The organism is Kineococcus gypseus (assembly GCF_050871305.1).
Lineage (GTDB): Bacteria > Actinomycetota > Actinomycetes > Actinomycetales > Kineococcaceae > Kineococcus > Kineococcus gypseus.
On record NZ_JBJLRD010000034.1, the window covers coordinates 1 to 46,255 of the forward strand.

41 protein-coding genes and 1 rRNA gene are annotated in these 46,255 nt (G+C 77.8%); 27 read left to right on the plus strand and 15 right to left on the minus strand.

Annotated elements, in window-relative coordinates; all coding sequences use genetic code 11:
* Positions 1–27: 27 nt before the first annotated feature.
* From ACRYMN_RS13525 to ACRYMN_RS13540, 4 genes are all read right to left on the minus strand, one after another.
* Complete coding sequence (locus ACRYMN_RS13525) at positions 28–795, minus strand: AIM24 family protein (RefSeq protein WP_432495959.1); 768 nt, start codon at positions 793–795, stop codon at positions 28–30.
* Positions 792–1,460: an AIM24 family protein gene (locus ACRYMN_RS13530; protein ID WP_432495961.1), complete on the minus strand. Its 669-nt coding sequence runs from the start codon at positions 1,458–1,460 to the stop codon at positions 792–794. Before ACRYMN_RS13530 ends, ACRYMN_RS13525 begins: the two co-directional genes overlap by 4 nt.
* Entirely contained in the window at positions 1,457–2,089 is a 633-nt protein-coding gene (locus tag ACRYMN_RS13535) for an AIM24 family protein (RefSeq protein ID WP_432495964.1), read from the minus strand. Before ACRYMN_RS13535 ends, ACRYMN_RS13530 begins: the two co-directional genes overlap by 4 nt.
* 210 nt (positions 2,090–2,299) lie before the next feature.
* Complete coding sequence (locus ACRYMN_RS13540; protein ID WP_432495966.1) at positions 2,300–3,190, minus strand: PAC2 family protein; 891 nt, start codon at positions 3,188–3,190, stop codon at positions 2,300–2,302.
* Between the two features lie 25 nt (positions 3,191–3,215).
* On the opposite strand from ACRYMN_RS13540, the gene ACRYMN_RS13545 reads away from it, so the two are divergent.
* Positions 3,216–3,998 (plus strand): HAD family hydrolase, encoded by a 783-nt coding sequence (locus ACRYMN_RS13545; protein WP_432495969.1) that lies wholly within the window; start codon positions 3,216–3,218, stop codon positions 3,996–3,998.
* A 92-nt stretch (positions 3,999–4,090) separates the two neighbouring features.
* Here ACRYMN_RS13545 and ACRYMN_RS13550 read toward each other — a convergent pair whose 3' ends face one another.
* Complete coding sequence (locus tag ACRYMN_RS13550; protein WP_432495972.1) at positions 4,091–5,011, minus strand: RecB family exonuclease; 921 nt, start codon at positions 5,009–5,011, stop codon at positions 4,091–4,093.
* Between the two features lie 216 nt (positions 5,012–5,227).
* Here ACRYMN_RS13550 and ACRYMN_RS13555 point away from each other — a divergent pair, with 216 nt between their 5' ends.
* The 3 genes from ACRYMN_RS13555 (at position 5,228) to ACRYMN_RS13565 (ending at position 8,395) form a co-directional block, all read left to right on the plus strand.
* Positions 5,228–6,370 (plus strand): site-2 protease family protein, encoded by a 1,143-nt coding sequence (locus ACRYMN_RS13555; RefSeq protein WP_432495975.1) that lies wholly within the window; start codon positions 5,228–5,230, stop codon positions 6,368–6,370.
* A gap of 62 nt (positions 6,371–6,432) precedes the next feature.
* A complete protein-coding gene (locus ACRYMN_RS13560; protein ID WP_432495977.1) occupies positions 6,433–7,656 on the plus strand; it encodes a tRNA (adenine-N1)-methyltransferase in 1,224 nt (407 codons plus the stop codon).
* A gap of 19 nt (positions 7,657–7,675) precedes the next feature.
* Positions 7,676–8,395 carry a metal-dependent hydrolase gene (locus ACRYMN_RS13565; protein ID WP_432495979.1) on the plus strand — a complete coding sequence of 240 codons (720 nt, stop codon included), beginning with the start codon at positions 7,676–7,678 and terminating at the stop codon, positions 8,393–8,395.
* On the opposite strand, the gene ACRYMN_RS13570 is transcribed toward ACRYMN_RS13565, so the two are convergent.
* Entirely contained in the window at positions 8,294–9,562 is a 1,269-nt protein-coding gene (locus tag ACRYMN_RS13570; protein ID WP_432495982.1) for a YihY/virulence factor BrkB family protein, read from the minus strand. The genes ACRYMN_RS13565 and ACRYMN_RS13570 overlap by 102 nt on opposite strands.
* A gap of 267 nt (positions 9,563–9,829) precedes the next feature.
* Between ACRYMN_RS13570 and arc the strand changes: the two genes are divergently transcribed.
* On the plus strand, positions 9,830–11,512 hold the full coding sequence (gene arc, locus ACRYMN_RS13575; RefSeq protein WP_432495984.1) for a proteasome ATPase: 1,683 nt from the start codon (positions 9,830–9,832) through the stop codon (positions 11,510–11,512).
* 72 nt (positions 11,513–11,584) lie between these two features.
* Here the strand turns inward: arc and ACRYMN_RS13580 are convergent, their stop codons facing one another.
* Positions 11,585–12,214: an NUDIX domain-containing protein gene (locus ACRYMN_RS13580; protein ID WP_432495987.1), complete on the minus strand. Its 630-nt coding sequence runs from the start codon at positions 12,212–12,214 to the stop codon at positions 11,585–11,587.
* Between the two features lie 106 nt (positions 12,215–12,320).
* Between ACRYMN_RS13580 and ACRYMN_RS13585 the strand changes: the two genes are divergently transcribed.
* The 10 genes from ACRYMN_RS13585 (at position 12,321) to ACRYMN_RS13630 (ending at position 22,851) form a co-directional block, all read left to right on the plus strand.
* Entirely contained in the window at positions 12,321–13,727 is a 1,407-nt protein-coding gene (locus ACRYMN_RS13585) for an efflux RND transporter periplasmic adaptor subunit (protein ID WP_432495989.1), read from the plus strand.
* Positions 13,728–13,903: 176 nt separating this feature from the next.
* Positions 13,904–14,602 (plus strand): ABC transporter ATP-binding protein, encoded by a 699-nt coding sequence (locus tag ACRYMN_RS13590; RefSeq protein WP_432496053.1) that lies wholly within the window; start codon positions 13,904–13,906, stop codon positions 14,600–14,602.
* A complete protein-coding gene (locus ACRYMN_RS13595; RefSeq protein ID WP_432495991.1) occupies positions 14,599–15,795 on the plus strand; it encodes an ABC transporter permease in 1,197 nt (398 codons plus the stop codon). The genes ACRYMN_RS13590 and ACRYMN_RS13595 overlap by 4 nt, the downstream gene beginning before the upstream one ends.
* Positions 15,796–15,899: 104 nt before the next feature.
* On the plus strand, positions 15,900–17,516 hold the full coding sequence (gene dop, locus ACRYMN_RS13600) for a depupylase/deamidase Dop (protein ID WP_432495993.1): 1,617 nt from the start codon (positions 15,900–15,902) through the stop codon (positions 17,514–17,516).
* 148 nt (positions 17,517–17,664) lie between these two features.
* On the plus strand, positions 17,665–17,862 hold the full coding sequence (locus tag ACRYMN_RS13605; protein WP_432495996.1) for a ubiquitin-like protein Pup: 198 nt from the start codon (positions 17,665–17,667) through the stop codon (positions 17,860–17,862).
* 138 nt (positions 17,863–18,000) lie between these two features.
* The gene (gene prcB / locus ACRYMN_RS13610) at positions 18,001–18,927 is read left to right on the plus strand and encodes a proteasome subunit beta (protein ID WP_432495999.1); all 927 of its coding nucleotides are present in this window, start codon (positions 18,001–18,003) and stop codon (positions 18,925–18,927) included.
* Positions 18,924–19,709, plus strand: coding sequence for a proteasome subunit alpha (gene prcA / locus ACRYMN_RS13615; RefSeq protein ID WP_432496002.1), 786 nt, complete (start codon positions 18,924–18,926; stop codon positions 19,707–19,709). The genes prcB and prcA overlap by 4 nt, the downstream gene beginning before the upstream one ends.
* A 119-nt stretch (positions 19,710–19,828) precedes the next feature.
* Entirely contained in the window at positions 19,829–21,190 is a 1,362-nt protein-coding gene (gene pafA, locus ACRYMN_RS13620) for a Pup--protein ligase (protein WP_432496005.1), read from the plus strand.
* A 180-nt stretch (positions 21,191–21,370) separates the two neighbouring features.
* On the plus strand, positions 21,371–22,387 hold the full coding sequence (locus ACRYMN_RS13625; protein ID WP_432496008.1) for an FKBP-type peptidyl-prolyl cis-trans isomerase: 1,017 nt from the start codon (positions 21,371–21,373) through the stop codon (positions 22,385–22,387).
* A 74-nt stretch (positions 22,388–22,461) separates the two neighbouring features.
* Positions 22,462–22,851, plus strand: coding sequence for an FKBP-type peptidyl-prolyl cis-trans isomerase (locus ACRYMN_RS13630; protein ID WP_432496011.1), 390 nt, complete (start codon positions 22,462–22,464; stop codon positions 22,849–22,851).
* Between the two features lie 147 nt (positions 22,852–22,998).
* Here ACRYMN_RS13630 and ACRYMN_RS13635 read toward each other — a convergent pair whose 3' ends face one another.
* Together ACRYMN_RS13635 and ACRYMN_RS13640 are read right to left on the minus strand one after the other, a co-directional pair.
* On the minus strand, positions 22,999–23,973 hold the full coding sequence (locus tag ACRYMN_RS13635) for a DUF3866 family protein (RefSeq protein ID WP_432496014.1): 975 nt from the start codon (positions 23,971–23,973) through the stop codon (positions 22,999–23,001).
* Positions 23,951–25,549 (minus strand): acyltransferase family protein, encoded by a 1,599-nt coding sequence (locus tag ACRYMN_RS13640; protein WP_432496016.1) that lies wholly within the window; start codon positions 25,547–25,549, stop codon positions 23,951–23,953. The genes ACRYMN_RS13635 and ACRYMN_RS13640 overlap by 23 nt, the downstream gene beginning before the upstream one ends.
* 48 nt (positions 25,550–25,597) lie before the next feature.
* Here ACRYMN_RS13640 and ACRYMN_RS13645 point away from each other — a divergent pair, with 48 nt between their 5' ends.
* The 7 genes from ACRYMN_RS13645 to ACRYMN_RS13675 all read left to right on the plus strand — a co-directional run bounded on the left by ACRYMN_RS13645 (position 25,598) and on the right by ACRYMN_RS13675 (position 33,495).
* A complete protein-coding gene (locus tag ACRYMN_RS13645; protein ID WP_432496019.1) occupies positions 25,598–26,764 on the plus strand; it encodes a helix-turn-helix transcriptional regulator in 1,167 nt (388 codons plus the stop codon).
* On the plus strand, positions 26,761–27,765 hold the full coding sequence (locus tag ACRYMN_RS13650) for a helix-turn-helix transcriptional regulator (protein ID WP_432496021.1): 1,005 nt from the start codon (positions 26,761–26,763) through the stop codon (positions 27,763–27,765). The genes ACRYMN_RS13645 and ACRYMN_RS13650 overlap by 4 nt, the downstream gene beginning before the upstream one ends.
* A 184-nt stretch (positions 27,766–27,949) precedes the next feature.
* Entirely contained in the window at positions 27,950–28,285 is a 336-nt protein-coding gene (locus ACRYMN_RS13655) for a hypothetical protein (RefSeq protein WP_432496055.1), read from the plus strand.
* Positions 28,286–28,483: 198 nt separating this feature from the next.
* Complete coding sequence (tatA, locus tag ACRYMN_RS13660; protein WP_432496024.1) at positions 28,484–28,762, plus strand: Sec-independent protein translocase subunit TatA; 279 nt, start codon at positions 28,484–28,486, stop codon at positions 28,760–28,762.
* A gap of 88 nt (positions 28,763–28,850) precedes the next feature.
* Positions 28,851–29,618, plus strand: coding sequence for a twin-arginine translocase subunit TatC (gene tatC, locus ACRYMN_RS13665; RefSeq protein WP_432496026.1), 768 nt, complete (start codon positions 28,851–28,853; stop codon positions 29,616–29,618).
* 34 nt (positions 29,619–29,652) lie between these two features.
* Positions 29,653–30,606, plus strand: a complete 954-nt coding sequence (locus ACRYMN_RS13670; RefSeq protein ID WP_432496028.1) for a diacylglycerol/lipid kinase family protein — start codon at positions 29,653–29,655, stop codon at positions 30,604–30,606.
* Positions 30,607–30,693: 87 nt separating this feature from the next.
* On the plus strand, positions 30,694–33,495 hold the full coding sequence (locus ACRYMN_RS13675; protein WP_432496030.1) for a DEAD/DEAH box helicase: 2,802 nt from the start codon (positions 30,694–30,696) through the stop codon (positions 33,493–33,495).
* A gap of 5 nt (positions 33,496–33,500) precedes the next feature.
* On the opposite strand, the gene ACRYMN_RS13680 is transcribed toward ACRYMN_RS13675, so the two are convergent.
* Complete coding sequence (locus ACRYMN_RS13680) at positions 33,501–34,454, minus strand: 5'-3' exonuclease (protein ID WP_432496033.1); 954 nt, start codon at positions 34,452–34,454, stop codon at positions 33,501–33,503.
* A 156-nt stretch (positions 34,455–34,610) separates the two neighbouring features.
* Here ACRYMN_RS13680 and ACRYMN_RS13685 point away from each other — a divergent pair, with 156 nt between their 5' ends.
* From ACRYMN_RS13685 to ACRYMN_RS13700, 4 genes are all read left to right on the plus strand, one after another.
* Positions 34,611–35,492 carry an SCO4651 family lipoprotein gene (locus ACRYMN_RS13685; RefSeq protein WP_432496035.1) on the plus strand — a complete coding sequence of 294 codons (882 nt, stop codon included), beginning with the start codon at positions 34,611–34,613 and terminating at the stop codon, positions 35,490–35,492.
* Between the two features lie 327 nt (positions 35,493–35,819).
* Positions 35,820–37,412 (plus strand): amidohydrolase, encoded by a 1,593-nt coding sequence (locus tag ACRYMN_RS13690; RefSeq protein ID WP_432496058.1) that lies wholly within the window; start codon positions 35,820–35,822, stop codon positions 37,410–37,412.
* A 404-nt stretch (positions 37,413–37,816) separates the two neighbouring features.
* Positions 37,817–39,484 (plus strand): apolipoprotein N-acyltransferase, encoded by a 1,668-nt coding sequence (gene lnt / locus ACRYMN_RS13695; RefSeq protein WP_432496037.1) that lies wholly within the window; start codon positions 37,817–37,819, stop codon positions 39,482–39,484.
* On the plus strand, positions 39,481–40,185 hold the full coding sequence (locus tag ACRYMN_RS13700) for an FxsA family protein (RefSeq protein WP_432496040.1): 705 nt from the start codon (positions 39,481–39,483) through the stop codon (positions 40,183–40,185). The genes lnt and ACRYMN_RS13700 overlap by 4 nt, the downstream gene beginning before the upstream one ends.
* A gap of 133 nt (positions 40,186–40,318) precedes the next feature.
* Here ACRYMN_RS13700 and ACRYMN_RS13705 read toward each other — a convergent pair whose 3' ends face one another.
* The 4 genes from ACRYMN_RS13705 to ACRYMN_RS13720 form a co-directional block, all read right to left on the minus strand.
* Positions 40,319–40,666: an RNA polymerase-binding protein RbpA gene (locus ACRYMN_RS13705; protein WP_432496043.1), complete on the minus strand. Its 348-nt coding sequence runs from the start codon at positions 40,664–40,666 to the stop codon at positions 40,319–40,321.
* 237 nt (positions 40,667–40,903) lie between these two features.
* Complete coding sequence (locus tag ACRYMN_RS13710; protein ID WP_432496060.1) at positions 40,904–42,259, minus strand: MFS transporter; 1,356 nt, start codon at positions 42,257–42,259, stop codon at positions 40,904–40,906.
* Between the two features lie 7 nt (positions 42,260–42,266).
* Complete coding sequence (locus tag ACRYMN_RS13715; RefSeq protein WP_432496046.1) at positions 42,267–43,082, minus strand: glycerophosphodiester phosphodiesterase family protein; 816 nt, start codon at positions 43,080–43,082, stop codon at positions 42,267–42,269.
* Positions 43,082–44,476 (minus strand): D-alanyl-D-alanine carboxypeptidase family protein, encoded by a 1,395-nt coding sequence (locus ACRYMN_RS13720; protein WP_432496049.1) that lies wholly within the window; start codon positions 44,474–44,476, stop codon positions 43,082–43,084. The genes ACRYMN_RS13715 and ACRYMN_RS13720 overlap by 1 nt, the downstream gene beginning before the upstream one ends.
* A 268-nt stretch (positions 44,477–44,744) precedes the next feature.
* Between ACRYMN_RS13720 and ACRYMN_RS13725 the strand changes: the two genes are divergently transcribed.
* Positions 44,745–45,932 carry a PucR family transcriptional regulator gene (locus tag ACRYMN_RS13725; RefSeq protein WP_432496051.1) on the plus strand — a complete coding sequence of 396 codons (1,188 nt, stop codon included), beginning with the start codon at positions 44,745–44,747 and terminating at the stop codon, positions 45,930–45,932.
* Between the two features lie 228 nt (positions 45,933–46,160).
* Here the strand turns inward: ACRYMN_RS13725 and rrf are convergent.
* Positions 46,161–46,255: ribosomal RNA gene (gene rrf, locus ACRYMN_RS13730) — 5S ribosomal RNA — on the minus strand; the annotation flags it as partial.

Sequence of the window (46,255 nt, forward strand, 5' to 3'; positions counted from 1 at the left end):
GGGCGCCGGCGCCCGCACGCGCGGCGCTCAGCCCTGCTGGCGCTGGGTGATCTCCTGCTGCACCACCGAGCCGAGGCGCTGCAGCTGCCCCACGCCCAGCCGGCGCACCTCGCCCTCCAGGCGCTCCAGCGCGTGCGGGTCCTCGATCGCGCGCTCGGAGCTCTGCAGCAGCACGGTGCCGGCGCCGGTGAAGTCGTACTGGCGCTCCTCGCCGGAGCGGGTGCCCAGCAGCGCCGAGCGCGCGGCGCCCAGGAAGTGCCCCATCCAGCCGGCGTCGAAGTGCTGCGCGGGGGCGGGGCAGTCCGCCCAGCCCACCAGCGCCTCGGGGTCCACCCGCACCGGCGGCTCCACGAAGATCACCGGGCCGGAGGAGCTGGCGAGGAACTTCCCCGTGCCCAGCAGCGTCAGGAAGCCGGGCACGATCGACTCCTTCAGCTCCAGCCCGGCGTCGAAGGCCAGCAGGTTCGCCGCGCGCACGGTGAGGTTGCCGTCGTCGAGGTCGTAGGAGTTGATGTCGTAGCCGCGGTCGCCGAGGATCACGTGCCCCTCGCCGCTGGCGACGACCCAGTCGCGGCTGTACAGCGGCGAGGAGAAGCGCTCGGCGACCAGCGCGCCCAGCGAGGTGGCCGTCAGCGGCTCGAAGCGCACGCGCCCGCCGCCGGCGGGGTAGTGCGCGATCATCCGCCCGGTCTGCAGGAACAGCGGGCCGCTCAGGCGCACGCAGTACGCGTACGCGTTGCCCGGCAGGTTGTCGTGCTCGGGCAGGGTGGACGGCTCCAGCGGCTCGGTGCTCACAGCTTCTCCTCGCTGGCCTGGACGTGCACGGTGCCCTGCCCGGACAGGCGCAGCTGCACCGCCTCCCCGGAGCCGCGCCCGACCGCGTCGCGCCAGGACACCGACGCGGCGACCTCCACGCGCAGGTCGCCCTCGTGCGCGACGTACGCCTGCGGGTCCACCACGACCTGCCGGCCGCCGCCGACGGGCAGCGCGAACGTGCCGCCGTGCGAGAGCAGCGCCACCGAGCCGCGCCCGGACAGCTGCGTGGTGAACAGCCCCTGCCCGGTCACCGCCCCGCGCACCGCCCCGCGCAGGCCGCCCTGCCGGCCCAGGAAGACCACCGAGCTGGACAGGGAGGCGTCGTGGGCCAGCAGGCGGTCGGCCTCCACCGACAGCGGCCGGGAGCCGTCCAGCTCGAGGACCGTGACGTGGTGGCCGTGGAAGCCGTAGTGCACCGTGCCCGAGCCCTCGGCGACCATCAGCGCCACCGCCTCGCCCTGCAGCCCGCGCGCCAGCGCCGCGGCCAGCCCGCCGCCGTAGGCGCCGCCGCCGGGCCCGCCGGCCACGGGGGAGAAGGTCACCCGCCCGGTGGTGGCCAGCATGGCCCCGCGCCGCGCCAGCACCTCCCGGCCCGGCGCGACCTGCGCCAGCACCACCTTGGAGGTCACCGCCGTGAACGTCACCGGCGCTCCTCGGGCTGGACGAAGACCGTGCCGTGCCCCTCGAAGCGCAGCGAGAACGCCTCCCCGGAGGACTCCCCGAGCAGGGCGCGCCACGACACGTCGGTGACGAAGGACTGCGTCAGCTGCCCCAGGGAGCCGACGTAGGCGTCCGGGTCCACCACCAGCGGCGTCGTCGGCGTCACCCGCAGCGCGATCGGCGGCCCGCCCAGCGACAGCAGCGCCGCGCGCCCGTGACCGCTCACGCTGGTGGTGAACAGCCCCTGCCCGCTCGAGGCGCCCTGCAGGCCGGTGAAGACCACGTCGGTGCGCAGCCCCTCCGACAGGCACAGCAGCCCCTCGGACTCGGCTTTGAGCACCTCCCCGGTCAGCTCCAGCAGCAGCACGTGCCCGGCGTCGACCGCCAGGTGCACCGTGCCGCGGCCGCTGACCTCCATCAGCGGCAGCGACTCACCGGTCACGCGCTGCTTCAGCGCCGCGCGCAGCCCGCCGCCGCCGCCCAGGCCGGCGTGCTTGAAGGAGACCTCGCCCTCGCAGGCGACCATCGAGCCGGTGCGCGCGCGCACCGCGCTGCCCGCGGACCCGTCCAGGTCCACCACCAGGACCCGCGGCGTCAGCAACCGCCAGCTCACCGCGCCCCCTTCCCGCGCACCCGCCGCGGCCCGTCGTGCGGCCCATCATGGCGCCGCGGTGATCGGCGCGCCGCGCTTCGCGCTCGGGCGTGTCGAGCCGGCCCGCCCGGCGCCCGCCCGACGCCCGCCCGGCGCCCGCCCGGCGCCCGCCCGACGCCCGCCCGACGCCCGCCCGACGCCCGCCCGACGCCCGTCCGGCCCGGCGCGCGCTCAGCCGCGGCGCGGGCCGTCGTCGCGGCGCGGGGGGTCGTCGCGCCGGCGCAGGTAGCGCTCGAACTCGCGGGCGATGGCCTCGCCGCTGGCCTCGGGCAGGTCGGCGGTGTCCTTGGCCTCCTCCAGCTGCTGCACGTACTCGGCGATCTCGCTGTCCTCGCCGGCCAGCTCGTCCACCCCGCGCTCCCAGGCGCGCGCGTCCTCGGGCAGGTCGCCCAGCGGGATCGACACGTCCAGCAGCTCCTCCACCCGGTGCAGCAGCGCCAGGGTGCCCTTGGGCGAGGGCGGCTGGCCCACGTAGTGCGGCACCGCCGCCCACAGCGACACCGACGGGATGCCCGCGCGCGCCACCGCGTCCTGCACGACGCCCACGATGCCGGTGGGCCCCTCGTAGCGCGACGGCTCGATGTCCAGCTTCTCCACCAGCTCGGGGTCCTCGCTGCTGCTGGTCACCGGCAGCGGGCGCGTGTGCGGCACGTCGGCCAGCAGCGCGCCCAGCGTCAGCACCAGGCCCGCGCCCACCGAGCGGGCGTGCTCGACGACCTCGGCGGCGTAGGTGCGCCAGCGCATCGACGGCTCGATGCCGCGCACCAGCAGCACGTCGCGGCGCGCCTCGGGCAGGCGCGCGTAGGAGATGCGGGTGGTCGGCCACGTCAGCTGCCGGCGGCCGTCGTCGTCGTAGTGCACGGTGGGGCGGTTGACCTGGAAGTCGTGGTACTCCTCCGGGTCCAGCTCGGCCAGCTCGGTGGCGCCCCACACCTCGTGCAGGTGCGCGACCGCCTGGCTGGCGGCCTCCCCGGCGTCGTTCCAGCCCTCGAAGGCCGCGATCACCACGGGGTCGCGCAGGACCGGCGCGGCCGGCCTCGCGTCGTCAGGCAGCTCAGGCACCCCCCAACCCTAGACTCACGCCCCGATGCCCACCGACACGCCGACCCCGCCCGCCGCCGCGCCCACCGTGCCCGCCGCGCCCGCCGCCGTCCTGTGGGACATGGACGGCACCCTGGTGGACACCGAGCCGCACTGGATCGCCGCCGAGCACGCCCTGATGGCCCGCCACGGCGCCGGCTGGTCGCACGAGCGGGCCCTGCAGCTCGTCGGGCGCGCGCTGCCCGACTCCGGCCGCCTGCTCGCCGAGCACCTGGCCGCCGAGACCGGCGTGCACCTCGAGCCCGCCGCCATCGTCGAGGAGCTGCTCGCCGAGGTCGTGCGGCAGGTCTCCGCGAGCGTGGTGTGGCGCCCGGGGGCGCTGGAGCTGCTGGGCGAGCTGGGCCGGCGCGGCGTGCCGTGCGCGCTGGTGACCATGTCGTACCGCTCCCTGGCCGGCACCGTCGCCGCCCTGGTGCCCGGCGCGTTCGCCGTCGTCGTCGCCGGCGACGAGGTCGCGCGCGGCAAGCCCGCCCCCGACCCTTACCTGCGCGCGGCCGAGCTGCTGGGCGTGGACCCGGCCCGCTGCGTGGTGCTGGAGGACTCCGCGCCGGGCGTGGCCTCCGGCGAGGCCGCCGGCGCGGCGGTGGTGGCCTGCCCGCACATGGTGCCCATCCCGCCCGCCCCCGGGCGCAGCCGCGTGCGCTCCCTGGCGGAGCTGGACGCCGACGCCCTGGCCCGGGTGGCCGCCGGGCAGGTGCTGGACACCCTCGCGCCGGACACGCTCGCGCCGGACACCCTCGCGCCGGACGGCCCCACCGACGGCGCCTGAGCGCCCCGCACGCGCGCCCCGCACGCGCGCGCCGCACGCGCGCCTCACGCGCGCCTCACGCGCGCCTCACGCGGGAACGCCGCACGCGCGCCTCACGCGGGTGCGCCGCCGCCCTCGGCGGGCAGCGGCGGCGGGGTGCCCCCGAACGCCGGGCACAGCGCCTTGTGCTCGCACCACGAGCACCCCCGCCCCGGCTTGGCCGGCCACTCCCCGGCCGCGCGGTTGCGCTCGATCGCCGCCCACAGCGCGCGCACCTTGCGCTCGGTGGCCAGCAGCTCGTCCTCGTCCGGCTCGTGGCCGAGCACCTCGCCGGAGCCGAGGTACACCAGCTGCAGCCGGCGCGGCACCACCCCGCGCAGGCGCCACAGCACCAGCGCGTAGAAGCGCAGCTGGAACAGCGCGGCCGCCTCGAACGCCGCCGACGGCGCCCGGCCGGTCTTGTAGTCCACCACCCGCAGCTCCCCGCTGGGCGCCACGTCCAGGCGGTCGACCACCCCGCGCAGCAGCGGTCCGTCCGGCAGGCGCACCTGCACCCACGCCTCCCGCTCGGCCGGCTCCAGGCGCGTGGGGTCCTCCAGCTCGAACCAGCGCCGCAGCAGCGCCCGCGCCCCGCGCAGCCACTTCTCCAGCGCCGCGCGCCCGGCCTCGTCCTCGCCGAAGAGGGTGCGCACCCGCGCGTCGCGCTCGCCCAGCGCCTCCCACTGCCCCTCGAGCATCGCGCACGCCGCCTCCGCCGTGCGCTCGGGCGCCGGCAGGTCGAAGACGCGCTCGAGCACCGCGTGCACCAGCGTGCCGCGCGCGGCCGCCTCGCTGGCCGCCTCCGGCAGCCGGTCGATGGTGCGGAAGCGGTACAGCAGCGGGCACTGCAGGAAGTCCGCCGCCCGCGAGGGCGAGAGCCCGCGCATCCCGCGCCCGCGCGCGGGGGCCGCGGGGGTCCCCGGCGCTCCGGGCGCCTCGGGCGCCTCGGGCGCCGGGGGCGCTGCCGGGTCGGCGGGGACGACGGGGGTGCTCACGGCGGTGAGGGTAGGCGCCGCCTGCGACACGCACGGCGCTCGCGGACCGGACCAGGACGCAGCGGACACCCGGCGGGGACCCGGCGGGGACCCGGCGGGGACCCGGCCGGGCCCGCCCGGCGCCCGGTGGTCCGCTGCGGGTGCGCGCGCGGCGGCGACCTAGGATCGGTGCGTGCGCCGACCCCCTGTCCCCACCCGCCCCGCCGGCGGGGCCCGGTGAGCGGGGCCGGCATCCGCCTGGGCCGCCCCTTCGGGGTGCCCCTGCTGCTGGCGCCCTCGTGGTTCCTCTTCGCCGCGGTCATCGTGTGGGTCTTCGCGCCCGTCGTCTCCGTGCGCGTGCCCGGGCCGGGCGCCTACCTGGTGGCCTTCTCCTACGCGCTGCTGCTGCTGGTCTCCGTGCTGCTGCACGAGGTCGCCCACGCGCTGGCCGCGCGCTGGTCCGGGCTGCGCGTCAGCGGAATCGTGCTCAACGTCTGGGGCGGTCACACCAGCTTCCAGGACGGCGAGGTCGGCCCCGGGCGCAGCCTGCTGATCGCCGTGGTCGGTCCCGTCACCAACGGCGCGCTCGCGCTGGCCGCCCACCAGGCCGGGGAGCTCGTGCGCGCCCAGCCCGGCCCGCCGGGCGTGGGGGAGCTGCTGCTGGAGGCGCTGACCCTGTCCAACGTGCTGCTGGCGGTGTTCAACCTGCTGCCCGGGCTGCCGCTGGACGGCGGGCACGCCCTGGAGGCGGTCGTCTGGAAGGTGCGCGGGGACCGCCTGGACGGCACCGTGGCCGCCGCCTGGACCGGCCGGGTCCTGGCGGTGCTGACCCTGGTGGCGGCCGTGGCGGTGCCGCGCCTGCTGGGCCTGCGGACCGACTTGACGCAGGTGGTGTGGGCCGGGCTGGTCAGCGCGCTGCTGTGGCAGGGCGCCTCGCAGGCGCTGTCCTACGCCACCCAGCGCCGCCGGGTGCCCACCCTGTCGGCGCGCGCGCTGCAGCGCCCGGCCATCGGCGTCAGCGCGCGCGCCACCGTCGAGGAGGTCGTGCGCGCCGCGCGCGCGGCCATCGACGCCGGCGCCACCGCCGGCTACCACCGCGACCTGGAGGTGGTGCTCGTCACCGACGACGGGGTCCCGGTGGCGGTGGTGGACACCGCCGCGCTGCGGCAGGTGCCCCAGGAGCGGCGCACCGCCCTGGGCGCCGGCGCCACCGCGCGCGCCCTGCCGCCGCGCTCGTGGCTGGACGCCGGGCTGACCGGCGAGCGCCTGCTCAGCGCCGTGACCGCCCGCCCCGGCGAGCACGTGGTCCTCGGGCCCGGCGGCCGCATCGAGGGGCTGCTGCACACCGGCGACGTCGCCGCCGCCGTCACCTCCCGCTGAGCCCGCCCCACGGGCACCACCCGCCCTCGCCACCCGCACTCGCACCCCCGGAGGACCCTGCCGTGAACGCCGCCCCCGAGCCGACCCCCGCGCCCGCCGGCGCCCCCACCGGGGCCGCCACCCGCCGCGGGCCGCTGCGCGAGGGCGAGCGGGTGCAGCTGACCGACCCGCGCGGTCGCCTGCACACCGTGACCCTGAGCGCGGGCAAGGAGTTCCACACCCACCGCGGCCGGGTGCTGCACGACGAGCTCATCGGGCGCCCCGACGGCACCACGGTGACCAACACCGCCGGCGTGGAGTACCTGGTGCTGCGCCCGCTGCTGGCCGACTTCGTGCTCTCCATGCCCCGCGGGGCCGCGGTGGTCTACCCCAAGGACGCCGGGCAGGTCGTGCAGATGGCCGACGTCTTCCCCGGCGCCGTCGTCATCGAGGCCGGCGTCGGCTCCGGGGCGCTGACGATGTCGCTGCTGCGCGCGGTCGGCGACGGCGGGCGGGTGCACTCCTTCGAGCGGCGCGAGGACTTCGCCGGCATCGCGCGCGGCAACGTGGAGACGTTCTTCGGCGGCCCGCACCCGGCCTGGCGCCTGACGGTGGGCGACCTGGTGGAGTCGCTGCCGGGCAGCGGGCTGTCCTCCGCGGCCGGCACCGGCGCCGACCGCGCGGTGCTGGACATGCTGGCCCCCTGGGAGTGCCTGGACGCCGTCGCCGACGCCCTGGCCCCCGGCGGGGTGCTCATCTGCTACGTCGCCACCGCCACCCAGCTCTCGCGCGTGGCCGAGGCCGCGCGCGCCTCGGGGCGCTGGACGGAGCCGGAGGCGTGGGAGTCGCTGGTGCGCGGCTGGCACCTGGAGGGCCTGGCGGTGCGCCCGCAGCACCGCATGGTCGGGCACACCGGCTTCCTGATCACCACCCGCCGCCTGGCCGACGGCGTCACCCCGCCGCTGCGCAAGCGCCGCCCGGCGCCCGGCGCGCACTCCGAGGACGTGCCCGGGGCCGCCGACGCCGCGGGCGAGCCGGGGGAGCTCGCGGCGGGCGCCGAGCCCGGTGACGGCACCGAGTACGGCGACCGGCCCGTCTCCGAGCGCAAGGCCCGCAAGGCCGCCCGCCAGGCCGCGGCCGGCGCGGCCGCCTCGCACAGCGCCACCCACGGCGCCACCCACGGCGCCACCCACGGCGCCACCCACGGCACCACCGCCGGTGCCGGCGCCGACGCGAGCGAGGACGCGAGCGAGGGCACGGGCACGGGCGTGGACGGGGCCGCGGGCGGCGCCGCGGACCGCGGCTGAGGCGGGCGGCGCGGACGTGATGGCGCACAGCCACGCCTGCACCGGCCTGGCCGCCGGCGCCGCGACCCTGCCGCTGGCCCCCGTGCACGGGGCGCTGGCCGCCGGGGCGTGGGTGGCGGTGTGGGGCGGGGCGGCGCTGCTGCCCGACTTCGACCAGGGCGGCATCTCCTGGAAGCGCGCCCTGCCGCGCCCCACCGGCTCGACGGTGGCGCAGATGTGGGGACCGCTGAGCACCACCGCGGCCGCCGCCGTCGGCCGCCTGGCCGGCGGGCACCGCTGGGGCACCCACGACCCGCTGCTGGCCCCGCTGGTGGCCGGCGCGCTGGCGTGGGCGGCCTCCCTGCACCCGTGGAGCGCGCTGCTGGCGCTGGCGCTGGTCACCGGCGCGGCGCTGCGCGGGTGCCACTTCGTCGTGCCCGGGCGGGTGGAGACCACCGTGGTGGGCAACCTGCTGCTGTCCTGGGGGCTGGCGTGGTGGGTGCTGCAGCGCACCCCCGGCGGGGTGGAGTGGCTGCCGTGGGCGGTGGCCGGCGGGGTCCTGGTGCACGTGCTGGGCGACTGGCTCACCGTCGGCGGGGTGCCCTGGCCGCTGGCCACGCCCGTGGCGCTGCTGGGCGGGCGGCGCCGGCGCACCGCGCTAGGGCTCTTCCGCACCGGAGTGCGCGTCGAGGGCGCCGTCGCCGCGCTCGCCGTCGTGCTCGCCGCCGCCCTGCTGGCCCGCCACCTGCTGCCGGCCTGACCCGCCGGCACCGTCGCCCGGCGCCCCGCCCGGCGCCCCGCCCGCACCCGCGTCGGCGCGCCGGTCCTCCTGCCCGCGCTCGCGCTCCTCCCGCTCGTGCTCCTCCTGCTCGTGCTGCTCGTGCTCGCGCTCCTCCTGCAGCGGGGAGGGCCCGAAGCGCACGTGCACCTGCTCGAAGCCCTTGTGCCGCTGGGCCTGCGCCAGGCGGGTGTAGGCGCGCTGGTCCGCCTCGGTCAGCTCCACCGCGTCCGTCAGCGGCGTCAGCAGCGCGCGCGGGTACAGCCGCCGGGTGCGCACCACGTCCGCCTCCACGCACAGCACCACGCAGCACGAGGCGACGAAGAGGAACGCGATGCCGCCCAGGACGACGGTGAAGACCTGGTTGGACACGCTCGAGCGGGCGGCGACCTCGGCGACCAGGCCGGCGCCGAAGTACTGCAGCAGCTGCCACAGCACCCCCATCACCAGCGCCCCGGGCAGCACGGTGCGCACCGGTGGGCGGTGCGCGGCCGCCAGCCGGAACGCCACGAGGAAGCCCACGCCGGCCAGCGCGGCGGCGCCGGCGCGCGAGGCCCACGCGCCCGCCCCGGCGGGGACGTAGGCGCCGATCAGGGCGCTGAGCACCGCGGTGCCCACCACGAACAGCCCGGCGGTCACCAGCAGCAGCAGCGCGCGCCCGCGCGCGGCGAAGGGGTTGGGCCGCTCGTTGCGCGGCACCGCCCAGGCCACGTTCGCCGCGTTCTGCAGCGCCAGGCCCACCCCCATCGCCCCGTACAGCGCACCGCCGACGCCCACCACCAGGCCCACCGCCCCGCCGCCCAGGCGCTCGGGCCCGCCCAGCTCGCCACCGATGACGGGCACCTGCGCCAGCGCCGAGTCGAGCACCGCCTCCTGCGCGGCCGGGTCCCCGGCCAGCACGTAGCCCAGCACCGTGGACAGCAGCAGCAGCAGCGGCACCAGCGACAGGAACCCGTAGTAGGTGATCAGCGCGGCCAGGTACGCGCCCTGGTCCTCGAAGAACTTGTAGGCCACCGCCAGGGGGTAGCCCACGGCCGGGTGCCGGCGCTGGAAGGCGTCGGCGCGGGCGACGGCACCGGGGCGGGCACCGGAGCGCGCACCGGAGCGGGCCCCGGGTCGCGCACCGGGTCGGGTCGGGGCGGCTGGCACGGGCACATCCTCACGGGAGCGCCGGGCACCCGCAGCACGACCCGCGGGCGGCGCGCACCCGCGCACCCGGCACGCACCCGGCGCGCTCCCGTCGCGCACCCGTCACGCTCCCGGCGCGCACCCGTCACGCTCCCGGCGCGCACCCGGCGCGAACCCGTCCGCGCCACGTGGCGCGACCCCGTGCCCCAGCGGGCCCGGCCGGGTTAGGGTCGAGCGCATCCACCGCCCGACCGGGTGACCGGGAGGGCCCCAGGGGGAGGATGCGACATGACGGAACCCCAGCGCCGCTTCGGCGGCGGAGGAGAGCGGGAATCCCGCCACCTCGCGCTGCTCGAGGAGCAGCTCGGCGCCGCCCGATCGCGGCTGGCGCAGGTCGACGCCCAGAACGACCGCCTCGCCGCCACGCTGCGCGACGCGCGCGACCAGATCGTCTCGCTCAAGGCCGAGGTGGACCGCCTCGGGCAGCCGCCGGCGCAGTTCGCCACGTTCCTGGCCGCCGTCGGGGAGGGCACCGCCGACGTCGTCAGCGCCGGGCGCCGCCTGCGCGTGGCCGTCAGCCCCGGCGTGGAGCTGGCCGCGCTGCGCCCGGGCCAGGACGTCATGGTCAACGAGGCGATGAACGTGGTGGCCGCGTGCGACTACGAGCGCACCGGGGAGCTGGCCACCGTCAAGGAGCTGCTCGGCGACGGGCGCGCGCTGGTGCTCGCGCGCGCCGACGAGGAGCGCGTGGTGCGCCTGGCCGGTCCCCTGGAGGACGGACCGCTGCGCGTGGGCGACTCCCTGACCGTGGACACCCGCTCCGGCTTCGCCTTCGAGCGCATCCCCAAGGCCGAGGTCGAGGAGCTCGTGCTGGAGGAGGTGCCCGACATCGACTACGAGGACATCGGGGGCCTGGGCCCGCAGATCGAGGCCATCCGCGACGCGGTGGAGCTGCCGTTCCTGCACGCGGACCTCTTCCGCGAGCACGGCCTGCGCCCGCCCAAGGGCATCCTGCTGTACGGCCCGCCCGGCTGCGGCAAGACCCTGATCGCCAAGGCGGTGGCCAACTCCCTGGCCCGCAAGGCCGCCGAGATGCGCGGGGAGACGCAGGCGAAGAGCTACTTCCTGAACATCAAGGGCCCCGAGCTGCTGAACAAGTACGTCGGCGAGACCGAGCGGCACATCCGGCTGATCTTCGCGCGCGCCCGGGAGAAGGCCGGCCAGGGCACCCCCGTGGTGGTCTTCTTCGACGAGATGGAGTCGCTCTTCCGCACCCGCGGCTCGGGGGTGTCCTCCGACGTGGAGACCACGATCGTGCCGCAGCTGCTCAGCGAGCTCGACGGCGTCGAGCGCCTGGAGAACGTCATCGTCATCGGCGCCTCCAACCGCGAGGACATGATCGACCCGGCGATCCTGCGCCCGGGCCGCCTGGACGTGAAGATCAAGATCGAGCGTCCCGACGCCGAGAGCGCCGGGCAGATCTTCGCCAAGTACCTCACCCCCGACCTGCCGCTGCACGCCGACGACCTCGCGGCCAACGGCGGCAGCGCCCGCGCCGCGGTGGACGCGATGATCCAGGCCACGGTGGAACGCATGTACACCGAGAGCACGGAGAACGAGTTCCTCGAGGTCACCTACGCCGGCGGCGACAAGGAGGTCCTGTACTACAAGGACTTCAACTCCGGCGCGATGATCCAGAACATCGTGGACCGCGCCAAGAAGACGGCCATCAAGGACCTGCTGACCTCCGGGCAGCGGGGCCTGCGCGTGGAGCACCTGATGAGCGCGTGCGTGGACGAGTTCAAGGAGAACGAGGACCTGCCCAACACCACCAACCCCGACGACTGGGCCCGCATCTCCGGCAAGAAGGGCGAGCGGATCGTCTTCATCCGCACCCTAACGCAGGGCAAGAAGGGCACCGAGGCGGGCCGCTCCATCGACACCGTCGCCAACACCGGCCAGTACCTGTGAGGACCGGCGCCTGAGGCGCCGCGGGCCCGCACCCCACCGGGGTGCGGGCCCGTCGCGCGCGCAGGCCGGTGCTCACGACGTCCCGGCGTCCAGCCGCCGGGACGGCCCGGTGTCCAGCCACCACGACGGCCAGGCCGCCAGCAGCGCGCGCGAGTCCGGCACGAACGGCCAGGAGGGGTCGGCCAGCCGCTCGCGCAGGCGCTGCGCCGGCTCCCACCAGCCGGCGGCGACCTCGGAGGCCTGCAGCGCCAGGGCGGTGCCGTCCCACCACGCCTCGTACACGTGGGCCAGGCAGTGGGTGGCGTCGTCGCGGTACCAGCGGCGCAGCACCGGGCGCAGCGCCCGCGCCCGCACCCCCAGCTCCTCGGCCAGCTCGCGCCGCGCGGCGTCGAGGGGGTCCTCGCCGGCGGCCACGACCCCGCCGGCCAGGCAGTCGTGCGCGCCGGGGTTGACGTCCTTGGTCGTGGTGCGCCGGTGCACGAACACGCCCCCGCGCCCGTCGCGCAGCAGCACCCCGGTGGCCGCGTGCGGCAGGTTCAGCGCCCGCACCCGCGAGCGCGGCGCCGCCCCGGTGACCCGCCCGCGCTCGTCGCCCGGGTCGTACAGCGCCACGACCTCCTCGCCCGGCGTCGCGACCTGCCCGCCCGGCGCGGCGACCCGCTCGCCGGCCCCCGCACCGCCGCTCTCGCGCCCGTCCGCCACGGCCCGGACGCTACCGTCGCGCCGCGCCGGCCGGGGCCGCGGACGTGAGCGAGGACTCCCCGCCACGGGCGCCCGGCGCCCGGGTGGAGCGCTTAGGGTTGAGCGGGTGCGCGCCTCACCGCCCCGTCCCGCCCCGGCCCGCCGGCTGCTGCCCGCGGCCGCCGCCGTCGCGGCCGCCGCGCTGCTGCTGGCCGGGTGCGGGGAGGACGAGGAGCGCGCCGCGGTGAGCACCGCGCAGGTGCAGCGCGGGGACGTGCAGGAGGTCGTCGAGGCCGCCGGCACGGTGCAGCCGCGCGCGGCCGCCGCGGTCGCGGTGCCGGCCACCGGCACGGTGGCCGCCCTGGAGGTCGCCGACGGCCAGCGCGTCGAGGCCGGGCAGGTGCTGGCCGTCATCGACTCCCCGCAGGCCGAGGACGCCCTGGAGCAGGCGCAGCAGGCCGACGCGCGCGCCGCCTCCTCCTCCTCGTCCTCGCCGGCGGGCGGCTCGGCGCAGGTGGCCGCCGAGCAGCGCCGCGCGCGCGCCGAGGCGCAGGCGCGCTTCGACGAGGCCGAGCGCCAGGCCGCCGCCATCGCCGAGCCGGTCGCGCGCGAGGCGGCGCTGGCCGCGGTGCGCTCCTCGCGCACGCAGTACGAGCTGCTGGCCGCGCAGTCGCAGGCCCTGCTCGAGCGCGTCGACGCCGGCCTGGCCGGCGTGGACGAGGCGGTGGCCTCCCTCGGGCAGGCCCAGCGCGTGCAGACGCGCGCGGCCCTGGCGGCCGCGCGCGCCACCGTCGAGGCCCTGACGGTGCGCGCCCCCATCGCCGGCACCGTCTCCCTGGCCACCGGCGCCGGCTCCGGCGGCGGGCTGCCCGCCGGCGCCGCCGGCCTGCTGCAGGGCAGCGGGCTGTCCCTGCCGCCGGAGGCGCTCGAGGGCGCCGCGGCCGGCGCACCGGCACCGGCCGGCGCGCCGGTGCTGGCCGTGGGCGCGGCCGTCTCGGCCGGCTCGACGCTGCTGAGCGTGGTGGACGCCTCGGTGCTGACGCTGCGCGCCGACGTCGACGAGTCCGACGTGCTGCGCGTGCGCCCGGGCCAGGGCGCGCGGGTGGACGTCGACGCCGTCGAGGGCGCCACCTACCGCGGCACCGTCACCAGCGTGGACCCCACCGCCACCGGCTCGGGCACCGGGGCGGTGACGTACGCGGTGCGGCTGAGCTACGACGGCGGCACCGGCGCCGACGGCGCGCCGGCGCCCGCACCGCTGCCGGGCATGTCCGCCGTGGTCTCCCTGGTCGTGGCCGAGGCCCGCGACGCGCTGCGGGTGCCGGCCGCGGCGGTGCTGCGCGCCGGCGCCGAGGGGGCCGACCCGGACTCCGAGGCGGTGTGGGTGGTGCGCGACGGCGCCGCCGAGCTGCGCCCGGTCACCGTGGGCGTGCGCGGGCAGGACGCCGTGGAGGTCACCGACGGGCTGCGCGCGGGCGAGCGCGTGGTCAGCGCGGGCGCCGCCGAGGTGCGCGCGGGTCAGCAGCTGCCGTGAGGGGCCCGCGCCGGCGCGCCGGTCTGGGGCCCGCCGAGGGGGTCGCGGCGCTCGCGCACCTGGACCCGGCCGCCTCGACCCGCCCGCCGACCGCCCCGCCCGCCCCCGCCGCCGCCGCTGCTCCCGCCGCTGCGGGCCCGGCCGGTGCGGGCGGGCGCGCCGGGCGCGTCGCGGCCATCGAGGCGGTGGACGTCACGCGCAGCTACTCCTTCGGGGAGGGCTCGGTGCAGGCGCTGCGCGGGGTCAGCTTCACCGTCGACGACGGCGAGTACGCCGCCATCGTGGGGCCCAGCGGCTCGGGCAAGTCCACCCTCATGCACCTGCTGGGCTGCCTGGACCGGCCCACCACCGGCACCCTGCGCGTGGGCGGGCGCGACCTGCGCGAGCTGTCCGACACCGAGCTGGCGGACCTGCGCAACCGCGAGATCGGCTTCGTCTTCCAGGCCTTCCAGCTGCTGCCGCGCTCCAGCGCGGTCGACAACGTCGCCCTGCCGCTGCTCTACCGCGGCGTGAAGGGCCCCGAGCGGCGCGAGCGCGCCGCCGAGGCGCTGCGCGCGGTCAACCTCGGGCACCGCCTGACGCACCGGCCCACCCAGATGTCCGGCGGCGAGCAGCAGCGCGTGGCCATCGCCCGCGCCCTGGTCGGCGAGCCGCGCATCCTGCTGGCCGACGAGCCCACCGGCAACCTCGACACCCGCAACGGCGCGGAGGTCATGCGCATCCTGGAGGAGCTCAACGCCCAGCGCGGCGTGGCCGTCGTGCTGGTCACCCACGACGACGAGGTCGCCGTGCGCGCGCGCCGGCAGGTGCGCGTGCGCGACGGCCTGGTGGAGTCCGACAGCGCCGCCCCGGCACCCGGCGGGGGAGCGGCGTGAAGGGCCTGGAGGCCTTCCGCGTGGCGCTGGACGCGCTGCGCGGCAACCGGCTGCGCAGCCTGCTGACGATGCTCGGGGTGGTCATCGGCATCGCCGCGGTCGTCGTGGTCGTCTCCATCGGCGCCGGCGCGCGCGAGCGCATCGAGTCGCAGGTCGAGGGCCTGGGCTCGAACCTCGTGCTGGTGGTCCCCGGCCGCTTCGACACCGCGAACCTGTCGGCCAACGCCCCGGCGGCCTCCACGCTGCAGCTGTCCGACGCGGAGCTGCTCGCCGACGTCGTCGGCGACCCGGAGGCGGTCACCTCCCGCGTGACCTCCGGCGCGCAGGTGCGCGCCGGGGCGGTGGAGCAGTTCACCACCGTGCAGGGCTCGGACGAGAACCTGCCGGAGGTCTTCACCCGGCCGGTGGCCACGGGGCAGTACTTCTCCGCCACGGACGTCGAGACGCGCCGGCGCGTGGCGGTGCTCGGCTCGCGCACCGCCGAGCTGCTCTTCGCCGGCGCGGACCCGGTGGGCCGGCAGATCACCGTGGCCGGCACCCGCTTCCGCGTGCTGGGGGTGCTCGCCGAGCAGGGCGAGTCCTTCGGCGTCTCGCAGGACAACGAGGTGCACGTGCCCGTCACCACCGCCCAGCGCCTCTTCGGGCTGGACCGCGTGGACGCCTTCGCCGTCAAGGCGCCCACCGCCGCCGCGGTGCCGGACCTCTCGCGCCGCCTGCAGCGCGCGCTGGAGGAGGAGTACCCCGACCAGGCCTTCAGCGCGGTGACGCAGACGCAGATCCTCGGCGTGGTCGGCGACATCCTGGGCCTGCTGACCGGGGTGCTGGCCGCCATCGCCGGCATCTCCCTGCTCGTGGGCGGGGTGGGCGTGTCGAACATCATGCTCGTCTCGGTGCGCGAGCGGACCCGCGAGATCGGCCTGCGCAAGGCCCTGGGCGCGCGCCAGCGCGACGTGCTCGTGCAGTTCCTCGTCGAGGCGGTGCTGCTGACCAGCGTCGGCGGGGTGATCGGCATCGCGCTGGGCGTGTCCGGCTCGCTGCTGCTGGACCGCTTCTCCCCGCTGCCGGCCAGCGTGGAGTGGTGGAGCCCGGTGGTCGCCTTCGTCGTCTCCGCCTCGGTGGGCGTCTTCTTCGGCGTCTTCCCCGCCCGCCGCGCCGGGCGCCTGGACCCCGTCGTGGCGCTGCGCGCCGACTGAGCCGGGCGCAGCGCGCCGACCGGGCTCAGCGCTGCGCGCGGACCGAGCCGGACGCGGCGCGCACCGGCCGGGCCGGGTGCGCGCGCGCCCCGTAGGGTCGGGGCGTGAGCGTGCGCAGGGTCACGGGCCTGGAGACCGAGTACGGCATCTCCGTCCCCGGGCAGCCGGGGGCCAACCCGGTGCTGCTGTCGGCGCAGGTGGTCAACGCCTACGCCGCCCCGGCGGCCGGCTCGATGGCCGCGGCGCTGCGCGCGCGCTGGGACTACGAGGACGAGGCGCCGCTGCGCGACGCGCGCGGCTTCGAGCTGCAGCGCACCGCCGCGCACCCCTCGCAGCTGACCGACGCGCCGGTGCGCGGCGACGGCCGGGGCCGCGGGGCGCGCCGCGCGGCGCCCAGCGCCCCGGACGTGGTCAGCGCCGAGGCGGAGGACCCCACGACGGCCAACGTCATCCTCACCAACGGCGCGCGCTTCTACGTCGACCACGCCCACCCGGAGTACTCCTCCCCGGAGGTGCTCACCCCCCGCGACGCGGTGCGCTACGACCGCGCCGGGGAGCGGATCCTGCTGGAGGCGCTGCGCCGGGTGGAGGCCACCCCGGGCCTGACGCCGGTGACCGTCTACAAGAACAACACCGACGGCAAGGGCGCCTCCTACGGCACCCACGAGAACTACCTGATGAACCGCAGCACGCCGTTCGCGGACGTGGTGCGCCACCTGACGCCGTTCTTCGTCTCGCGGCAGGTCTTCACCGGCGCCGGGCGGGTGGGCCTGGGGCAGGACTCCTCCGGCAGCGGCTACCAGATCAGCCAGCGCGCGGACTTCTTCGAGGTCGAGGTCGGCCTGGAGACGACGATGAAGCGCCCCATCATCAACACCCGCGACGAGCCGCACGCCACCGCCGAGAAGTACCGGCGCCTGCACGTCATCGTCGGCGACGCCACCATGTGCGAGGTGGCCACCCTGCTGAAGGTGGGCACCACCTCCCTGGTGCTGGCGCTGCTGGAGGACGGCGCGCTGGAGTCCGGCCCGGCCGCGCAGCTGCAGCTGGCCGAGCCGGTGCGGGCCCTGCACGAGGTCTCCCACGACCCGACGCTGCGGCAGCTGGTGCGCCTGCGCGACGGCCGGCGCATGAGCGCGCTGCAGCTGCAGCGCGCCTACCTGGAGGCGTGCGCCGCGCACGTGGAGCAGCGCTGGGGCGCCGACGCCGACGCCGACACCGTGGAGGTCCTCGCGCGCTGGGACGCGGTGCTGACCAAGCTGGAGACCGACGTGCTCTCCGCCGCCCGCGAGGTGGACTGGGTCGCCAAGCTGCGCCTGCTGGAGGCCTACCGCTCGCGCGACGGGCTGGACTGGGACGCGGCCCGGCTGAAGGCGGTGGACCTGCAGTGGTCCGACGTGCGCCCGGAGAAGGGGCTGTACCTCAAGCTCGCCGCCTCCGGGCGCGTCGAGCGCCTGGTCGCCGAGGAGGCCGTGCAGCACGCGGTCACCCGCCCGCCGGAGGACACCCGCGCCTACTTCCGCGGCGAGTGCCTGGCGCGCTACGGCCCGCGCGTGGCCGCCGCCAGCTGGGACTCGGTGATCTTCGACGTGCCCGGGCGCGGGGCGCTGCAGCGCGTGCCCACCCTGGAGCCGCTGCGCGGCACCCGCGAGCACGTCGGCGCCCTGCTGGACCGCTGCGCCACCGCCGAGGAGCTCGTCGACGCCCTCACCGGCGCCTGAAGCGCCCGCCCCGCCTGAGCCGCCCGGGCCGCGCGTGGCAGGACACGGCCTCGCGCGCACCGGCGCGCACCGGCGCGCGCGGGTCTAGTGTCGTGACCGGGACGGCCGACGGGCCGGCCCGCGAGGCGAGGAACAGGGGGAGCCAGCGATGCCTGGACAGGAGCAGCAGCGCCCGAGCCGCCGCGAGGACGAGCCGGAGGAGGCCCCCGCGGTGCCCGCGCAGGGCGCGGCGCACGCGAAGGAGACCGACGCCGAGGTCGACGCCCTGCTCGACGAGATCGACGAGGTCCTGGAGTCCAACTCCGAGGAGTTCGTGCGCGGGTTCGTGCAGAAGGGCGGGCAGTAGGCCCGGCAGCGATCGGCGGGGCCGGGGCGACCCGGTCCCGCCGTCGCACCCGCCCGCACCTGGGCGTGCACCGCCTGCGCCCGCCCGCGCGCGGGCGCGCCGGGTGCGGGCGCGGGGGCGGCCGGTAGGGTCGAGCGGGTGAGCCAGGACCCCAGCGGACGGCTCCCGGCGGCGTACCTCGTGCCGGGCTCCTCGTCCTTCACCGAGTTCGTCCGAGACCACGCCCCCGACGTGCTGCCCGGCGCGCGGCGCCTGCCCGCCGGCACCGGCGCCCTGGGCGGCGGGCCCGGCGCCGGTCAGCCCCCGCACGCCACCACCATCGTCGCGATCGTCTTCGCCGACGGGGTGGTCGTGGCCGGCGACCGGCGCGCCACCGCCGGCAACGTCATCGCCCAGCGCGACATCGAGAAGGTCTTCCCCGCCGACGACCACTCCTGCGTGGGCATCGCCGGCACCGCCGGGCTGGCGCTGGAGATGGTGCGCCTGTTCCAGGTGGAGCTGGAGCACTTCGAGAAGCTCGAGGGCGCGCTGATGTCCTTCGAGGGCAAGGCCAACCGCCTCTCGACGATGATCCGCGGCAACCTCGGCCTGGCCATGCAGGGCCTGGCCGTGGTGCCCGTCTTCGCCGGCTACGACCTGGCCGAGGGCCGCGGGCGCATCGTCAGCTACGACGTCACCGGCGGGCGCTACGAGGAGGTCGACCACCACGCCGTCGGCTCCGGCTCCGTCTTCGCCCGCGGGGCGCTGAAGAAGCTCTTCCGCCCCGGCGCCGACGCGGGCACCGCGGTGCGCGTGGCGGTGGAGGCGCTGTGGGACGCCGCCGACGACGACTCCGCCACCGGCGGCCCGGACCTGCTGCGCCGGCTGTGGCCGGTGGTGGCCGTGGTCACCGCCGGGGGCTACCGCCGCCTGGGCGAGGACGAGCTCGGCGAGGTCGTGCAGGACGTCGTGGCCGGGCGCACCGGCAACCCCGGCGGCAACCCGCTGAGCGCCCCGCAGCCCACCCCGGCGCTGCCCGCCTCGACGCAGCCCGCCCCGACGCAGCAGGGAGGTGCCTCCGCGTGAGCGTGCCGTTCTACGTCTCGCCCGAGCAGGTGATGAAGGACAAGGCCGACTTCGCGCGCAAGGGCATCGCCCGCGGCCGCGCGGTCGTGGTCCTCGCCTGCGCCGACGGCATCGTCTTCGCCTCCGAGAACGCCTCGCGGGCCCTGCACAAGATCTCCGAGATCTACGACCGCGTCGCCTTCGCCGCGGTCGGCAAGTACAACGAGTTCGAGAACCTGCGCGTGGCCGGGGTGCGCTACGCGGACCTGCGCGGCTACTCCTACGACCGCAGCGACGTCACCGCCCGCGGCCTGGCCAACGCCTACGCGCAGACCCTGGGCACCATCTTCACCACCGAGTCCAAGCCGTACGAGGTCGAGCTCGTCGTCGCCGAGGTCGGCGCCAGCGCCGGCGAGGACCAGGTGTACCGGCTGACCTACGACGGCTCGGTGGCCGACGAGCACGGCTACGTCGCCATGGGCGGCTCCGCCGAGCAGATCACCGCCCGCCTGGCCGAGGGCTGGCGCCCGGGGCTGGGCCTGGAGGAGGCGCTGCGCCTGGCCGTGCAGGCGCTGGGCAGCGACGCGGCGGCCGCCGCGGCCGGCCCGGGACCGCGCCCCATCGCCGCCGACCAGCTCGAGGCGGCCGTGCTGGACCGCTCGCGCACCCGGCGCACCTTCCGCCGCCTGTCCCCGGCGGTGCTGGCCGCCGCGCTGGGCCAGGACGTGCCCGCCGAGACGGCCGGCGCGCCCGCCGGCGAGGGCGCCCCCGGCCCGGACACCCCGCCCGAACCGCCCGCCTGAGCGGCGCGCGGCACCCCGGGGCGGCCCGGCGGCACCCCGGCGGCACCCCGTCAGGACCGTGCGGGCCCGGTGGCGCGTTTCACTGCGCTGCCGGGCCCGAACGTGCCTATGGTGGGCAGATGGACCGCCGGATCTTCGGACTCGAGACCGAGTTCGGCGTCACCTGCGCCTTCGAGGGACAGCGCAAGCTCTCCCCGGACGAGGTGGCCCGCTACCTGTTCCGCAAGGTCGTCTCGTGGGGACGCTCCAGCAACGTCTTCCTGCGCAACGGCGCGCGCCTGTACCTCGACGTCGGCTCCCACCCGGAGTACGCCTCGCCCGAGTGCGACGACGTGCGCCAGCTCGTCGTGCACGACCGCGCCGGCGAGCGCACCCTCGAGGGCCTGCTCGTCGACGCCGAGCGCCGCCTGGAGGAGGAGGGCATCGCCGGGGAGGTGTTCCTCTTCAAGAACAACACCGACTCCGCCGGCAACTCCTACGGCTGCCACGAGAACTACCTCGTCTCGCGCCACGGCGAGTTCGGGCGCCTGTCCGACGTGCTGATCCCCTTCCTGGTCTCCCGCCAGCTCGTCGTCGGCGCCGGCAAGGTCGTGCAGACCCCCCGCGGGGCGGTGTACTCCCTCTCCCAGCGCGCCGACCACATCTGGGAGGGCGTCTCCAGCGCCACCACCCGCAGCCGTCCCATCATCAACACCCGCGACGAGCCGCACGCCGACGCCGAGCGCTACCGGCGCCTGCACGTGATCGTCGGCGACTCGAACATGTCCGAGACGACCACCATGCTCAAGCTCGGCGCCACCGACCTGGTGCTGCGCATGGTCGAGGAGGGCGTGCCGCTGCGCGAGCTGACGCTGGAGAACCCCATCCGCGCCATCCGCGAGATCAGCCACGACCCCACCGGCCGCAAGCCGGTGCGCCTGGCCAACGGGCGCGAGGCCAGCGCCCTGCAGATCCAGGAGGAGTACCTCGAGAAGGCCAAAGACTTCGTCGAGACCCGCGGCCTGCACACCCCCACCGTCAAGCGCGTGCTGGACCTGTGGGAGCGCGCCCTGCGCGCGGTGGCCACCGGCGACCTGAGCCTGGTCGACCGCGAGGTCGACTGGGTCATCAAGCGCAAGCTGCTGGAGCGCTACATGGCCAAGCACGGGCTGTCGCTGACCTCCCCGCGCATCGCCCGCCTGGACCTGGCCTACCACGACATCCACCGCGGCCGCGGCCTGCACTACCTGCTGGCCGCGCGCGGCATGGCCGAGCGGGTGTGCTCGGACATCGAGGTCTTCGAGGCGCTCTCGGTGCCCCCGCAGACCACCCGCGCCAAGCTGCGCGGGGACTTCGTGCGCGCCGCGCAGGACAAGCGCCGCGACTTCACCGTGGACTGGGTGCACCTGAAGCTCAACGACCAGGCCCAGCGCACCGTGCTGTGCAAGGACCCCTTCAAGTCCGTCGACGACCGCGTCGAGCGCCTCATCGCCAGCATGTGAGCACCGCGCCCCCGCACCCCGCGGGGCGCGGGGGCGCGGCGCTCGGAGGGTGCTCGGAGGGTGCTCGGAGGGTGCTGAGGGGGTGCTGTGGATCGGCTGCGGGGGCGCGGACCCGTCCCGCACCTGCCCGGCGGCGCGGTTAGGGTGCTGGGGACCGACCGACCCGACGTGAGGATCCCCGTGCCCCGCCGCCGCAACGCCCTCCTGCCCGCCGCCACCGCGGCGGCGCTCGCGATCCTGCTCGGCTCGTGCGCCTCCGAGCCGGAGCCCACGCCCGCGGAGCAGAGCGCGGCGGCCACCGAGCAGGCGGCCGCCATCGAGCCCGCCGCCGTCGACGACGCCCTGGGCGTGCAGGTCAGCGGCGAGGTGAACCCCGACGTGGCCCCGCAGGTGAGCATCACCACGCCGCTGTCGGTGCAGGAGACCACCCGCAAGGTCGTCGCCGCCGGCACCGGCGCCGAGATCGGCACCGAGGACGAGGTGCGCTTCGCGTACTCGCTGTGGGCCGGTTCCACCGGTGTCGAGCTGGACTCCAGCTACGGCGAGACCGACGCGCGCTTCGAGGTGGCACAGATCACCCGCGGCATCGCCCGCGGCTTCGTCGGCGCCCACGTCGGCGACCGCCTGGCCATCGCCATCGCCCCCGACGACGGCTTCGGCGAGGACGTCGCGCGCTTCCAGGCCGAGGGCGTGGACGCGCAGACCACGCTGGTGCTCGTCGCCGACGTCGTCGACGCGCGCGGTCCCGACCGCGAGGTGCCCACCGCCGCGCAGGGCGAGCCGGTCACCCCGCCGGCGGGCCTGCCGGCGGTCACCTACGACGCCGAGCAGCTGCCCACCGGCATCACCGTGCCGCAGCCGGCGCCGGCCCCGCCGGCCGAGACGGTCGCCCAGCCGCTGCTGCGCGGCGCCGGGCGCGTCGTCGAGGTCGGTGACCAGGTGACCATCCACTACGTGGGCGCCACGTACAACGACGGGCAGGTCTTCGAGAGCTCGCGCACCAACGGCCAGCCCTTCACCACCACCATCGGCACCGGGCAGGTCATCCCCGGCTGGGACGCCGGCATCCCCGGGCAGACCGTCGGCAGCCGCGTCCTGCTCGTCATCCCCGCCGCCCAGGCCTACGGCGACGCACCCACCGGCGGGCAGCCCGCCGGCCCGCTGGTCTTCGTCGTGGACATCCTCGACGCGTTCTGAGCCCGCGGGCCCGGCGCGCGCCGGGCCCGCACCCCGTCCCACCTCAGACCCACCTCCCTGACAGGAGCACCGCCGTGTCCGAGCCCGCCCAGCAGCGCACCAAGCCCGAGATCGACTTCCCCGGCGGCGAGCCGCCCACCGAGCTGCAGATCACCGACGAGATCGTCGGCGACGGCCCGGAGGCCACCGCCGGCACCACGGTGAGCACCCACTACGTCGGGGTGGCCTTCAGCACCGGCGAGGAGTTCGACGCCTCCTGGAACCGCGGGCAGCCCCTGGACTTCCCCCTGGGCGCCGGCATGGTCATCGCCGGCTGGGACCAGGGCATCGCGGGCATGCGCGTGGGCGGGCGGCGCCGCCTGGTCATCCCCCCGCACCTGGCGTACGGCGACCGCGGCGCCGGCGGGGCCATCAAGCCCGGCGAGACGCTGATCTTCGTGGTCGACCTCGTCGGCGTCGGCTGAGCCGCCCGGCACCACGCGGGACCAGCACGACCGGCACGAACAGCAGGACCAGCACGACCACACGACCGGCACGACCAGCGCCCCGGGCCGCCGCGAGCGGCCCGGGGCGCTGCGCGTCCGGCGTCGGGCGCCCGGCAGCGGTGCGCGTCAGGCGCCCAGCAGCGCGGCGGCGTGGCGGCCGGCGGCCGCGGCGGCCACGAACGCCGCGCGGTCGCGCCCGGGCCCGCGGCCCATCGTCGACAGCGGCACCGGGCACGCGGCCAGCGCCTCGTCCAGCCCCGCGGTGCCCACGGCGACCAGCCGGTGCCGCCCGGCCGGTGCGCACAGGCGCGCCGCGTCCGCGCGCACCGCGTCCCAGAAGGGGCCCGGCTCGTCGCCGGCGGCGGGCACCACCACGTCCGCCTCGGCCAGCGCCACGCGCCCGACCGCGGTGGCGCTGTGGTGCGACAGGCCCCGGTGCCGCTCGCGCTCGTCGGCCTGCGACACGCGCAGCGCCGCCACCGCCCGCCCGCCCAGCACCGCCGCGGCGTTCAGCGCCTCCCCGGCGGCCACCCCGGAGAAGCCCCAGCGCGAGCCGGTGCCCAGGTTGCCCGGTCCCTGCGCCACCACGACCACGTCCGCGCCGGCCACCAGGCGCGCGGCCAGCAGCCCGGTGTGCACGGTGGCCGCCTCCAGGTCCCCGCCGAAGCTCTGCCCGGTGCTCACGCACGCCTGCAGCCACCCCGCCGCGCGCAGGCCCGCCACCGCGCGCGAGAACGCCACCGGCAGCGCCGCGCCGTCGGTCATCACGTAGACCGCCCGCGCCCCCGGCGCGGCGCTGCGCAGCCCGGCCAGCACCGCCGGCAGCGCCGAGTGCAGGTCGGCGACCACCACCGGCGTGCCGGCGAGGTCGTCGGCCCCGGCCAGCAGCGCGTGGTGCGCCGACTCCTGCTCGTCCACGCCGAGCACCATCGCCTGCAGCGGCGTGTAGCGGGCCTTGACCAGGTGCCCGGCGCCGGCGGGCGGGTCCGCCGGCAGCGCCTCGGGCAGCGCCACGACCATGGCGTAGCCGCCGGTGCCCAGCCCGCGCACCAGCGCGGCGGTGTTCAGCAGGACGCGCTCACCGGGCGCCGGGCGACCCACCAGCTCCGGGTAGGCCAGGGCGCGCACCGTCGCGCCGGGGGAGTCCGGCGCCCCCGCCAGCGCCCCCGCCGACCCGGGTGCCCCCGCCAGCGCCGCCGCCGGCGTCCCCGCCGACCCGGCTGCCGCCGCGCTGCCGGGCGCCGCCTGCACCAGCACCTCGCACTCCACCGCCCCGGGCCACTCCCGCAGCACCCGCACGACCGTCCCCGAACGCCACCGCAGCACCCGGCGACCCTAGGCCGTCGCCGGCCGCGGGCGGGCGCCCCGCCACGGCGGCCGGCGCCCCGGCGAGCACCGCCCTCCCCGACCGGTGCACCGCCGCGAGCACCCGGTCCACCAGCGCGAGCGCCCGGTCCACCAGCGCGAGCACGGCCGCGGGCGGGGCGTACAGCCACCCGGCGCCGGCGCGCCGGGCCAGCGCGTGCACCGCCAGCGGCAGCGCGAGCGAGACGAGCACCACCAGCGGCGGCGCCCACGCCGGCCGCGCACCCGCACCGCCCGCAGCGCCCGCGCCCAGGGCCACCGCCGCGCTGACGCCCGTGCCCAGCACCAGCTCGTGGGCCAGGTACACCGGCAGGGTGCGCCGCCCCAGCCAGCTCAGCCGGGCGCGCACCACCCCCGCCGCCGCGCCCAGCCCGGTACCCGCCCGGGCGCCGAGCCGGGCGCCGAGCCGGGTGCCGAGCCGGGCGCCGACCCGGGGGCCGACCCGGGGGCCCGCGAGCGCCTCGGGCAGGCGGGCCAGCAGCACCGCCAGGCCCAGCCCGCCCAGCACGGACAGGGCGCTGACGGCGCTGCCCGCGCCGCGCCCGTGCACCAGCCCGGCGCCGTGCGCGCCCAGCAGCAGCGCCCCGCCGCCGGCCAGGGCGGCGGCCGCGGCGGTGCCCAGCCGCTCCAGCAGCCGCAGCAGCCACCGGCGCAGGCACCAGCCGAGCAGGAAGAACACCAGGCAGCGGGCCATCTGCTGCCACACGTAGTACGGCGCGCGCACCAGCTGCTCGGCGGCGGCCACCGACAGCACCGCCGCCGGCAGCAGCACCAGCGGCACCGCGCGGCCCAGGGCGCGCGCCAGCACCGTGAACGCGGCCAGCGCGTACAGGTACCACAGCCCCGTCGTGGGACGCACCGGCGCCAGCAGCAGCGGCACCAGGCTGTCGGCCTCCCACGGCTGGAACGTCGGCGTCACCGCGCGGAAGAGCGCGAAGCGCAGCACCGACCACAGCGCGAACACCCACAGCAGCGGCACCAGCCGCGCCCGCAGCAGCCACCCCCACGAGCGCTGCGCCGCCGAGGCGGCCAGCAGCCCCGAGACGCAGAAGAACAGCGGCATGCGCAGCAGCACCAGCTCGCCGTTGACCACCCGCCAGGCGGCCGGCAGCAGGTGCGCGGCGTCCAGGTGCAGCACCGCGTGGTGCAGCACGACGAGCACGATGGCCAGGCCCCGGGCCACGTCCAGGGCGGGCAGGCGGGGCACGGGCGGGACCTCCAGGTCGATCGGGGGCGGGCGGGTGCGGGACGAGCGGGCGGGTGCGGGTCCGGGGACCTCCTCGGCCGCCGCGGCCGCGCGCTGGAGCGCCACCGCGCGGCGGTGGCGCGCGCGGCGAGGTCGGGTAGCGTCCAGTCCACCATGGCGAGCTCCGGATCCAGCAGCGGCGCGGCGACCGCCGCCCGCGGCGCGCGGCGCACCGAGCGCCTGCTCAACCTCGTGATCGCCCTGTCGGCCACCCGCCGGTGGCTGACCAAGGAGCAGATCCGCTCCGCGGTGCCGCAGTACGCCGACTGCGCCACCACCGTCGCCTTCGAGCGCATGTTCGAGCGCGACAAGGAGGACCTGCGCGAGCTGGGCGTGCCCCTGGAGACCGGCGGGGAGGACCCCCTCTTCGGCGACGAGGCCGGCTACCGCATCGACCGCGACGCGTACGCCCTGCCGGAGATCGCCTTCACCCCCGCGGAGCTGGCGGTGCTCTCGCTGGCCAGCCGGGTGTGGCAGCAGGCCAGCCTGGCCGGCCCGGCCACCCGCGCCCTGGTGAAGCTGCGCAGCCTGGGCGTCGAGCCCGACGAGTCCTCCCTGGTGGGCCTGGAGCCGCGCGTGCGCACCAGCGAGCCGGCCTTCGACCCGCTGTACGCCGCCACCCGCGACCGCGCGCCGGTCTCCTTCTCGTACCGCCGCGCCGGCGGGGAGGCCACCACCCGGCACGTGGAGCCGTGGGCCATCGTCAGCTGGCACGGGCGCTGGTACCTCGTCGGCCACGACCGCGACCGCGGCGCCGTGCGCGTCTTCCGCCTCTCGCGCGTGTCCTCCGCCGTCAAGCGCATCGGCCGGCCCGGCTCGTACGAGGTGCCCGCCGACCTGGACCCGCGCGAGGTCGTCGCCGGCAGCGTCGGCGAGCGCACCACCCGACCGGCCCGCCTGCTCGTGCGCCCCGGCAGCGCCCTGGCCGTGCGCCGGCGCGCCACCGCCGTCGTCCCCGCGCCCGTGGCCGGTGGCGCGGCCGGGAGGGAGCGGGTGCCGGGGGAGACGGCGGGGGAGACGGCGGGGGAGACGGCGGGGGAGACGGCCGGGGAGGTGTTCGACGAGGTCGGCGTGGACGTGGGCGACGTGGAGGGCGCCGCCGACGAGCTGGCCGGCTACGGCGACGCGGTCGTCGTGCTCGAGCCCGCCGAGCTGCGCAGCGCCGTGCTGCGCCGGCTGCGCGGGGCCGCCGGGCTGGACCCCGCCGGGCTCGACCCCGCCGGCGAGGCGTCCACCGCCGCGGGCACCGCGCCGCAGCGCACCGCCGGGAGCGCGCCGTGAGCGGCAGCGCCTCCACCGAGCGCCTCTCCCGGCTGCTGGCGATGGTGCCCTACCTGCTGCGCCACCAGGGCATCCCGCTGGAGGAGGCCGCCGAGCACTTCGGGCTGAGCACCGACGACCTCGTGCACGACCTCGAGCTGCTCTTCGTCTGCGGCACCCCCGGGCACCTGCCCGACGACCTCATCGACGCGCGCTGGGAGTCCGGGCGCGTGTACCTGACCAACGCCGACCCCATCGCCCGCCCCGCGCGCCTGGCCGTCGACGAGGCCGTGGCCCTGCTCGTGGGCCTGCGCACCCTGGCCGAGGTGCCCGGCCTGCACGACCGCGACGCCCTGGACGGGGCGCTGGCCAAGCTGACCGAGGCCACCGGCGAGGCCGCCGCGGCCGCCGGCGCGGTGCGCGTGGACGTGCGCCCCGGCGACGACGCCGTGCTCGCGGACGTGCTGGCCTCGTGCCGGCGCGCGCTGGCCGGGCACCGGCGCCTGCGCCTGGCCTACCTGGTGCCCAGCCGCGACGAGCGCACCGAGCGCGACGTGGACCCCATGCGCCTGGTCACCGTCGACGGGCGCTGGTACCTGGAGGCGTGGTGCCACCGCGTGGAGGGGGTGCGCCTGTTCCGCGTGGACCGCATCGAGAGCGCCGAGGTCCTCGACGTCGACGGCACCCCGCCGGCGCGCGCGGTCTCGCGCGACGTGGACTCCGACCTCTTCCGCGCCAGCCCCGACGACCTGGTCGTCACCCTGGACCTGGCCCCGCAGGCGGCGTGGGTCGTGGACTACTACCCCGTGGAGTCCGTGACCACCGCCCCCGAGGGCGCCTGGGAGCAGGCCTCGCTGCGGGTGCGGCTGCGCTCGGCGGACACCCGCTGGGTGCGCCGGCTGCTGCTGCGCCTGGGCGCCGGCGCGCGCGTGGTGGACCCCCCGGAGCTGGCGGTGGAGGTGCGCGAGGCGGCGCTGCGGGCCCTGGACGCCTACGAGCGCGCCGGCACCACCGCGCGCTGACGCCGCAGCGCCCCACCACCTCCTCGCGCTGCGTGCACAAGTGGCCACGGGCGGTGGTTCCGCTGTGCCACGCTGTGCCCGGCCGGGCCCCGACGGAGGGGTTCAAGCGGACGCGGGTCCGTGCCGAAGCAGTGGGGGTCGCACGGCGGACAGCCGCCTGGACCACGAACGGAAGGTGCGCACCATGACCACGATCAAGGCCTCTTGCCCCTGCTGCGGCGACGTCGAGCTCACCCCCAAGCAGGTCCGCCTCGTGGTCTGCTCGGCCAAGGAGCGCTCCTTCTACGCCTTCGACTGCCCGCAGTGCAAGGACGAGGTGCGCAAGCCCGCCAGCGAGGACGTCGTGGCCCTGCTGGTCTCCGGCGGCGTGTCCGTCGAGCGCTGGGTCATCCCCGCCGAGGCCATGGAGGAGCGCCGCGGCGCCACCATCGCCTGGGACGACGTGCTCGACTTCGCCCTCGTGCTCGACTCCTGCGACGACCTCGCCGGCCTGGCCGGGCGCGGCCTGTCGGTGCGCTGACCCGCACCCCGGCGGGCGGCGCTCGCCGGCGCGCGCGGGCGCTCACCGGCGCCGGCCGGGCGAGCCGGCGGTGACGGGCGCGTGGCGCGCGGGTGACGAGCACCCGGCGCGCCGGTCCGGGTGCGCGCGGCGGGTCCGGTGCGCCGTGCGGGGGACGTACCATGGCGGTGCACCGTCCCCCTACGGAGGTTGAGCACCATGGGCGCACTGAAGCCCTGGCACATCATCGTGCTGGTCGTCGTTCTGCTCCTGCTCTTCGGCGCCAAGCGCCTGCCCGACGCCGCCCGCGGGCTGGGCCGCTCCCTGCGCATCTTCAAGAGCGAGGTCAAGGAGATGCAGAAGGACGACGACGACGTCGCCGAGCGCGGCACGGGGTTCAACCCCAAGGCCATCGACGACGGCCGCGTCAACGGCACCGACGCCCACCTGAACGGCACGCGCAGCAGCGAGGCGCCCAGCGCGTCGCGCGAGCGCTGACGCCCCCGCCGACCCGCTGACAGGAGGCCCCGGCGACGTGGCGGTCACGACTCTCCGACGGCGCGCGCCGAAGGACCCCGAGGGGCGCATGCCCCTGCGCGAGCACCTGGACGAGCTGCGCAAGCGGCTCTTCCGCGCGGCCCTCGGGGTCGTCGTGGGCGCCGCGGCCGGCTGGTGGCTGTGGCCCAACCTGGTCCTGCCGGGCCTGGAGGCGCCCTTCGACGCCTTCTCCGAGGGCCGCGGCGGGCTGAACTTCGCCGGGGCCATCAGCCCGCTGGACCTGCAGGTCAAGGGCGCCCTGTGGGTGGGCCTGATCGTCTCCAGCCCGGTGTGGATCTACCAGCTGTGGGCGTTCGTCACCCCGGGCCTGACCCGCAAGGAGCGCGCCTACGCCGTCGGCTTCGTCGCCGTGGGCGCGCCGCTGTTCGTGGCCGGCGTCGCCCTGGCGTACTTCATCCTGCCGACCACCCTGGCGCTGATCCAGCAGTTCACCCCCGACGACGCCTTCAACTTCGTCGACGCCCCCAGCTACCTGTCCTTCGTCATGCGCCTGCTGCTGGCGTTCGGCGTGGCGTTCCTGCTGCCGGTGCTGCTGGTCGCGCTGAACTTCGCCGGCCTCGTGCCCGGGCGCGCCATCCTCAAGCAGTGGCGCATCGTCGTCTTCCTCTGCTTCGTCTTCTCCGCGGTCTTCACGCCGACCCCGGACGCGCTGACCATGATCGTCATGGCGTGCCCGCTGATCGTGCTGTTCTTCCTGGCCATCGGCGTGTGCCTGTGGAACGACCGGCGCCGCGCCCGCCGCGCCGGGGAGAGTGAGTTCGCGAACCTCTCCGACGACGAGGCCAGCCCCCTCTGAGCCGCCCGCCGCAGCCCGACGGGGCCGGGCCCGCGTGAGCGGCCCCGGCCCCGTCGGGCTGCTGGTCAACCCCACCGCCGGGCGCGGGGCCGGCTTCGCCGCCGGCGCGCGCGTGCGCGCGGAGCTGCGCCGCCTCGGGCACGCCGTGACGGACCTGTCCGGCCCCGACCTGCCCGCCGCCCGCCGCGCCGCCCGGCAGGTGGCCGGCGAGGCGCAGGCCCTCGTCGTCGTCGGCGGCGACGGCCTCGTGCACGCCGCCGTGCAGGAGGTCGCCGGCACCGGCACCGCCCTGGGCATCGTGCCCGCCGGCACCGGCAACGACGTCGCCCGCGGCCTGCACCTGCCCCTGGGCGACCCCGTCGCCTCGGTGGCGGCCTTGTCCGACGCGCTGCGCACCGGCCGCCGCCGCGCCGTGGACGCCGTGCGCGTGCGCAGCGCCGAGGGGCAGCGCTGGTACGCCAGCATCCTCGCCTCCGGCCTGGACGCCCTCGTCAACGAGCGCGCCAACTCCTGGCCCTGGCCGCGCGGACCGGCCCGCTACACCCTGGCCACCCTGCGCGAGCTGGCCACCGCCCGCGGCGTGGGCCTGCGCCTGGAGCTCGACGGGCGCGTGGTGCACCGGCGCGTGCTGCTGGCGGCGGTGGCCAACACCCGCTGCTACGGCGGCGGCCTGGCCGTGGCCCCGCACGCCGACCCCGCCGACGGCCTGCTCGACGTCGTCGTCGTCGACGAGCTGAGCGCCCTGCCGGCGCTGCACCTGTTCACCCGCCTGCGCGGCGGCCGGCACCTGGGCTCGGCGGCCGTGCACGTGCACCGCGCCCGCCACGTGCGCCTCGAAGCCGTCGAGGCGCCCGGCGGACCCGGCGGACCCGGCGGGCGCGCGGTGCGCCGCGCGCGCACCCCGCGCCCCCACGCCGACGGCGAGCCCGTCGGCCGCCTGCCGCTGACCTGCGAGGCCGTCCCCGGCGCCCTGCACGTGCTCGCCTGAGCCGGGCGCGCCCGACCCCCGGGCGCGCCCGCGCGGCGCCCCGGGGGTCGGCGCGCACCGGTGGTGGCCGTGACGTACTGTCGCGGCATGGCGAGCCCCGCGGAACGCTACGCGGCAGCGCGCCGTCGCACCGAGGAGTCGCGCACCGAGCTCGCGCAGTTCGCGAGCACGCTCGGCTTCGACCTCGACGGCTTCCAGCTGCAGGCGTGCCGGGCGCTGGAGGCCGGCCGGGGCGTGCTCGTGGCCGCCCCCACCGGTGCCGGCAAGACGGTCGTCGGCGAGTTCGCCGTGCACCTGGCCCTGCGCACCGGCCGCAAGGCCTTCTACACCACCCCCATCAAGGCGCTGAGCAACCAGAAGTACGCCGAGCTCGCCGAGCGCCACGGCGCCGCCAGCGTCGGCCTGCTCACCGGCGACAACTCCGTCAACGGCGAGGCGCCCGTGGTCGTCATGACCACCGAGGTCCTGCGCAACATGCTCTACGCCGGCTCCCCCCTGCTCGACGGCCTCGGCTACGTCGTCATGGACGAGGTGCACTACCTCGCCGACCGCTTCCGCGGCGCCGTGTGGGAAGAGGTGATCATCCACCTGCCCTCCGACGTGCTCGTCGCCTCGCTGTCCGCCACCGTCTCCAACGCCGAGGAGTTCGGCGCCTGGCTGGACACCGTGCGCGGCGACACCGAGGTCGTCGTCTCCGAGCACCGCCCCGTGCCGCTGTGGCAGCACCTGCTCGTCGGCACCCGGATGTACGACCTGTTCACCGACCCCGCCGGCGACCCCCTCGAGGGCGACGAGGGCTCCCTGGTGCCCGGCGCCATCGTCAACCCCGAGCTCGTGGCCATGTCGCGCCAGCAGCTGCGCACCGACCGCGTGGCCGCCGCCGGCCGCGGGCGCGGGCGCACCCGCCCCGGCGGCGGGCGCCACGGCTCCGGCCCGCCCGGCGGGCGCACCGCCAGCCGCGCGCAGGTCCTGGAGGTCCTCGACGCCGCCGGCCTGCTGCCCGCCATCACCTTCATCTTCAGCCGCGCCGGCTGCGACGCCGCCGTCGCCCAGTGCGTCGCCTGGGGGCTGCGCCTGACCACCCCCGAGGAGGGCAAGCGCATCCGCGCCCTCGCCGAGGAGCGCTGCGCCGAGATCCCCTCCTCCGACCTGGCCGTCCTGGGCTACTGGGAGTGGCTCGACGGCCTCGAGCGCGGCCTGGCCGCCCACCACGCCGGCCTGCTGCCCGTCTTCAAGGAGACCGTCGAGCACCTCTTCGCCGCCGGCCTCGTCAAGGCCGTCTTCGCCACCGAGACCCTCGCCCTGGGCGTGAACATGCCCGCCCGCTCCGTCGTCCTCGAGCGCCTCGTGAAGTGGAACGGGCAGACCCACGTCGACGTCACCCCCGGCGAGTACACCCAGCTCACCGGCCGCGCCGGCCGCCGTGGCATCGACGTCGAGGGCCACGCCGTCGTCGTCTGGGGCCCGGGCACCGACCCCGAGGCCGTCGCCGGCCTGGCCTCGCGGCGCACCTTCCCCCTGCGCTCGAGCTTCCGGCCCACCTACAACATGGCCGTCAACCTCGTCGAGCAGGTCGGGCGCGAGCGCGCCCGCGACATCCTCGAGACCTCCTTCGCGCAGTTCCAGGCCGACCGCGCCGTCGTCGGCCAGGCCCGCCAGATCCGCGACCAGCAGAGCGCCCTGGCCGGCTACCGCCGGGCCATGACCTGCCACCTCGGCGACTTCGCCGAGTACTTCGCCCTGCGCCAGCGCATCGGCGAGCGCGAGAAGGAGCTCAGCCGCGCCGGCGCCGCCGAGCGCCGCGCCGAGGCCCGCCGCTCCGTGGAGTCCCTGAGCACCGGCGACGTCGTGCGCCTGCCCGGCGGGCGCCGCGACGTCTACGGCGTCGTGCTCGACCTCGTCGACGGCAAGGGCTTCGACGGGCCCTCCCCGCGCGTGCTCAGCCAGGACCGCCAGGTGCGCACCGTCTCCGCCCACGACTTCGCCGGAGCCGTCGAACCCGTCACCCGCGTGAAGGTGCCGCGCACCTTCAACTGGCGCAGCCCCCAGGCCCGCCGCGACCTGGCCTCCTCCCTGCGCAACGCCCTGGCCGAGGTCGGCGGCGGCGACGTGCCCCCGCGCCGCCGCGCCACCGGCCCCACCGGCGCCGCCGGCGACGACGCCGTCCTCACCGACCTGCGCGAACGGCTGCGCGCGCACCCCTGCCACGGCTGCGCCGACCGCGAGGAGCACGCCCGCTGGGCCGTGCGCGAGGAGAAGCTCGCCCGCGACACCCGCGCCCTGCAGCGCGCCATCGAAGGACGCACCGGCACCATCGCCCGCACCTTCGACCGCGTGTGCGACCTGCTCGCCGAACTGGGCTACCTCACCGCCGACGGCACCGCCGTCACCGACCCCGGCCGCACCCTGCGCCGCATCAACGCCGAGACCGACCTGCTCGTGGCCCAGTGCCTGCGCCACGGCGCCTGGAGCGGCCTGGCACCGGCGGACCTGGCCGCCGCCGTCTCCGTCCTCGTGCACGAGTCCCGCCGCGACGAGGGCGCCCCCACCGAGCGCGTGCCGCGCCGCGCCGAGGAGGCCATCGCCACCACCGTGCGCCTGTGGAGCGACCTGACCGACCGCGAGGACCACCACAAGGTCCCCGCCACCCGCGAACCCGACGCCGGCCTGGCCTGGGCCGTGCACCGCTGGGCCTCCGGGCACCGCCTCGACGCCGTCCTGCGCGACGCCGACCTCGCCGCCGGCGACTTCGTGCGCCGCTGCAAGCAGCTCGTCGACCTGCTCGACCAGATCGCCTCCGCCTCCCTCGACCCCGCCGTGCGCTCCGCCGCCCGCGAGGCCGTGGACGCCGTGCGCCGCGGCGTCGTGGCGCACACCTCCCTGACCTGACCCGCTCAGCCCGCCGCCAGCGCCGCCAGCACCCGCTGCACGCTCGAGCCCAGCCCCCAGCGCCGCACCAGCTCCTCCAGCGCCCCCGGGTCCGCCGCCGCCACCGGCAGCGCGTCGTCCACCTCCGGCACCGGCGCGTCCCGCGCGGTGCGCACCACCGCCGGCGCCGCGTCCAGGTACGCCGCCGCCTCCAGCAGCCGCCGCCGCTGCCCGCCCGGCACCCCCGCGCCCGGGTCGCCCGCCGCCGCGCGCACCCCCGCCAGGTCCCCGAAGCGCGCCAGCAGCGCCGCCGCGGTGCGCTCGCCGATCCCCGCCACCCCCGGCAACCCGTCGGAGGGGTCCCCGCGCAGCACCGCCAGGTCCGCGTACCCCGTCCCGCCGGCGACGCCGTAGCGCTGCGCCAGCCACGCCGCGTCCACCGATTCCGCCCGGCGCACCCCGCGACCCACGTACAGCACCCGCACCCCGGCCGCGTCGTCCACGAGCTGGAACAGGTCCCGGTCCCCGCTGACCACCAGCACGTCCGCCGCACCGCCCGCCGCGCGCGCGGCCCGCACCGCGCGCGCGGCCAGGGTGGCCGCGACGTCGTCGGCCTCGAACCCCGGGCAGCCCACCCGCGCCAGCCCGAGCGCGGCGAGCACGTCGACGATCACGGGCACCTGCGCGAGCAGCTGCGCGGGAGCGTCCTCGGCGCCGTCGGCGCCGACGCGGTGGGCCTTGTAGGACGGCAGCGCGGCCACCCGGAAGGCCGGGCGCCAGTCGTCGTCCCAGCACGCCACCAGCCGCGCCGGGCGGTGCTCGGCCACCAGGTGCGCCACCGCGTCCAGGAAGCCGCGCACCGCGTTGACGGGCGTGCCGTCGGGAGCGGTCAGCGTCGCGGGCACCCCGTGGAAGGCGCGGTAGTACAGCGAGGCGGCGTCCAGCAGCAGCAGGCGCCCGCGGGCGGGGGAGGGGGGCACCCCCGGATCCTCGCACCGCCGGCGCGCGCGGGTCCCCCGGTCGTCGCAGCGGCTCCCACCCGCGGGAGGACGCGCGCGCCGCGCCCGTGGCGCACCCTGGGGGTGGACGTCCTCGCCCGGTACCCACCGGGCGGGCCGCGACGAGGAGGAACCGCAGTGCACACCACCGCCCGAACCACCCGCACGCCGCGCCGACGCCTGGTCCTGCTGGCCGGCTCCGGCGCCGCCGCCCTCGCCCTGGGCCTGGGCGCGTGCGGCGCCGACGAGCAGGCCGCCGCGCCGGCGGCCACGACGCAGCTGTCCGCCTACGAGGTCGTGCAGGCCTCCGCCGAGACCTCCACCACCGCGGGCAGCGCCAAGTTCTCCTTCAGCGTCGAGGGCACCGCCCCCGGCGAGCAGGCGGTCACGGTCACCGGCGACGGCGCCTTCGACTCCGCCGACGAGGCCGTGCGGGTGCAGGTCGCCCTGCCGGCCGCCACGGGCGCCGCGGGCGGCGGCGGGTCCGTGGAGCTGCGCGTGGTCGACGACGTGGCGTACGCCTCCGGCTCCCCGCTGACCGGTCGGGGCCAGTGGGTGCGCCTGCCGCTGGACGCCGCGGCCGTCGGCGTGGACGCCGGCACGCTGGACCCGGCCCGCCAGCTCGAGCAGCTGCGCGCCGTCGCCGGCGACGTGCAGGAGGTGCCCGGCACCACCGTGCGCGGCGTCGAGACCCGCGGCTACCGCGGCAGCGTCGACCTGGCGGAGGCGCTGGAGCAGCTGCCCCCCGAGCAGCGCACCCCGGACGCCGAGCGCGCCGCCGCCGAGGTCGGCAGCGTGCCCTTCACCCTCTACGTCGACGACGAGAACCGCCCCGCGCGCCTGACGGTGGACGTCGCCGGCCCCGAGGGCGTGCAGGCCACGGTGAGCATGGACTACTACGACTGGGGCAGCGACGTGGACGTCGCCGCCCCGGACCCGGCCACGGTCACGGAGCTGCCGCTGGGGGAGACCCCGCAGGCTCCCGCACCGGCCGGCACCCCGGCGACCGCCGGCGCCTGAGGGCCGCAGCACGACGCGCAGGGCCCGGCCGGGGAACCGGCCGGGCCCTGCTGCTGCCGGGGTCGACCGTCGGCGCACCCCTCGACAGGTAAGTAACTTCCGCTTATCGCGATCAAAATATGTGATCGCACGAATGGCACCGGTCGCTGCCCCGAGCCGCGCACCGCCGGAACGCGCACGTTCGAGGAACACAGGCGCCGCTGCACCCGCCGGGGGAGCGCCACCGGTACTGCCTAGGCTGCCCGCGTGGACGCACCCGAGCCCGCGCCGCGCCAGCTGTACCGCGGCGGCGCCGTGTACAGCCCGGCGGACCCCTTCGCGACCGCCATGCTCGTCGAGGGCGGCGCGGTGGCCTGGATCGGACCCGACGAGGCCGCGGGGGCGTGGACGCGCGGCGACGAGGAGGTCGTCGAGCTGCGGGGGGCGCTGGTCACGCCCGCCTTCGTCGACGCCCACGTGCACCTGACCGAGACGGGGCTGCGCGCCACGGGCCTGGAGCTGTCCGGGGCGCGCAGCGCCCGCGAGGTCCTCGACGCCGTGGCGGGCGCGGCGCGCGGCGGCAGCGCCCTGGTGGTCGGCGCCGGGTGGGACGAGAGCACGTGGCCGGGCGGGGAGGAGCCGCCCACGCGCGCGCAGCTGGCGGCGGCCGCCGGGGGAGCGGCGGTGCACCTCTCGCGCGTGGACGGGCACAGCGCCCTGGTCTCGACGGCCCTGGCCGAGCGGGCGGGCCTGCGGGGGCTGCCCGGCGGGGAGGGGGACGGACCCGTGCGCGGGGCGGCGCACGCGGCGGCGCTGGACGCGCGCTGGGAGGCGCTGGACGCCGCGAGCGCGGACGCGGCGCGGCGGGCGGCGCTGCGGGCGGCGGCCGCGGCGGGCATCGGGGCGGTGCACGAGATGTCGGGCCCGTCGCTGGCGCCGCCGGGGGACCTGGTGGCGCTGGCGGCGCTGGCCGGGCCGGGCAGCGGCGCCGAGCGCGCCGAGGGCCGCGAGGCGCTGCCGGAGGTGGTGCCGTACCTGGCGCGGGCGCTGCGCGAGCCGGGGGAGGTCGCCGCCCTGGTCGCGGAGCTGGCCGCGCAGGGGGTGCGCCTGGCCGGGGTGGGCGGGGACCTGGCCGTGGACGGGGCGCTGGGCTCGCGCACCGCGGCGCTGCGCGAGGACTACGCCGACGCGCCGGGCGAGCGCGGGGTGCTGCACCTGGACGCCGACGCCGTGCGCGCGCACCTGCGCGCGTGCACCCTCGCCGGCGTGCAGGCGGCCTTCCACGCCGTCGGCGACGCCGCGCTGGACGTGCTGGCCGCGGCGCTGCAGGACGTGGCGCGGGAGCTGGGCGCGCCGGCGCTGGGCGGGCGCGGGCACCGCGTCGAGCACGCCGTGGCCGCGGGGGCCCACGTCGTGGAGGTGCTGGCGCATCTGGGGGTGGGGGTGTCCACGCAGCCGGCCTTCGACGCGCTGTGGGGCGCTCCGGCGGGCACCTACGAGCGGCGGCTGGGGCCCGCGCGCGCCGCGCTGCTGCACCCGTTCGCGGCCCTGGCGGCCGCCGGCGTGCCGCTGGCGCTGGGCTCGGACTCGCCGGTGACGCCGCTGGACCCGTGGGGGGCGGTGCGCGCGGCGGCGTTCCCGCACCGCGAGGAGCACGCCGTCTCGGTGCGCGCGGCGTTCCTGGCGCACACCCGCGGCGGGCACCGGCTGGCCGGGCGCGGGCACCCGGGGGTGCTGCGCCCGGGCGCGCCGGCCACCTACGCGGTCTGGGAGGCCGGCGACCTCGTCGTGCAGGCCCCGGACCGGCGCCTGTCCGGGTGGAGCACGGACGCGCGCTCGGGCACCCCGGGCCTGCCGGACCTGGCCCCGGGAGCGCCGGCACCGCGCTGCCTGCGCACCGCCGTGGACGGCGCGCTGGTGCACGACGAGCTCGGCGGCTGACCCCCCGCGGGGGGACCGGTGGGGGGCGGGAGCGGCCGCGACACGCCGACACGCTCGCCGACACGCCGACGGCGGCGCCGGATCGGCGTCCGGGGGCGCGCCCCTGACCAGCACGGACGCGCGTTCGCGCAGGTCACGCGGCGGTTGACAGCGCCGCTCGTCCGAGTAGTTTCGATCACGCAGCCCACGACGGGGAAGCCGGCCGGCCCGGTTACCCACCCGCCGCCGCAGCCGCACCACCTGCGACGTCGGGCGCTGACCACCGGCCGGAGTGGGCGAGGTCGGGTCCGCGCGGCCCTTAGACAACGGCGTGCGCCTCGTGGCCGACGGGGCGTGCGACGGCCCGAGGGGTCGCAGCGGACCCGACCTGTCTGCTCGCGCGGCGCGCCGCGTACGCTCGTGCGGTGCACCGAGACCCGCTGCCCGCCCCGGTGAGCCCGAACCGGCCGACGACGGCCGTGCTGGCGCTGGCCGGCGGCGTGGCCGCCTGGGCGGCCTTCCCCGGTGCCCTGCGGCCGGAGGGCCTGTGGTGGACCGCCCCGCTGGCCGTGGCGCTGCTGGCGCTGGCCACCGGGGGCGTGCGCGCCCGCCGCGGCGCGCTGGCCGGACTGCTCTTCGGCGAGGCGTTCGCCGTGCCCCACCTGGCCTGGAGCGGCACGTACGTCGGGCTGCTGCCGTGGTTCGCGCTGGCCACCGCCTGCGCGCTGTTCTACGCCGGCCTGGGGGCGGTGCTGCCGCGCCTGCAGCGCGCCAGGGCCCACCTGGGCCCGCTGGCGGTGGCGTGCGGGTGGGTGGCCGTGGAGGCCGCGCGCGCCCGGGTGCCCTTCGAGGGCTTCCCGTGGGGGCGCCTGGCGTTCTCGCAGGCCCAGGCGCCCACCCTGGCGCTGGCCTCCCTGGGCAGCACCGCGCTGGTCACGTTCGCGGTGGCGCTGGCCGGGGCGCTGCTGGCGGTGGCCGCGCGGGCCCTGCTGCGCCTGCCCGCCCCGCCCGGGGCGCGCCGCGCGGTGCCGCGGGCGCTGCCGGCGGCGGTGGCGGTGCTCGGTGCGCTGGCGGTGCTCGGCGCCGGCGCGCTGGTGCCGCGGCCGGTGGCCGCCGAGGACGGCACGCTGCGGGTGGCCGCGGTGCAGGGCAACACCCCGCGCGAGGGCCTGGGCTTCAACGACGAGCGCCGCGCGGTGCTGGACAACCACGCCCGCGCCACCGCCGCGCTGGCCGAGCAGGTGCGCGCCGGCAACGCCCCGCGCCCGGACGTGGTGATCTGGCCGGAGAACTCCAGCGACATCGACCCCTACGCCAACCCCGACGCCGAGCGCGTCATCGAGCGCGCGGTGGCCGACGTGGGCGCGCCGGTGCTCGTCGGCGCCGTGGTCGACGGCCCGGGCCGCTTCGTGTCGAACACCTCGCTGCTGGCCACGCCGCGCGAGGGCATCGACGGCGCGCTGCAGGACCCGCGGCGGCACTACGTCAAGCAGCGCCCGGCGCCCTTCGGCGAGTACGTCCCGCACCGGGAGTTCTTCCGCCGCTTCAGCGACAAGGTCGACCTGGTCGGGCGCGACTTCGTGCACGGCGACGCCGTGGGCGTGATCGGCGCCGCCGGCGCCCGCCTGGGCGACGTCATCTGCTTCGAGGTCGCCTTCGACGACACGGTGCGCGACGCGGTGCGCGCCGGCGCGCAGGCGCTGGTGGTGCAGACGAACAACGCCACCTTCGGCCGCTCCGACGAGGCCGTGCAGCAGCTGGCGATGTCGCAGCTGCGGGCGGTGGAGTCGGGCCGGGCGGTGGTGCACGTGTCCACCGTGGGCGTCAGCGCGCTGATCACCCCCGACGGCGTCGCGCACCAGCGCACGCAGCTGTTCACCACCGCCGTGCTGCGCGGGGACGTGGCGCTGCGCTCGACGACCACGCTGTCCACGCGCCTGGGCGCCGCTCCCGAGCTGGCGCTGAGCGCGCTGGCGGGGCTGCTGCTGCTCAGCGCCCGCCGCGGGCCGCGCGCGCGTGGCCGGGTGCGCCGCGGTGGCGCTGCCCGCGGTGGCGCGGCGGCGCCGGCGCCGGCCGGTGCGGTGCGGCGGTGAGCACCCCGCCCGGTCCCGTCCCGCTCGGGCCCTCGGCGGGCGCCGGCGGCCCGGTGCGCCGGCACCGGCCGGCGCGCTGGGCGCTGGTGCTGGTGAGCCTGCTCGTGCTGCTGTCGGTGGAGGTGTGGCTGCTGTCGCAGCTGGCCGGCGTCGTGGGTGGGCTCGGGGTCCTGGTGCTGCTGCTGGTGGAGACCGTCGCGGGCGCGGCCGTGCTGCGCCGCGCGGGCCGCAGCGCGCTGCGGGCGCTGCGCGCGGGTGCGCCGCTGCCGGTGGGGCCCTTCCCGGGCACCGCGCCGGGGGCGGTGGCCGCCGCAGGCCGCCGCGACGGCGGCCGGGTCGGCGACGCGGTGCTCGTCGGGGCCGGGGGCGCGCTGCTGGTGCTGCCGGGGCTGCTCAGCGACGTGCTGGCCCTGCTGTGCCTGCTGCCGCCGACGCGGGCGCTGCTGCGGCGGCTGGGTGCGCGGGTGCTGCGCGCCCGGGTGCGCAGGGCGCTGCTGCGCGCCGGGCTGGACCCGCGGGCCGCCGAGCGCCTGGCGCGGGCCGCGCGGCCCGGTGCGCGCGGCGGCGTCGTGGACGGCGAGGTCGTCGAGGGTGAGGTCGTCGAGGGCGAGGTCGTCGAGGGCGGGGTGCCGCCCGAGGACGGGCCCGGCCGCGGCGACGGGCCGCGCGCCCTGGGGCGCGGCGGGCGCGAGCGGCGGTGAGGCCCGCGAGCGCCGCTAGTGGTGCCGGTGGTGGTGCCGGTGGTGCCGCACGCGCGACGGCCGGCCCACCCCGAGGGGGTGGGCCGGCCGTCGGTGCCCGGTTCGATCCGGGCTCGCGCGGTGCGCCTGGTGCTCAGGCGCTGCGCTTGATCAGCTCCCGGCTGCGCAGCAGCTCCAGGCGCTCGTCCAGCAGCACCTCGAGCTCGGCGATGGTGCGCCGCTCGAGGAGCATGTCCCAGTGCGTGCGGGCCGGCTTGCCGGTCTTCTTCTCCGGCGCCTCGGTGTCGGCACGCAGCGCCTCCTCGCCGCAGCGGCACTCCCACAGCGGCGGCACGTCGGCTTCCATCGACATGGGCACCACGGTGGTGTGACCGTTGGGGCAGTGGTACGTGACGTTCTGACGTTCGGCCAGCTCGACGCCGGTCTCGCTCTCCAGGCTCGCGGTCCCGAGACGGGACCCCCGGAGGTTGCGCTCGCTCATGTGACCTCCCCACGTAAGGCTCCCTGCCCTCCCGCGGACCCGGGGGGAGGGGACTCGCCGGGTAGAACGTCGCGTGGTGGGGCGCTGTTCCGGTGACGTGCGTCTCTCGATGTGGAGGTCGTGTGCAGAACGCAGCGAGTCGGCGACTCTCAGTGACTGATCCGTTGCTCGTCGTTCTCTCAACCACCGGGGCGCCACGCCCGGCCCGCCGGTGCCCGTGCCCCGCGGCCGACGCCCTCAGCCCTGCCCGGCGTCGCGGGCCCCCGCGGCGGTGTCCACCCGCGCCAGCAGGACCCCGCCGACGACGAAGAACGCCAGCAGCGCCACCAGCGCCGGGCGGTAGGAACCGCTGACCTGCGCGACCAGCCCGAACACCAGGGTGCCCAGCCAGCTCGTGCCTCGCTCGCCGGCCTGGTACAGCCCGAAGTACTCCGCCTCGGCCCCCACCGGCACCAGCCGGCTGAACATCGAGCGCGCCAGCGCCTGCGTGCCCCCCAGCACCAGGCCGATGAGCACCGCCAGCGCCAGCCACGCCCCGAACGCCCCGCGCGGGACCGCGAAGGCCAGCAGCACCACCACCGACCACAGCACCAGCCCGCCCAGCACGCTGCGCTGCGCGCCGAAGCGCCGCGCCAGCCGCCCGAACAGCAGCGCCCCGCCGAAGGCCACGCCCTGCACCAGCAGCACCGTGGCGATCAGCTGCGTGGCGCCGAAGCCCAGCTCCTCCTGCCCGTACACGCTGGCCGCGGCCACGACCGTCTGGATGCCGTCGTTGAAGACCAGGTACGCCAGCAGGAAGCGCAGCGCCTGCGGGTAGCGGCGCAACCCGCGCAGGGTGCGCACCAGCTGGCGCACCGGTGCCAGCGGCCCGCGCCCGGCGTCCAGCGCCTGCGCCGTCGCCGCGCGGGCGGGCAGGTGGCGCAGCCCCAGCACCGGCACGAACGTGAAGACGCCCCACCACAGCCCCGCCGAGGCCAGCGACAGGCGCACCGCGCCCTCCTCGTCCAGCCCCAGCGCGCCGGGGGAGGAGACCACCGCCAGGTTCAGCGCCAGCAGCGCGAAGCCGGCCAGGTACCCGGCCGCCCAGCCGCGCGAGGAGACCGCGTCGCGCTCGGCGGGCGCGGCCACGTCGCACAGCAGGGCGTCGTTGACCACGCTGGAGGCCGTCAGCGACACCGTGGCCACCAGCGCCAGCAGCACCCCCAGCTCCCAGCGATCCCCGCCCAGGGCCACCATCGCCGTGGCCGCCACCGCCCCCGGCCAGGCGAAGGCCCCCAGCAGGTGCGAGCGCCGCCGCACCCGGTCGGCCAGCGCCCCGACGAAGGGCAGCAGCAGCGCCGACAGCAGCGTGGCCAGCGTCGTGGTGTACAGCGCCAGCGAGCCCGGGGCCACGCCCACGCCCAGCACGTCCAGGGTGCGGGTGCAGCCCGCGGTGACCGGGCCGCACGCCGCCCGCCGCGCCAGCACGGTCAGGTACGGCGCGAAGAGCACCGTCTGCGTGGTGGTCACGTACGCGGAGTTGGCCCAGTCGTACACGTACCAGCTGCGCCGGGCGCGCAGCGGGTGCGCCGCCGGGCCGAGCGGCGCGCTCAGCGCTCCCTCACCCCGGCACCCACTGCCCGCGCGCGCGCAGCACCTCGCGCAGCACGTCGGCGCGGTCGGTGATCAGCCCGTCCACGCCCAGGTCCAGCAGCGCGTGCATCTGCACCGGCTCGTCGACGGTCCACACGTGCACCTGCGCGCCCGCGCGGTGCACCGCGTCCACGAACGCCTCGCCGACCACCGCCACGCCGCGGTGGCGCACCGGCACCTGCACCGCGTCCACCCCGCGCAGCGCCGCGCGCACCAGCGCCCGGCACCGCGCGGCGACCCCGGCCAGCGCCAGCGCCGTGCCCGGCAGGCTCGCCGACGTCGCCGGCACCACCCCGTGCGCGCGGGCGCCGGCCAGCGCCGAGCGCCGGCGCCGCTCGCTGAAGGAGGTCAGCAGCACCCGCTCGCCCGCCCCGGTGCGCCGCACCACCTCACCGAGCCCGGCCAGCGCCGCGGGGGTCTTCACGTCCACGTTGACGCGGGTGCGCGGGAAGGAGCCCAGCACGTCCTCCAGCAGCGGCACGTGCTCACCGCCCACGCTCGCGCCGCGCACCACCGACCACGGCAGCTCCGCCAGGCGCCCGCGCACGTCGCTGACGCGGTCCAGGCGCTCGTCGTGGAAGGCCACCAGGCGCCCGTCGGCCGTGGCGCGCACGTCGGTCTCCAGGTACGCGAAGCCCATCCCCACCGCCGCCGCGAACGCCGCGACGGTGTTCTCCTGCCCGGTGCGCGAGAAGCCGCGGTGCGCCACCGCCAGGGGACCGGGGTGCTCGCAGAAGGGGTGGCGCGCCGGCGGCCGGGGCGCGGGCCGCGCGGGTGGCGCCATCAGCCGATGTACTCCCAGTGCCACGGCTCGAACTGCCCGCCGCGGTTCTGCGCCCACGGCGGGTTGATCCACCCGTACAGCGCCGCGTTGCGGTCCATCCACACGTGCTCGGCGGAGGAGGCGTTCTGGATGCCGCCGCCGAGGTCGACCGCGATGCCCAGCCCGTGCCGGCTGGTGCCCGGGCGCGCCGCCAGACCCGGCTTGCGCGCCGCGACGGAGATCTGCCCGGCCAGCGTGCGGTAGGAGTCGGTCACCGAGATCGGCTCGCCGAACTGCTGCGCGAACGCCTCGCTCAGGCGCGTGAACGCCGCGGCGGCGTCGGCGCGCAGCACGTGACCGGGCGCGCCCCAGATCGGGCACAGCGCCGAGGTGGGGATCTGCCCGTTGCCGTAGCCGGCGGTCGGCCCGCCGGTGCACTCGCCCACCGGCCCGGTCACGCCGCCGGAGACCGACGTCGAGCCCAGGCTGCTGCGCGCGGCGGCCGCCGCCGCGGCGGCCGCGGCTGCGGCGCGCTGGTCCGCCTCGGCCTTGGCGCGCGCGAGGTTGTCGGCGCGCTGCGCGTCGCTGAGGGCGGCGCCCTCGGCCTGCCCCTGCATCGCGGCCAGCTCGGCCACCTTGACGCGCTGCTGCTCCACGAGCGCGTCGGACTGCTGCTTGGCCGTCACGGCCAGCTCCGCCTGCACGCGCGCCTCGTTGGCCGCGGCCGCCGCGCGCGTGGTGGCGTCGGCCTGCACCCGCTGGGCCTCCTCGTAGGCCAGCACCGCGTTGCTGCGCCCGTCGCCGATGCGCTTGACCGACGCCAGCGCGCTGGCCGCCTCGTCGGTGGGGCCCTGCTGCAGGACGGTGACCAGGCTGGAGTACTGCTGCAGGCTGCCCCCGCCGCGGTAGGCCTGCGAGGCCCACTGCCCCAGGTCCTTCTTGCCCTCCGCCAGGGTGGCCTCCGCCTGCGCCAGGCGCTCGCGCTGGGCGACCTCCTCGGCCTCGGCGGCCGCCTTGGCCTCCATCGCCGCCTGGTAGCGCGCCAGCGCCGCGCTGGCCTGCGCCGCCAGGGCGTCCAGGGAGGTCTGCGCGCCGAAGAGCTGCTGCTGCACGGCGTCGGCCTGCTGCCGCGAGCGCTCCGCGGCCCGGCGGGCCTCCTCCAGCTGCTCGGCCGTGGGGGCCTGGTCGGTGGTGGCCACCGCCTGCACCACCGGCACCGCCGGCAGCGCCGCCGCGCCGGCGGCACCGGGTGCGGCCAGGCCCAGGCAGCCGGCGCCCAGCGCACCCAGGGCCGTCAGCGCCACCAGCCGGCGCACCCCGCCCGCGCGGGCGTCGACGTGCACCGCGGGAGCCTCGAGGGCGGCAGCGGCGGCAGCGGGTCGAGCGGCGCGGCGGTGGTGCAGCACGATCGGCACGTCCAGAACGTTCGGGGGCGCGAGCCCGGCGGTGGCGGGGGCCCGGCGGGCCCCTCCAGGGAGCGTGCCGCCGGCGTGGAGGGTCCCCTGCGGGCCCGTCCGGCGGTGAGACTACCCCCCGTCACGTCGGCTCTCGACGCTCCGACACGTAGCCGTGAACGACACCTGTGACGTTCATCACCTCCACCGCAGCGCGTGCGCGCGCTGCGGCGGCGCGGTGCCCGTGCGCGCCGGGGTGAGCCCGCGGCGCACCTGGCACAGTGACCGCGTGCCCCCCGAGCAGCGCCCGTCGCCGGGGCCGGGCGCGCTGGCCGACGTGGCCGCCGAGGCCGCCCGCGACGCCGGCGGCCTCGACCCGGCGCTGCTCGGCGACTTCCTCGACGAGGTGTGGACCGCGGTGCTGGACCGGCGCCGGCTGCCCGCCTCGCGCACGGCCCGCTACCGCCTCGTGGGGGAGCAGGCCGCCGGCGCCGGGGTGGCCCTGCGCGCGCTGCTAGACCTGTACCTGTCCGCCGCCTGGCGGCTGTGGCGCCTGCTGCCGCCGGTGGCCGGCGCGGGGGCGGGGGTGGACCCGGCCGCGGTCGTCGACGCGGGCGAGGTGGTCCTGCGCGCCTCCGACGACGCGGTGGCCGCCCTGACCGAGGGCTACCAGCTGGCCCGGCGCCAGCTGGTGCGCCGCGAGGAGTCCGCCCGCCGCGAGTTCGTCGACGACCTGCTCACCGGCACCTCCGACGTGCACGGCCTGGTCGCGCGCGCCCAGCGCTACGGCCTGGACCTGGCCGCCCCGCACACCGTCACCGTGGTGCGCGCGCGCAGCGCCTACACCGAGGGCTCGGCGCTGCTGGCCACCCTGGAGCGGCGCCTGCAGGGCAGCGCCGCCGACGCCGACGCGCTGGTGGCCACCAAGGACGGCGCCGTGGTCGTCGTCTCGGCCGCCCCCGACCGCGCCGCGGTGCGCGAGGTCCTCGAGCGCGTGCGCTCGGTGCTGGGACCGCCCGCGCGCACCGGCTGGCGCGCCGGGGTGGGCCGCCCGGGCACCGGCGCGGGGGCGGTGCTGCAGTCCTACGAGCAGGCCCGCCGCGCCCTGGACCTGGCCCAGCGCCTGGACTGGAGCGAGCCGGTCGCCGACACCGCCGACCTCGTGGTGCACGAGGTGCTGCTGCGCGACCGCGCCGCGGCCCGCGACCTGGTGCGCACCCTGCTGGACCCGCTGCGCTCCGTGCGCGGCGGCCCGGAGCCTTACCTGCGCACCGTGGAGGCGTACCTAGCCGCCGGCGGCAACGCCACCGAGGCTGCGCGCCGCCTGCACCTGTCCGTGCGCGCCGTGACGTACCGCCTGGCGCGCCTGCGGGAGCTGACCGGGGCGGACCCCGCCGACGCCGCCGGGCGCTTCGCGCTGCAGGCCGCCGTCCTGGCCGCCCGGGCCCTGGGGTGGCCGCACGACGCGGAGGCCTGACCCCGAGGCCCGCTCCTTGCCGGGGTCCGGCAAGGAAGACACCCCCAGGTCGTCCGTCTCCGGACCCGCCCGGATCCGCCCGCGGCCCGCACCATGGGGAGGGTGAGCGCCTCGGGGGGGGGGGGGGGGGGGGGGGGGGGGGGGGGGGGGGGGGGGCGCGGGGGCGGGGGGGGGGGGGGGGGGCCCCCCCCCCCCCCCCCCCCCGGGCCCTCTTCTCAACGGGTGTGTGGCCGGCGGTGTCCTACTCTCCCACCCGGTCTCCCGGGCAGTACCATCGGCGCTGGTGGGCTTAGCTTCCGGGTTCGGAATGTGACCGGGCGTTT

Bases quoted from the DNA above. Each gene is read 5' to 3' on its own strand.
- arc (WP_432495984.1), top strand. From the start codon at position 9,830: ATGACGGAACCCCAGCGCCGCTTCGGCGGCGGAGGAGAGCGGGAATCC.
- ACRYMN_RS13605 (WP_432495996.1), top strand. From the start codon at position 17,665: ATGCCTGGACAGGAGCAGCAGCGCCCGAGCCGCCGCGAGGACGAGCCG.
- ACRYMN_RS13645 (WP_432496019.1), top strand. From the start codon at position 25,598: ATGGCGAGCTCCGGATCCAGCAGCGGCGCGGCGACCGCCGCCCGCGGC.
- pafA (WP_432496005.1), top strand. From the start codon at position 19,829: ATGGACCGCCGGATCTTCGGACTCGAGACCGAGTTCGGCGTCACCTGC.
- ACRYMN_RS13675 (WP_432496030.1), top strand. From the start codon at position 30,694: ATGGCGAGCCCCGCGGAACGCTACGCGGCAGCGCGCCGTCGCACCGAG.
- tatA (WP_432496024.1), top strand. From the start codon at position 28,484: ATGGGCGCACTGAAGCCCTGGCACATCATCGTGCTGGTCGTCGTTCTG.
- ACRYMN_RS13690 (WP_432496058.1), top strand. From the start codon at position 35,820: ATGCTCGTCGAGGGCGGCGCGGTGGCCTGGATCGGACCCGACGAGGCC.
- ACRYMN_RS13715 (WP_432496046.1), bottom strand. From the start codon at position 43,082: ATGGCGCCACCCGCGCGGCCCGCGCCCCGGCCGCCGGCGCGCCACCCC.
- ACRYMN_RS13565 (WP_432495979.1), top strand. From the start codon at position 7,676: ATGGCGCACAGCCACGCCTGCACCGGCCTGGCCGCCGGCGCCGCGACC.
- ACRYMN_RS13705 (WP_432496043.1), bottom strand. From the start codon at position 40,666: ATGAGCGAGCGCAACCTCCGGGGGTCCCGTCTCGGGACCGCGAGCCTG.
- ACRYMN_RS13655 (WP_432496055.1), top strand. From the start codon at position 27,950: ATGACCACGATCAAGGCCTCTTGCCCCTGCTGCGGCGACGTCGAGCTC.
- tatC (WP_432496026.1), top strand. From the start codon at position 28,851: ATGCCCCTGCGCGAGCACCTGGACGAGCTGCGCAAGCGGCTCTTCCGC.
- ACRYMN_RS13545 (WP_432495969.1), top strand. From the start codon at position 3,216: ATGCCCACCGACACGCCGACCCCGCCCGCCGCCGCGCCCACCGTGCCC.